The 53,762-nt window shown below is 70.0% G+C and carries 26 protein-coding genes and 1 pseudogene; 13 read left to right on the plus strand and 14 right to left on the minus strand.

All coding sequences use genetic code 11. The annotated features are described in order from the left end of the window. The 4 genes and pseudogenes from FMP39_RS24580 to FMP39_RS24595 all read right to left on the minus strand — a co-directional run. A pseudogene (locus tag FMP39_RS24580) lies at positions 1 to 310 on the minus strand (ThiF family adenylyltransferase); the annotation flags it as partial. 5 nt (positions 311 to 315) lie between these two features. Continuing rightward, entirely contained in the window at positions 316 to 588 is a 273-nt protein-coding gene (locus FMP39_RS24585; RefSeq protein WP_141592651.1) for a ubiquitin-like small modifier protein 1, read from the minus strand. 7 nt (positions 589 to 595) lie between these two features. Further along, positions 596 to 835, minus strand: coding sequence for a sulfurtransferase TusA family protein (locus tag FMP39_RS24590; RefSeq protein ID WP_011554075.1), 240 nt, complete (start codon positions 833 to 835; stop codon positions 596 to 598). After that, on the minus strand, positions 823 to 1,590 hold the full coding sequence (locus FMP39_RS24595) for a HesA/MoeB/ThiF family protein (RefSeq protein ID WP_011554076.1): 768 nt from the start codon (positions 1,588 to 1,590) through the stop codon (positions 823 to 825). The genes FMP39_RS24590 and FMP39_RS24595 overlap by 13 nt, the downstream gene beginning before the upstream one ends. 122 nt (positions 1,591 to 1,712) lie before the next feature. Here FMP39_RS24595 and FMP39_RS24600 point away from each other — a divergent pair, with 122 nt between their 5' ends. The 3 genes from FMP39_RS24600 (at position 1,713) to FMP39_RS24610 (ending at position 4,229) form a co-directional block, all read left to right on the plus strand. Next, entirely contained in the window at positions 1,713 to 2,099 is a 387-nt protein-coding gene (locus tag FMP39_RS24600) for a hypothetical protein (RefSeq protein ID WP_228558297.1), read from the plus strand. Between the two features lie 109 nt (positions 2,100 to 2,208). Next, positions 2,209 to 3,492, plus strand: a complete 1,284-nt coding sequence (locus FMP39_RS24605) for a sensor histidine kinase (RefSeq protein WP_090490527.1) — start codon at positions 2,209 to 2,211, stop codon at positions 3,490 to 3,492. Continuing rightward, positions 3,489 to 4,229, plus strand: a complete 741-nt coding sequence (locus FMP39_RS24610; protein WP_141592653.1) for a response regulator transcription factor — start codon at positions 3,489 to 3,491, stop codon at positions 4,227 to 4,229. Before FMP39_RS24605 ends, FMP39_RS24610 begins: the two co-directional genes overlap by 4 nt. Before the next feature lie 16 nt (positions 4,230 to 4,245). Here FMP39_RS24610 and FMP39_RS24615 read toward each other — a convergent pair whose 3' ends face one another. Further along, positions 4,246 to 5,517, minus strand: coding sequence for a cellulase family glycosylhydrolase (locus FMP39_RS24615; RefSeq protein WP_141592654.1), 1,272 nt, complete (start codon positions 5,515 to 5,517; stop codon positions 4,246 to 4,248). A gap of 66 nt (positions 5,518 to 5,583) precedes the next feature. Here FMP39_RS24615 and FMP39_RS24620 point away from each other — a divergent pair, with 66 nt between their 5' ends. Next, positions 5,584 to 6,465 carry an ABC transporter ATP-binding protein gene (locus tag FMP39_RS24620; RefSeq protein ID WP_011554081.1) on the plus strand — a complete coding sequence of 294 codons (882 nt, stop codon included), beginning with the start codon at positions 5,584 to 5,586 and terminating at the stop codon, positions 6,463 to 6,465. A gap of 9 nt (positions 6,466 to 6,474) precedes the next feature. After that, positions 6,475 to 10,077 (plus strand): M1 family aminopeptidase, encoded by a 3,603-nt coding sequence (locus tag FMP39_RS24625; protein WP_141592655.1) that lies wholly within the window; start codon positions 6,475 to 6,477, stop codon positions 10,075 to 10,077. Positions 10,078 to 10,081: 4 nt separating this feature from the next. Here FMP39_RS24625 and FMP39_RS24630 read toward each other — a convergent pair whose 3' ends face one another. Beyond that, positions 10,082 to 10,618, minus strand: coding sequence for a DUF2378 family protein (locus tag FMP39_RS24630; RefSeq protein WP_141592656.1), 537 nt, complete (start codon positions 10,616 to 10,618; stop codon positions 10,082 to 10,084). Positions 10,619 to 11,246: 628 nt separating this feature from the next. On the opposite strand from FMP39_RS24630, the gene FMP39_RS24635 reads away from it, so the two are divergent. The 4 genes from FMP39_RS24635 to FMP39_RS24650 are packed head-to-tail and all read left to right on the plus strand — an operon-like array spanning position 11,247 to position 40,745. Beyond that, a complete protein-coding gene (locus FMP39_RS24635) occupies positions 11,247 to 17,705 on the plus strand; it encodes a type I polyketide synthase (RefSeq protein ID WP_194858549.1) in 6,459 nt (2,152 codons plus the stop codon). Continuing rightward, positions 17,702 to 26,854 (plus strand): non-ribosomal peptide synthetase, encoded by a 9,153-nt coding sequence (locus FMP39_RS24640; protein WP_141592657.1) that lies wholly within the window; start codon positions 17,702 to 17,704, stop codon positions 26,852 to 26,854. Before FMP39_RS24635 ends, FMP39_RS24640 begins: the two co-directional genes overlap by 4 nt. Next, positions 26,851 to 40,284: a non-ribosomal peptide synthetase gene (locus FMP39_RS24645; protein ID WP_141592658.1), complete on the plus strand. Its 13,434-nt coding sequence runs from the start codon at positions 26,851 to 26,853 to the stop codon at positions 40,282 to 40,284. The genes FMP39_RS24640 and FMP39_RS24645 overlap by 4 nt, the downstream gene beginning before the upstream one ends. Continuing rightward, a complete protein-coding gene (locus FMP39_RS24650) occupies positions 40,281 to 40,745 on the plus strand; it encodes a DUF2269 domain-containing protein (protein WP_141592659.1) in 465 nt (154 codons plus the stop codon). Before FMP39_RS24645 ends, FMP39_RS24650 begins: the two co-directional genes overlap by 4 nt. A gap of 85 nt (positions 40,746 to 40,830) precedes the next feature. Here the strand turns inward: FMP39_RS24650 and FMP39_RS24655 are convergent, their stop codons facing one another. From FMP39_RS24655 to FMP39_RS24675, 4 genes are all read right to left on the minus strand, one after another. Next, complete coding sequence (locus FMP39_RS24655) at positions 40,831 to 42,336, minus strand: DEAD/DEAH box helicase (protein WP_141592660.1); 1,506 nt, start codon at positions 42,334 to 42,336, stop codon at positions 40,831 to 40,833. 349 nt (positions 42,337 to 42,685) lie between these two features. Then, positions 42,686 to 44,794, minus strand: a complete 2,109-nt coding sequence (gene fusA, locus FMP39_RS24660; RefSeq protein ID WP_141592661.1) for an elongation factor G — start codon at positions 44,792 to 44,794, stop codon at positions 42,686 to 42,688. A gap of 434 nt (positions 44,795 to 45,228) precedes the next feature. Then, positions 45,229 to 46,419 carry a cyclic nucleotide-binding domain-containing protein gene (locus FMP39_RS24670; protein ID WP_141592663.1) on the minus strand — a complete coding sequence of 397 codons (1,191 nt, stop codon included), beginning with the start codon at positions 46,417 to 46,419 and terminating at the stop codon, positions 45,229 to 45,231. A gap of 118 nt (positions 46,420 to 46,537) precedes the next feature. Further along, positions 46,538 to 47,014 carry an FKBP-type peptidyl-prolyl cis-trans isomerase gene (locus FMP39_RS24675; RefSeq protein ID WP_228558298.1) on the minus strand — a complete coding sequence of 159 codons (477 nt, stop codon included), beginning with the start codon at positions 47,012 to 47,014 and terminating at the stop codon, positions 46,538 to 46,540. Between the two features lie 170 nt (positions 47,015 to 47,184). Between FMP39_RS24675 and FMP39_RS24680 the strand changes: the two genes are divergently transcribed. Then, the gene (locus FMP39_RS24680; protein WP_141592665.1) at positions 47,185 to 48,381 is read left to right on the plus strand and encodes a metallophosphoesterase; all 1,197 of its coding nucleotides are present in this window, start codon (positions 47,185 to 47,187) and stop codon (positions 48,379 to 48,381) included. 15 nt (positions 48,382 to 48,396) lie between these two features. Here the strand turns inward: FMP39_RS24680 and FMP39_RS24685 are convergent, their stop codons facing one another. Further along, positions 48,397 to 49,161, minus strand: coding sequence for a ZIP family metal transporter (locus tag FMP39_RS24685; RefSeq protein ID WP_194858550.1), 765 nt, complete (start codon positions 49,159 to 49,161; stop codon positions 48,397 to 48,399). A gap of 192 nt (positions 49,162 to 49,353) precedes the next feature. Here FMP39_RS24685 and FMP39_RS24690 point away from each other — a divergent pair, with 192 nt between their 5' ends. Genes FMP39_RS24690 through FMP39_RS24700 form a run of 3 tightly spaced genes read left to right on the plus strand, consistent with a single transcriptional unit; the run spans position 49,354 to position 50,899 of the window. After that, the gene (locus FMP39_RS24690; RefSeq protein WP_141592667.1) at positions 49,354 to 49,905 is read left to right on the plus strand and encodes an RNA polymerase sigma factor; all 552 of its coding nucleotides are present in this window, start codon (positions 49,354 to 49,356) and stop codon (positions 49,903 to 49,905) included. After that, positions 49,902 to 50,567 carry a DUF1109 family protein gene (locus FMP39_RS24695; RefSeq protein ID WP_141592668.1) on the plus strand — a complete coding sequence of 222 codons (666 nt, stop codon included), beginning with the start codon at positions 49,902 to 49,904 and terminating at the stop codon, positions 50,565 to 50,567. Before FMP39_RS24690 ends, FMP39_RS24695 begins: the two co-directional genes overlap by 4 nt. Then, entirely contained in the window at positions 50,564 to 50,899 is a 336-nt protein-coding gene (locus FMP39_RS24700) for a Carotenogenesis protein CarS (RefSeq protein WP_141592669.1), read from the plus strand. Before FMP39_RS24695 ends, FMP39_RS24700 begins: the two co-directional genes overlap by 4 nt. Before the next feature lie 16 nt (positions 50,900 to 50,915). Here FMP39_RS24700 and FMP39_RS24705 read toward each other — a convergent pair whose 3' ends face one another. Genes FMP39_RS24705 through FMP39_RS24715 form a run of 3 tightly spaced genes read right to left on the minus strand, consistent with a single transcriptional unit; the run spans position 50,916 to position 53,752 of the window. Further along, positions 50,916 to 51,428 carry a hypothetical protein gene (locus FMP39_RS24705; RefSeq protein ID WP_141592670.1) on the minus strand — a complete coding sequence of 171 codons (513 nt, stop codon included), beginning with the start codon at positions 51,426 to 51,428 and terminating at the stop codon, positions 50,916 to 50,918. A 50-nt stretch (positions 51,429 to 51,478) separates the two neighbouring features. Next, complete coding sequence (locus tag FMP39_RS24710; RefSeq protein WP_228558299.1) at positions 51,479 to 52,534, minus strand: hypothetical protein; 1,056 nt, start codon at positions 52,532 to 52,534, stop codon at positions 51,479 to 51,481. 60 nt (positions 52,535 to 52,594) lie between these two features. Further along, complete coding sequence (locus FMP39_RS24715; protein WP_141592672.1) at positions 52,595 to 53,752, minus strand: AI-2E family transporter; 1,158 nt, start codon at positions 53,750 to 53,752, stop codon at positions 52,595 to 52,597. Between the last annotated feature and the right edge of the window lie 10 nt (positions 53,753 to 53,762).

A 53,762-nucleotide genomic window follows, 5' to 3' on the forward strand; every position in this document is an offset into this window, starting at 1 on the left:
CCCCCTGCCCCACCGCGCCCGCGTCCGGGTTCAGCGCGGGCACCTCGCGGGCCAGCGCCTCCGTCACGGGCAGGCCCACGTCGGAAGGCCCCATCAGGAAGCCCGGCGCCCAGGGCCCCAGCGTCAGCGAGCCCGCGCCCGTCACCGGCGTGCCACCTCCCGCCAGGTACGCCGCCGCCGTCAGCCCCGACGCGCCAATGCCATCCAACCGCGCCGTGCCCGCGAGCAGGGACTCCTGGCCACGTCCGCCCACCTCTCGCAGGAGGATCTGCCGGGAGTAGCGCAGGATCTGATCTTCGCGCAGCGCCATGGCCGTCAGCCCCCCGCCATGGCGGGGATGAGGGTGATGCGGTCAGCGTCCTTCACCGGCGTGTCCAACCCGTTCAGCGCGCGGATGTCCTCGTCGTTGAGGAACACGTTGACGTAGCGCCGCACCGCGCCGCGCTCGTCGAACACCCGGCCGCCAATGCCCGGGTGGCGCGCGTCCAGGTTCGTCAGCACCTCACGCACGGTGGCGCCGGGGGCTGCGACTTCCGCCTGGTTGCCGGTGAAGCCCCGCATCGGAGTAGGAATACGAAGGGTCGCCATGACTCACTCACCTGCCTTGCTTGCGGAGCACCAGCCGGTGCGTCCCGTCCGGGAGCGCGTCCAGGGACACGACCTCGTGGCCCTCGTCGCGCGCGTTGCGAGGCACGTTCTTCAGCGGCTCGGTGCCCCGAAGGAGCACCTCCAGCAACGTGCCCGGCTCCAGTGATTCCAACTTCAGCTTCGTCCGCACGTAGGTCATCGGACAGACCTCGCGGGTGATGTCCAGCCTCGCCGTCATGTCGCGCACGCCTCCGGAGACTCAGGGTACGCGGGGATGGCCGTGACGCGACAGCCCTCGCAGTCCGGTGCCCGCGCCACGCGTGTCCGCCGGCCCAGGATCGACACCGCATCCAGCACGTGCAGCGTGGCCTCGCCCTGCCCACCTCGCGCGGCGCCCGACAGCAGCTCCAGCGCCAGCAGGGCCTGCACCGCGCCCACCAGCCCCGCCAGCGAGCCGAGCACCCCCGCCTGGGCACACGTGGGCACGGCGTCCGGCGGAGGCGGCGCTTCATAGAGGCAGCGCAGACACGGCCCCCCCGGGTCCACGCGCATCGCCTGGCCCTGCATGCGCAGCACACCGCCATAGATGAGCGGCACGCCCGTCAGCACCGCCACGTCCGACAGGAAGAACTTGGTGGCCACGCCATCCGTGGCGTCGATGACGGCGTCGTGCGCGCGGAACAGCCCCTCCGCGTTGCTCGCGTCCACGCGCTCGGGGATGGCCTCCGTGCTCAGGCCGGGAAAGGCCCGCGCCAGGCCCGCCGTCGCGGACTCCGCCTTGTTCCGGCCCACGTCTTCGCCCCGGTGCCAGAGCTGGCGCGGCAGGTTCGTCACGTCCACGCAGTCCGGATCCGCCAGCGTCAGGTGCCCGACACCGGCCTGGGCCAGCGCCAACGACGCCGGGCATCCAAGTCCGCCAGCCCCCACCAGCAGTACGCGCGCGCGCTCCAGCCGGGACGCATGGGGAATTCGGGGGTGATGGTCTGTACCGTGGCCATGCATCGGATGACTGCTCCACGCGGTCGGAAACGAATATGGTGGGGCCGCCTGCGTACCATCATGCAGAAGGGCGCAGGTGTCTCTTCACCGTCCCGCGTCCGCGCGGCCCCCACCTGCCAGGACATATGAAAAACCTGACCGGCGTGCTCGTCTTTTCCGCTGTCCTCTTCCTGGCTCCTGGCTGCACCCGCAAGTCGGGCGAGGCCCCGGGGCCCACCGACGCCTCCGCCGCGACGGACGAAGCCTCGCGCACCGGCGCCAGCAAGGGGGCCCTGCGCGCCGAGGACGCGGGCTCCGGCAGCACGGCGCGCGCGGCCCAGGAGGCCTGCGTGGACTCGTGGCTCCAGAAGCAGGGACTGGACGCGTACGGCAACCCGGAGGGCAGCATGTACGCGGGGGGCACGCCGCTCTTCAACGAGCGCACGGGCGAGCAGATCGACCGGCTGGACTTCATCTTCAAGAACAAGCCTGAGGTCCGCCAGGCGTGCGCGGGTGACGCTTCCGCGGAGTAACGCGGTGCTTCCGCCCGGCGTGGGGCCTGCCCCCTCGCCCCCCAGAAAGCGGGGCGGGCCACCTCCGGGATTCCCGGCCCCCCGGTTGCTCCCGTAGACTGCCGGACGAATGGATTCCCAACTCGCATTGAGCGAGGAAACGCCTGCCAACGACCTGCGCGCCCGGGTGCGGAAGGTCCTGGAGCGCCGCAAGCTGACGGACAGCGTGTCGGCGGAGCAGGCCGCCGCCTCGTGGGAGCAGGACCGCTTCGTGGCCCGGGCCCGCGCGCTCTTCTACGCGCGGATGATGTTCCTCACGCTGGGCCTGCTCATCCTCGCAGTGCCGGCCTGGAGCGGCTACTTCGGCCTCACCGGGCCCTTCTCCTTCGTGGGCTACTTCGCGATGCTGCTCTACAGCGTCGCCAACCTCCTGGTCATCGACCACCCCAAGGCCGGCCGCTGGGTGACGTACATCACCCTCTGCCTGGACGTGACCATCAGCGTGGTGCTCATCGCCAAGCCGCACGTCGGCGGCGGTCTCCAGAGCCCGCTGCTGGCCACGCAGCTGCTCTTCACCACGCTCTTCGCCATCCTCTTTCCCAAGCCGCTGGCGATCCTCCCGCCGCTGCTGGCGCTGCCCATCACCACCCGGCTGGACCTGCTCCTCAACCGCTCCGTGACGGCGGTGGAGCTGCTGACCCTGCTCTGGTACCTGGCGCTCAACTTCATCATCGTCTACGTGCTCGTGTACCTGAACGAGCGCGAGGCCGCCGCGCACCGCGAGGTCGTGTCGCTCCAGGGAGACCTCAAGGAGCTGGCGGTGGTGGAGGAGCGCAACCGGATGGCCCGGGAGATCCACGACGGCCTGGGCGCGTCCCTGTCGTCGATGATCATCCAGTCCGAATACATCCTGAACCTCGCGCGCGAGGAGGCCCTGCGCGAGGAGATCCGCGAGCTGAAGCTCACCGCGGAGGAGTCCATCGAGGAGCTGCGGCGCAGCCTGCGGATGATGCGCGAGGACTTCGAGCTGGCGCAGGGCCTGGAGGACTACGCGAAGACGTTCCGCGAGCGCACGGGCCTGGACATCCGCTTCGAGCGCACCGGGCTCCAGCGCAAGCTGGACCCGGACGCGCAGCTGGCGCTGTTCCGCATCCTCCAGGAGTCGCTGTCCAACGCGGTGAAGCACGCGGAGGCCAAGGGCGTCCAGGTGCGGCTCGACTTCAGCGAGGACCGTGTCAACCTCGTCGTACGCGACGACGGCAAGGGCTTCGACCCTTCCCGGACGCCGCGCGGCCACTACGGCCTGTTGAACATGCGTGAGCGCGCCATGAAGCTCGGTGGCCAGCTCATCGTGGACTCGTCACCCGGCGCTGGCGCCCAGGTGGCATTCTCCCTTCCCTGTCGCCCGTCATGACCGGAGCTCCCGTGGACGCCCCGCAGCCTCCTGATTCGCCTCCCATTCGCGTCTTCGTGGTCGAGGATCAAACGAAGATCCTCAAGAACCAGCTCCGCCTCTTCGAGAACCACCCGGAGATGGACATCATCGGCACCGCGCTCTCCGGTGAAGCCGCGCTGGAGGAAGTGCCCAAGCTGATGCCGGACGTGCTGCTGCTCGACCTGGGCCTGCCCCGCATGAGCGGCATCGACGTGACGCGCGAGGTGAAGGCGCGCTTCCCGAAGATTGAAATCCTCATCTTCACCATCTTCGACGAGGAGGACAAAGTGCTGGAGGCCGTGAAGGCGGGCGCCTCCGGCTACCTGCTCAAGGGCGCCCCGGTGGACAAGATCATCGAGGCCATCAAGGAGGTCCGCGCGGGCGGCACCGTCATCCAGCCCAACCTGGCCCGCCGGCTGCTCCGTCACTTCCGAGTGGAGCCCGACGCCAGCCCCCTGGTCTCGCCGCCCACCGCGCCGGAGCCGTCCGCCAGCGACCTGCCCCAGGAGCCCCTGCTCAAGCCGCTGTCGGACCGCGAGCGCGAAATCCTCCAGCTCATTGCCAAGGGCGTGTCCAACAGCGAGGCGGCGCGCCTGCTCGACCTCAGCAAGGCCACCATCCGCACGCACCTGGAGCACATCTACCGGAAGCTGGAGGTCACCAACCGCGTGGAGGCCGTCACCGAAGGCATCCGCAAGGGCCTCATCTCCGTCTGAGCCGGAGCGCCCGCGCTCAGCGCCCCGTGGAGACCGCCGCGCCCGGACGCTCCGCGGCGGCGGCCTCCATGACCAGGTCCGCGTACTGGTTGACCGGATCTCCCGGCTGCGTGCCGTCCCGGTAATAGAAGGTGTAGTCGTCCCAGGCCTCCGGCCGGGCGTCGTTGGAGAACATCCACAGCGCCCCCGCGCCGACGCCTTCCTTCCGCATGCACTCCAACCAGCCGCGATAGAGTGCGCGCCGCTGCGACACGTCGAACGTGCCTTCGTTGCGCAGCCCCAGTTCGCCCACGAACAAGGGCTTGCCCAGGTTCCGGGCGATGGCGGCGTGCTCCCGAATCCACCGGGCGCCAGCCTCGGCCGTGTCGATGCCGCCCAAGCCCCAGGACTCCGGATAGAAGTGCACCGACGCGAAGTCGATGTACGGGGACGCCGTGTTGCGCGTGAAGCTGGCCCCCGGCGTGCGAAGCACCGGCGACCCGGAGCGGGACCAGAAGCCAGGGTCGTACCCGTCGGGAGACGGCTCGAAGCCCTCCTCCCCCGTCCCCACCAGGTGGCCGGGCGCGTGCTTCTTCACCTCGCGCGCCACGTCATCAATCCACGCGCGCAGCCGCGCCCCTTCCTTGTCCAGCCCCCGTCCTCGCGGCTCGTTGAGCAGCTCCCAGGCCAGGACGGCCGGGTGGTCGCCATAGCGGATGCCGTCCACCGTGTTCACCCGGTTGAGCAACCGCGCCACGTGCGCCTTGAAGTGCGCCACCACCACCGGGTCGGTGAAGAACCGAGCATCCCCTTCCACGGGCCGGGGGAGTCCCGCCCACGCCACGTACTGGCGCGCGCCCCCGTATGCATCCCAGTAGTTCCCCAGCGTCAGCACCAGGCGAACGCCATGGAAGCGGGCGCGGGTGAGCACCCAATCCAGGCCGACCAGGGCCACCTCGTCGTACTCCAGGGGCGCCACCTGGATGGCGGTGTCCCCCACCTTCGACAGCGCGTCGTTGTGTCCGTTGGTGCGCAGCGCGCGCACGCCCAGCGCGGAGGCCTTGGCGAGCACCTCTTCCAGCACCGGTGACTCCGCCGCCCCCCGCCGCGCGTCCCGGGTGGCCTCTTCCTGCAGGAAGTAGGCGTTGAGCACCATGGCGCCGGACGGCAACCGGTCCAGGTGTTGCGCCGGACCGCCCGAGCAGCTTGCGGCCACCGCCTCCAGCATGACCGGGTCCCCCTCTCCGCAGGCCCCCAGGAGGAAGGCGACGGCCGCGGAGGCGGTGGAGGTCCGGCGAGAAAAGGGCATGCCTACATGGTAACGACGCCACGCGCTCCACGCATCGGTCCTGAGGACTGGGCTAGGTTCGCCGCCATGGAGCTCAGACTGGAAGGCGTGTCGAAGACGTACCCCAACGGCACCCGTGCGTTGCAGGGTGTCAACCTCACGATTCCGCGCGGAATGTTTGGGCTGCTCGGGCCCAACGGCGCCGGCAAGTCCACGCTGATGCGGAGCATCGCGACGCTGCAGGACGTGGACGCGGGCACCATGACCTTCGACGGCATCGACCTGCGCCGGGACAAGGACCGGCTGCGCGAGGTGCTGGGTTACCTCCCACAGGACTTCGGCGTGTACCCCAAGGTGACGGCCTGGGACATGCTGGACCATCTGGCCCAGCTCAAGGGCCTGGCCCAGCGCGGCCCGCGCCATGACACGGTGAAGGCGCTCCTCCAGAAGACGAACCTCTGGGAGCATCGCGACCGGCGGCTCGGTGGATTCTCCGGCGGCATGAAGCAGCGCTTCGGCATCGCCCAGGCCCTGCTCGGCAATCCCAAGCTGCTCATCGTGGACGAGCCCACCGCCGGGCTCGACCCCGCCGAGCGCTTCCGCTTCCACAACCTGCTGGCGGAGATCAGCACCGATGTGGTGGTGCTGCTGTCCACGCACATCGTCTCCGACGTGGCGGACCTCTGTCAAAACATGGCCATCCTCGCCCAGGGGAACGTCGTGGCCAGCGGCCACCCACTGAAGCTGGTGGAGTCCCTGCACCAGCGCGTGTGGAAGCGCTTCGTCACCCACCAGGAGGAGCTGGACGCGCTCATGAAGCAGTTGGAGGTCATCGCCGTGCGGCGCGTGGCCGGGCAGCGACTGGTCCACGTCTACGCGGAGTCCCCGCCAGAGGGCTTCGAGCCCGCCAGCCCCGACCTGGAGGACGTGTACTTCCACGCGCTCGCCCGGGCATCCAAGCAGCCCTGAGGGCCCACCATGTTCACCGCCCTCCTGACCTTCGAATTGCGGCGCCGGGTGAAGATGATCTCCACCTGGGTCTACGCCCTGGTGCTGGCCGCCGCCGCCGCGCTGATGACGCTGGCGATTGGCGCCGTGTTCAAGGGGTTCTCGGTGGCGTCGGGCCCGGAGCTGGTCCGCGTCAACAGCCCGCACACCGTCTTCAGCTTCACCATCAGCCTGGCCTACTTCGGCCTCTTCATGGTGGCCGCCGTCTTCGGCCAGGCCGCCTACCAGGACTTCGGCCACAACACGTGGATGCTCATCTTCACGAAGAACGTGAAGAAGGGCCCGTACCTGCTCGGCCGGTTCCTGGGCGCGTACCTCTTCAGCGCGGTGCTGATGCTGGCCATCATCCCCGGGCTGATGGTGGGCGCCGCGGGCGTGTGGCTGGTCGATGCCGAGCGGCTCGCTCCGTTCCAGCTCACGTCCTACCTCTGGCCCTACGTCATCGGCGTCTGGCCCACGCTCTTCTTCGCCGGCGCCGTCTTCTTCGCGCTGGCCGCTCTGACGCGGCGCATGGCCCCCGTGTACGTGGGCGTCGTGGTGCTGGTGATGGGGTACCTGACGCTCAGCGCCGCCATGTCCGACGTGCAGCACCAGGACCTGGCGTCCCTGCTGGACCCGTTCGGCTTCCTCACCTTCGAGAACGCGACCCGCTACTGGACGGCGGCCGAGCGCAACCAGGACCACGTCCCCTTCGCCGGGCTGCTGCTCGCCAACCGGTTGCTGTGGAGCGTCGTGGGCGCCGCGCTCCTGGGGTTGGCCGTCCTGCGCTTCCGCACCACCGTGGAGGAGCAGCGGGGACGCGGCACGCGCAAGGAGCAGGAGACCCCCGCCCCGGTCGCCATCCCCACCACCCTGGCGGCGCCCACGACGGGCAGCTGGCTGCGCACGGCCTTCGCCACCTCCTGGCTGGCCTACCGCGACATCCTCCGCTCCCCGGTGTTCTGGTCCTTCGTCGTGGCGGGGCTGGCCATGGGCACCATGGGCATCTCCATCTCGAAGCAGATTTACGGCACCGCCACCTGGCCGGTGACGTGGCAGGTGCTGGAGACGGCCACGCGAACGTTCCAGCCCTTCCTGCTCATCACCATCACCTTCTATGCGGGTGAGCTGGTGTGGAAGGAGCGCGACGCGGGGCTGGCTGACATCGTGGACGCCACGCGCGTGCCGTCCTGGGTCACCTATGGCGCGAAGCTGGGGGCGCTGCTGCTCGTGGCCTTCTCGCTGAAGGTCGTGGCGCTGCTGTCCGCGCTGCTCTCCCAGGTGCTTCGCGGCTACGTCGACATCGAGTGGAACCTCTACGCCACGCAGCTCTTCCTGCTGGACTTCCCGCATGACGCGCTGTTGTGCGTGCTGGCATTCTTCGCGCAGGTGCTCATCCATCAGAAGTACCTGGCGTACCTGGTGATGGTGCTCTACTTCGTCCTCCAGGCCGCGCTGGGCCTGATGGGCGTGGAAGACTTGCTGGTCCGCTACGGCTCCGAGCCCACGCTCCGCTACTCCGACCTGAACCGCTTCGGCAGCATCATCCCCGCGCTCGTGTGGTACCGCGTCTACTGGTACGGGCTGGCGGCGCTGCTCGTGGCGGTGGGCTACCTGCTCACGGTCCGGGGCCTGGAGACGCGCTGGAAGCAGCGCTGGGCGGCAGCCAAGGCTCGGCGCACGGGCGCGTGGACGGCGGCCGCGGCGCTGTCGCTCTGCGTCTTCATCGGGGCGGGCGCGTTCATCTATTACAACACCCACATCCTCAACCCATACATCACGCGGAAGGACCGGGAGCGGCAGCAGGCCCGCTACGAAAAAGAGTACGCGTCCTACGCCGCCCTGCCCCACCCACGCATCACCGCCGCGAAGGTCACCTTCCACATCCACCCAGAAGCGCTGCGCCTGGAGGCCCTGGGCAGCTACCGCATCCGCAACAAGACCGACGCGCCCATCTCCAAGGTGATGCTCACCCTGCCGGACGACGCCCGGGTGCGCGGCCTGTCCCTGGCGGGCGTGACGAAGCCCGCCATGCATGACGCCGAGCTCGGCATCTTCATCTACGAGCTGCCCACGCCGCTGGCGCCCGGCGCCGACTCCGCCATCGTGTTCGACCTGGAGTTCGGCACGAAGGGCTTCAAGCACGGCGGGGCGCGCACGGACATCGTGGGCAACGGCACCTTCTTCGACAACATGAACCTGCCGGTGCTGGGCTACCAGAAGGGCGCCGAGCTGGAGGACGACCGGGACCGCAAGGACTACGGCCTGCCGCCTCGCGAGCGCCTCCCGGACCGCGACGACCCGAAGGCGAAGCAGGACAACTACATCCGCCAGGACTCGGACTTCATCGCCTTCGAGGCCACGGTGAGCACGGCGAAGGACCAGATTGCCATTGCCCCGGGCTACCTGGAGAAGGAGTGGACCGAGGGCAACCGCCGCTTCTTCCACTACCGGATGGACAAACCCATCCTCAACTTCTTCTCCGTCCTGTCCGCGCGCTACGAGGTGATGCGCGACACGTGGCGTGACGTGAAGCTGGAGATCTACCACCACCCCACGCACACCTTCGCGCTGGACCGGATGATGCGCGGCATGAAAGACACGCTGGAGTACTGCAGCGAGAACTTCGGGCCGTATCAGCACCGGCAGGCCCGCATCCTGGAGTTCCCCCGCTACGCGAGCTTCGCCCAGTCCTTCCCCAATACGATTCCGTATTCGGAGGCGCTCGGCTTCATCGCCCGCGTGGAGGACGGACGCGCCGACGACGTGGACTACCCGTACTACGTCACCGCGCACGAGATTGCCCACCAGTGGTGGGCGCACCAGGTGGTGGGCGCGCGCGCGCAGGGCGCCACGATGACGTCGGAGACGATGTCGCAGTACGCCGCGCTGATGGTGATGAAGCACCGCTTCGGGCCGAAGAAGATGAAACGCTTCCTCAAGTTCGAGCTGGACCGCTACCTCGCTGCCCGCGCGTTCGAATCGAAGAAGGAGGTGCCGCTGGCACGGGTGGAACAGCAGATGTACATCCACTACCAGAAGGGCAGCCTCGTCATGTACGCGCTGCAGGACTTCATCGGCGAGGAGCGGGTGAACCGCGCCCTGCGCCGCTACGTGGAGAAGGTCCGCTTCCAGGGCCCGCCGTACACCGGCTCCTCCGAGCTGCTGGGCTTCCTCCGGGAAGAGACGCCGCCGGAGTACCAGTACCTCATCGAGGACCTGTTCGAGAACATCACCCTCTACGACAACCGCGCCGTCTCCGCGCAGGTGCGGCAGAACGACCAGGGCACCTGGGACGTCACCCTCAAGGTGAAGTCAAAGAAGTACCGCGCCGATGAGAAGGGCGAACAGACGGAGATGGACTTCAACGACTGGATGGACGTGGGCGCGCTCGACGAGCGCGGCGAGGCCATCTTCCTGGAGAAGCGCCGGGTGACGAAGGGCGACTCGGAGTTCACCTTCACCGTTCCCGTGAAGCCCGTCCAGGTGGGCATCGACCCGCTCAACGTGCTCATCGACCGGACGTCCACCGACAACGTGACGGAGCCCTCCGTCGCGTCAGCGGTAGCGCTGGGGCGCCCGTCCACGCCCTGACGGGTCAGCTCCAGCGAATGCGCAGGTCGAAGCCGTCGGGCGGCTCGTAGCGCTCCACGTTCGCCTGGGGCTCGGTGGCGCCGGCCTGCCGCAGCGCACCTTCACAGGTGCCCGCGGCGGCCTCCGCCGGGAAGGGGTAGCCCCGGAAGCGGACGCGCCAGTCCGCCGGCCCCAGGGATTCCACCTGGATGTCCACCGGGGAGAAGACGGAGCTGAAGCTCAGCGACACGCGCTTCATGGCGCGCTCGGGCCCGGCCACCTTGAGGGCAATGCCCACCACCTTGCCCACCAGGGTGTCGAAGTAGCTGCGCACCAGCTCCCGCCCCAGGGTCCGGTAGGCCGACTTACGGTCCATGCCCTGGTAGCGGTAGCGCACCGTCGCGTCCTGACACCCCACGAACACGGCCGCCGGATAGGTGGCGCGGGGCTTGTCCATGTCGAAGCCCGCGGCCAGGAACTCGGCCTGGAGCTTCGCGTCGGGTTGCGCCAGGCGGACCAGGGATTCGAACAACGTTGATTGAACAGTGACTTCGGCTGGCATCGGTGGCGCGGCACCCTAGGGGAGTCAAGCGGTGCGGGAAAGCGGATGCTCCGGCGGTGTTTGACTCGTCAACGTCCGCGCTCAGTCGCCGCGAAGGCCGCCGTGGTCTGGCGGTTGGAGCCGGGCCAGCAGCTTGGGCGCCATCCCCCAACGGGCGTGAAGTAGACATGGATGCCTCACATCACTCCCGGCGTCTCAGTGAGTGAGAATGATTCATCCCATCCGGCGACGAAGCGGCCCTTGTGACATGCGGCGACACAAGCGTCTCGCGCGTCGAGAATCCGGAACAACAGCCCGAAGTCGCCCCCAGCGGCCGTATTCCGATTCATGACGGAAGACGCGCACTGGCCCAGGCGCAAGGGACACGGCGGAGCCTCACAAGTGTCAGACAGTCCTGAGAGGATGTCCCCAGGCGCCAATGCCAGAGGGGGAGCCCCGCGCGACATCCGTAACAGGAATTGGGTGAAGAAACCTGGCCTCGGCCGTTTCTCACCAACTTGAGACGTCGTGTCTCAGAGGGCACACGGCTGTGACACATGTTGTAACCCATTCATACACAACCAATCTCGAGAGTTAAGAATACAACCTTGGCTTTACGAGCAATCCGCTAGTGGCGTAGGTTTTAGACATGAGCGCAGTGTCCAATATTGAGCACGACCCCATTGCAATCATTGGCATCGGCTGCCGCTTTCCAGGGGGCGCGAAGTCACCACGCCACCTCTGGGAGCTGCTCACCCAGGGCCGCTGCGCCATCGTAGAAGTCCCGAAGGAGCGCTGGGACCACCGCCGGTACTACGACCCGGACCCAGACAAGCCAGGCAAGACGTACGTGCGGGCGGGAGGCTTCCTGCAGGAAGCCATCGACACGTTCGACGCGGCCTTCTTCTCCATTTCGCCCCGGGAGGCGGCGACGCTCGATCCGCAGCAGCGCCTGCTCGCGGAGGTGGCGTGGGAGAGTCTGGAGGACGCGGGCCTTCCGGCGGACAAGCTCGCGGGCAGCCCCACGGGGGTCTACGTCGGCGGGTTCATGCTCGACAGCATGCTCACGCACATGGGGCCGATGAACCGCGAGCTCATCGGACCGCACACGGCGGTGGGCTCCACGATGACGGTGCTCTCCAACCGCCTGTCGTACATGTTCGACTTCCAGGGGCCGAGCATCTCCCTGGACACGGCGTGCTCCTCGTCGATGGTCGCCGTCCATCTGGCGTGCCAGGACCTGCGCAGCGGCACCACGTCACTGGCGCTGGCGGGTGGCGTCAACGTCATGTTCCGGCCCGAGATCTTCGTGGCCATGAGCAAGGGCAAGTTCCTGTCGGCGGACGGGTACTCCAAGAGCTTTGATACCCGCGCGGACGGCTACGGCCGTGGCGAGGGCGCCGGCATCGTGGTGCTCAAGCGGCTCTCCGACGCGGTCCGAGACCAGGACCGCGTCTACGCCATCATTCGAGGAACGGGCGTCAACCAGGACGGCCACAGCGAGTCCATGACGGCGCCGAGCTCTCGCGCGCAGGAAGCGCTGATTCGCCGCGTCTGCGCCGGCGCCGCGTTGGACCCCACCGAAATCCATGCCTTCGAGGCCCATGGCACGGGCACCGCCGTGGGTGACCCGGCGGAGCTGGGTGGCCTGGGCGCCGTCTCCAAGCGCGAGGACGGCCAGGGACCGTGGGTCGGCTCGCTCAAGGCCAACATCGGGCACCTGGAGGCCGCGGCCGGCGTGGCCGGTCTCATCAAGGCGAGCCTGTGCCTGCAGCACCGGCAGTTGCCCCCGCAGGCCAACCTGCGCAACCTCAACCCCGCCATCCCCTTCGACACGCTGGGCATCCGCATCCCGCGCGCGCTCGAAACGCTCGCACCCCGGAAGGACGAGCCGCTGCGGATGGGCGTCAACTCCTTCGGCTACGGCGGCACCAACGCCCACTGCGTCATCGAGCAGGCCCCGTCCGCCGCATCGCAGGCCCGCGCCGACGCAACCCCGGCGCCGCTGCTCCTCCCCCTCTCCGCCCGCAGCCCCGAGGCGCTGCGCGCCCTGGCGCAGTCCTACGCGGAGATGCTCGCCGCGCCGACGTCGGCCTCGCTGTCGGACATCTGCTTCTCCGCGGCCACGCGCCGCGCCCACCATGAGCACCGGCTGGCGCTGCTGGCGACGGAGGACGTGGCCGACCTGACGGCGCGGCTGGAGTCCTTCGCCTCGGGCAACCCCGCCGAGCTGGGCGCTTCTGGCCGGACGCTCCAGGCCGCGGATGCCCGGCCCGTCTTCGTGTTCACCGGCATGGGGCCCCAGTGGTGGGCCATGGGCCGGGAGCTCTACGCGCAGGACGCGCTGTTCCGCGCCACCCTGGACCGCTGCGACGCCCTCTTCCAGCGGCTGGCGGGCTGGTCGCTGCTGGAGCAGATGCTCGCGGACGAGCAGTCCTCCAACATGGCGCGGACGGACATCGCGCAGCCCGCGAACACGTTCCTCCAGATTGGCTTGCTGGAGATGTGGCGGCGCGCGGGCATCACGCCCGCGGCGGTGATTGGCCACAGCGCGGGTGAGGTCGCGTCGGCCTATGCCGCCGGCCGCTTCACGCTGGAGCAGGCCATGCTCGTCATCTACGAGCGCAGCCGCATCCAGGCCAAGGCCGCGGGCCAGGGAAAGATGGCCGCCGTGGGCCTCTCCGAGGAAGGCGCGCGCGCCGCCATCCGGGGGCGTGAGGACCTGGTGTCCATCGCCGCCATCAACGGCCCCAACGCGGTGACGCTGTCGGGTGACGCGAAGGCCATCGAGGAGATCGCCGCGGAGCTGGAGGCGCGCGGCGTGTTCCAGCGCATCCTGAAGGTCGAGGTGCCGTACCACAGCCCCGCCATGGAGAGCCTGAAGCCAGAGCTGCGGCGCTGCCTGGCCACGCTGAAGCCCTCCGCCGGGCACCTGCCCACCTACTCCACCGTCACGGGCGGGCGCATCGAGGGCATTGCCTACGACGCGGAATACTGGTGCGACAACATCCGCGAGCCCACGCTCTTCGCGAAGGCCGCGGGGCAGATGCTGAAGGACGGCTACCGGCTCTTCATCGAGCTGGGGCCCCACCCCGTGCTGCTGGCGTCCATCAAGGAGTGCTGCGCGGAGGCCCGCGTCGAGGGCCGCGTCCTCACCTCCCTCCGGCGACAGGAGCCCGAGCACAAGACGTTCACCAAGGCCGTGGCCGAGCTCTACGTCGCGGGCATTCCCATCGACTGGAGCGGCCTCTATCCGCAGGGCTCGCGCTACACCCCGCTCCCCACCTACCCCTGGCAGCGTGAGAAGCACTGGCACGAGTCGGAGGAGGCCCTCACGGACCGTCGGGGTTCGGACGAGCATTCGCTGCTCGGCCCCCGCGTCTCCGCGCCGCTGCCCACCTGGGAGCGCGGGCTGAACGCGCGCTTCCTGCCGTGCCTCCAGGACCACCGCGTCCGGGGCTCGCTCGTCGTCCCTGGCGCCACCTACGTCGAGCTGGCGCTCGCTGTTCGCCGCGCCATGGGCCTCTCCGAGCCGCATGCACTGGAAGAGGTGCGGTTCGAGAACGCGCTCGTCGTCACTGGCCATGACGAGCCCGTCGTCCGGACCACGTACGACGAGGCGGCGCAGACGGTGACCATCTACAGCCGGCCGCGCGACAACCGCACGGCGTGGACCCGTCACGCCACCGCGCGCATCCGCCGGAACGTCCACACGCCACCGGAGACACAGGCCCGGGTGAGCGAGCTCGGCATCCACGCCGAGGCGCCGCTCGACACCGAGGCGCTGTACCGGATGCTGGCGACGCGCGGGCTCGAGTATGGCCCCAGCCTGCGCGGCATCCACACGCTGCGCCGCAACGAGAAGGAACTGCTGGCCGAGATTGTCCTTCCCGAAGCGGAAGTGGCGCGCATCACCGCGGATTCGCAGATGCTGCTCGACCCCGTGTGGTTGGACCCGTGCCTCCAAGCCATGGTGTCCTGGCTCCCCGAGGACGACGCGCGGCTCTACCTGCCCATGGGATGCCGGAGCATCCAGCTCTCCACCCCTCCCGTGGCCCACGCGCCGCTGTGGTGCCATGCCCGGATTCGCGCGCGCACGGCCCACAAGCTCGAGTGCGACATCACGCTGCTGGACGGCGAGGGACGGGTGTCCGCGAAGCTGACGGGCGTCGAGTGCGCCGCGCTCGCGGACCGTGAGGAGTCCGTGCCCAGGCCGGCGTTCTACGACTGGACGTACACGCACGCCTTCGAGGCCACCGCCGAGGAGCTGCCCGCGAAGAGCCAGGGCACCTGGCTCGTCTTCGCGGACCAGGGCGGAATCGGCGCCGAGCTCACGCGTGAACTCCAGCGGACCGGCATCCAGGACCTGGTCCTGGTGACGCGGGGCGAGACGTTCGTCCGCGAGTCGAACCACCGCTTCCAGGTTCGTCCCGGGAACGCGGAGGACATCCGTTCCCTCGTGGAGGCCGTGGGCCGTGTCCGCATCCAGCACGTTGCCTACCTCGCCGGCCTGGACGCGCGTCCGGGAGTCGAGTCGAACGACGTGCAGGCGCTGCTCGACGTGGTGCTGGCCCTGGCGCCGGGCGATGGCGCGTCGCTGCGCATCGTCACCCGCGACGCACAGCGCGCGGCCCCCGGTGACGGTCTGGGCGCGCTGTCCGCCACGCCGCTGATTGGCTTCGCGCGCGTCGTCCCCGCGGAGTTCCCACACTTGCGGACCCGCTCCATCGACCTGCCGAAGGGCGCCTCGACGTCGCAGCCGGAGCTGATCGAGCGGCTTGCTCGTGAGCTGCTGGCGGAGACGCAGGAGGAGGAGGTCGCGCTGCGCGACACCCGCCGCTTCGTCCGCCGCCTCAGCGCCAAGCCCCTTCCGGAGTGGGAGGCCCAGACGAAGGGCACGCCCGCGCCGGCCGGTGTGGAGCAGGTGTTCGAAATCGCCCTCGACGGCGCCGAGCGCCGGCCGCGTCGAGCCACGCGCAAGCAGCCCGCGCGCGGAGAGGTCGAAATCAAGGTCACCCACGTGACGCTGACCCGCGCCGCGGCCGTGCAAGGCCGGCGTGCGTCCGACACGCACTGGCCGCTGGAAGTGGGCGGTGTGGTGGTCGCGGTGGGCGAGGCCACCCCGGGCTTCACGTCCGGCCAGGTGGTGCAGGCGCTGGTCGCGCAAGAAGCGCCCGTGGTGGGCACGCACGTGGTGCTGCGCCTGGACCGGGACTTCGTCAGCGCCGGCACGTCCCAGGGACGGCTGCTGCCCTTCCTAAGCGCGGAGTACGCGCTCCATGTGCATGGCCACATCCATGCCTCCGAACGGCTCCTCGTCATCGGGGACGCCGGTGGCGTGGGCACTGCCGTGGTCGAGCTCGGCCGCGCCGCGGGAGCCCGGACGGCCATCGTCCTGGACGGCGACACGCGGCAGGTGCCAGAGGGCGTTCGTGTCTTCGACCGGCGCTCGCCTTCCCTCCCGGAAGACATCCTGGAGTGGACGGACGGCGCGGGCGTGGACCTGCTGGTGAACGCGTCCTGCGACGCGGAGCCCACCCTCACCAGTGTGCTCGGGGCCTTCGGCCGCTTCGTCGATGCGGGCCCGCTTGCTCCGGCGGAGGGCCTGTTCGCCACCGCCTGGCCCCGTGGCGCGGCCTGCGCACGCGTGGACGTCGCGGCCATGCTGCGCCAGCGTCCCCACGAAGTCGCCGCGCGGCTCCAGTCCGTCCTCGGCCGGTTCCAGACGCTACCGGCGCTGCCGTCCGAGTCCTGGCCCGTCACCCGCGCCGAGGAGGCACCGGCGTGGTTGGCGGAACATTCACAGGACCAGGGGCTGGCCCGGCTCACGCTGACGTTCACCGATGGTGAGCCGCTCGCGCTCGCGCCGGCGGCGGACGAGCCGCTCTTCGATGCGAACGCCACGTACCTCGTCACCGGCGGCTTCGGCGGGTTCGGCCTCGCGCTCGCCCGTTGGATGGTCGCGGAGGGTGCGCGGAACCTCGTGCTCACCGGCCGCAAGGGCGCCTCCACACCGGAAGCCAGACAGTTGGTCCAGGACCTGGAGGCGGCCGGCGCTCGCATCACCGCGGCTGCCGCGGACGTCAGCAGCATGGACGACATGCGGGCGCTGTTCGCGCGCATCGACGCCACGCACCCGCCGCTCAAGGGCGTGCTGCACACGGCGGCCGTGCTGGACGACGCGCCGATGCCCGACCTGAACCTCGAGCGCATCCAGCGCGTCATGTCTCCCAAGGCGGGCGGCGCGTGGATTCTTCACGAGCTGACGCAGGACCGGCCGCTGGACCTCTTCGTCCTGTTCTCGTCCGTCGCCGCGCTGATTGGCAACCCGCGTCAGGGCAACTACGTCGCGGCGAACAGTTTCCTCGACGCGCTCGCGGAGCACCGGGCCGCGCGAGGGCTGGCGGCCATCAGCATCCACTGGGGCGTGCTGGGTGAGTTCGGCATGGCCCAGGACGAAGCGGTGCGAACCTACCTCGAATCGCTCGGCCTCAACCCGATGGCGCCCGCCACCGTGTTGACCGCGCTCAAGCGGGTGCTGCGCCTGCGCACGCCGCAGTTGGGCCTCTTCGACGTGCAGTGGTCCAAGCTGGGCCGCGCCGCCCCACACCTGGGCAAGTCCGCCAGGACGTCACACCTGCTGGGCAGTGCCCAGGGCGGCGCACAGAGCGAAGCGGAGCAGCTGCGCGGACATCTGTCGGGGCTGGCCCCCGAGGCCCGGCAGCCGGAGCTGGAGAAGTTCCTCGTCGAACGGCTCGCCAGCATTCTCCAGATTCCCATGGAGCGGGTGGAGCCGCAGAAGCCCCTGTCCCTGCTGGGCGTGGACTCGCTGCTGTCGATGCAGGTCCAGCGGACCATCCGCGAAGCGCTCGGCATCGAGATTCCCGCGCTGGAGCTGCTGCGCGCCGGGAGTCTGGTGGAGGTCGCCACCAACCTGTCGTCGAAGTTCGACGGGCCCGCTGCCGCCGCCGCTGCGCCCGCGCCGGAACCGGTGACGGAGGAAGCCGAAATCGAGCAGCAGGTGAACAGCATGTCGGAGGGTGAGCTGGACACGATCCTCCAGGCCATGCTCGCCGCGCAGACGGCGCAGGAGAGGGAGACGGCATGAGCACCCCGGCTGACAACATGAAGGGCCTCTCACTCGAGGCGAAGCGCAAGCTGCTCGCGGAGCTCATGGCGAAGTCCGGGAAGGCGGCCCCCCGCCTCTCCCCGCTCGCGTCCGGCCAGAAGGCGCTGTGGCTCCTGCACCAGCAGGACCCGGAGAGCGCGGCCTACAACACGCCCTTCGCGCTGCGCATCCGCTCGCAAATGGATGTGGCGTCGCTCAAGCGCGCGTTCGGAATGCTGGCCGAGCGCCACGCTTCCCTGCGCACCACGTTCTCGTCCACCGCGGAAGGGCAGCTCGTCCAGACGTGCCACCCGACCCTCGAGCCGAGCTTCACCCACGTGGACGCGCAGGGCTGGAGCGCCGAGCAGCTCCAGGCCGAGGTGGCCCGCGCCTACCGTCAGCCGTTCTCCCTGGAGCGGGGTCCGCTGCTCCGGGGGAACCTCTTCTCCCTGGGGGCCGAGGACCACGTCCTCCTGATGACCGTCCACCACATCGTCTATGACGGGTGGTCCGCGGGCATCCTCCAGCAGGAGTTCAATCAGCTCTATCAGGCCATCGCGCGAGGCGAGCAGCCGTCCCTGCCGCCCGTCACGGGCAGCTACGCCGCCTTCGTCGCGCAGCAGGCGGAGACGATGTCGGGTGCCGCAGGGCGGGCCCACTGGGACTACTGGCAGAAGAAGCTCGATGGTGAGCTCCCCATCCTGTCGCTGCCCGCCGACCGCAGCCGGTCGGCGGTCGCCGCGAACCGGAGTGGCGCGAGCCCGTTCCGCCTCTCCGCGGAGCTGACGGCCCGCATCAAGGCGCTCGCGCAGAGCGCCGAGTCCACGCCCTTCGTCGTGCTCGTGTCCGCCTATGCCGCCCTGCTGGGGCGTCTGGCGCGGCAGGAGGACATCCTGATTGGCTCACCCACGGCGGGCCGGCCCGGCTCCGCCTTTCATGACGTCGTGGGCTACTTCGCCAACGCGGTGGCGCTGCGCGCGGACCTCTCCGGCGCGCCGTCCACCCGGACCCTGCTGGGCCGGATGCGCACCGTCGTCCACGAGGCGCTCGCGCACCAGGACCTCCCGTTCGCATCGCTCGTGGAGCGACTGAACATCGAGCGCCGTCCTGGCGTGTCTCCCCTCTTCCAGGCGTCCATCTCGCTCCACGCCTCGCGCGAGGGTGGCGGCGCCATGGCGCTGTGGGCCTCGCCCGACGAGGACGCCCGCGTCCATTGGGGCAACCTGCAGCTCGAGCCCTTCCCCATCAGCGACCAGGAGTCGCAGTTCGACCTCACGTTGGAGATGTGGGAGACGCGAGGCGCCTTCTCCGGCGTGCTCCGCTTCAACCGCGCCCTCTTCAACGACGACACCGTCGCCCTGTGGCGCGGCTACTTTGAGAAGCTCGTCGAGGAGATGGTCCGCGCGCCGGATGAGCCGGTGGCCCGGCTGTCCCTGGCGGTCAAGGCCCCGTCCCCCGTGCACGAGGCGCGCGTTGAAAGCGCCCCGGCCGTCACCACCGCTCAGACCCTCACCGGCTGGTTTGAGGCCCAGGCCGATCGCAGCCCGAAGGCCACCGCGCTGACGTTTGGCGAGACGCACCTCAGCTACGCCGAGCTCAACGCCCGGGCGAATGTCCTGGCGCATGCGCTGCGCGACCACGGCGTGGGCCCCGAGTCACTGGTGGGCATCTGCGTCGACCGCAGCGCGGAGCTGGTCGTTTCCATCCTCGGCGTGCTCAAGGCCGGCGGCGCCTATGTGCCGCTGGACCCCGCAAGCCCGAAGGACCGGCTCGCGTTGATTCTGGAGGACGCGGAGGTCACCGCGCTGGTGACTGAGTCCAGCCGCACCGGCGAGCTTCCCACCCAGCGTGTACCCACCGTCTTCGTGGACGCGCTCGACTGGCAGGGCGGCCGGCGCACGCCGAATCCCGAGCCGGCCATCACGCCGGACACCGCCGCCTACGTCATCTACACCTCTGGTTCGACGGGGCGCCCCAAGGGCGTCATCGTCACCCATGCCAACGCCACCCGGCTGTTCACCACGTCAGAGCCGCTCTACGGCTTCGGGCCGGATGACGTCTGGACGCTGTTCCACTCCGCGGCGTTCGACTTCTCCGTCTGGGAGCTCTGGGGGCCGCTGCTGTACGGCGGGCGCCTGGTCGTCGTGCCCCACTGGATGACGCGCGCGCCCGAGGCCTTCGGTGAGCTGATTGCACGTGAGGGCGTGACGGTCCTCAACCAGACGCCGTCCGCGTTCCGAGCGCTGACGCGCGCGCCGTCCATCGCGGACGGCAAGGGTGGCCGCGGCCTCAAGTGGATCATCTTCGGTGGTGAAGCGCTGGACGCGGCGACCGTGCGCCCCTGGTTCGAGCGGTATGGGGACGCCAGGACGCAGCTCATCAACATGTACGGCATCACCGAGACCACGGTGCACGTCACGTACTACCGGGTGACCGAGGCTGACCTCACCTCCGCCGCGAGCCCCATCGGACGCCCGCTCCCGGACCTCGAACTGCACCTGCTCGACGAGCACGGCCAGCCGGTACCGGCCGGCGTTCCGGGGGAGATGTACGTCGGCGGCGCTGGTGTTGCGCGCGGCTACCTGAAGCGCCCCGAGCTCACCGCACAGCGCTTCGTCGAGGACCCGTCTTCGCCGGGCAAGCGGCTCTACCGCTCGGGCGACCTCGCCATCCGCCTTCCGGATGGCGGCTTCACGTACCTGGGGCGCATCGACGACCAAGTGAAGATTCGCGGGTTCCGCATCGAGCTGGGTGAAATCCAGTCGGTGCTCGCCACGCACCCGGCGGTCGTTGATGCCTACGTCACCACGCACGAGCGGAGCGCGGACGACCGCCGCATCGCCGCCTACGTCGTGCCCAGGGACAACGCCGCGGAGATGCTCCTGTCCTCGGATGCGGACGGCGGCGTCGGCGACACGCACGTGGGCGAGTGGAAGGCGCTCTACGACGACCTCTACGCACGCTCCGCCAGCGAGCCGCAGCTGGACCCCAGCTTCAACATCGCGGGCTGGGACAGCAGCTACACCGGCGCACCGCTCAGCGCCGAGGCGATGAAGGAGTGGGTCGACCACACGGTCCACCAGATTCTCGTGCGGAAGCCCCGCCGCGTGCTCGAGATCGGCTGTGGCACCGGTCTGCTCCTCACGCGGATTGCGCCGTCCACGGAGGCCTACTGGGCCACGGACGTCTCGGGTGTCGTCGTCAACATGCTCCGGAGCAACACGGCGAAGTCGGCCGGGCTCGAGCATGCGAAGCTCTTCCACTGCGCGGCGGACCAGTTGGACGGCATCGACTTCGGCGACATGCGCTTCGACGCGGTGATGCTGAACTCGGTGGTCCAGTACTTCCCGAGCGCGGAGTACCTCGCCCAGGCCCTGGAGAAGGCTTCACAGCGGCTGGACACGGGCGGCGTCATCTTCGTGGGTGACGTGCGGAACTTCCGCCTGCTGGAGGCCTTCCACGCGTCCATCGTCCTGGCGCAGGCGTCCGGCACGCTCGACCCACAGGTGCTCAAGACCCGCGTGGCGCAGCGCATGGCGGCGGAAGAGGAGCTGGTGCTCGCCCCGGACTTCTTCTGGGCCCTCAAGCAGCGCATCCCCCGCCTCACCCACGTGGAGATTCGCCCGAAGCGGGGCGCGTGCCTGAACGAGCTGACACGCTTCCGTTACGACGTGCTCATCCACCTGGACACCCCGCCCAGCCCCGCCCCCGACGTGGCCTGGGGCCCGGGCAACGTGAGCCTGCCCGAGCTCCGCGCCCGGCTGACCCAGGACGGCACCCGGCGTGTCGGCCTGCGCGGCATCCGGAACGCGCGAGTCGAGGCGTCCTTGGACGCCCTGGCGAGCGTGACGGATGGAGCGGCCTCGCGGCCCGGTTCCTTCGAGAAGCTCCGTCGGCGTGTGCTGGACCGCGACGCCACGACGCCCGCGAGCGCTCCGGATCCTGGCATCGACCCCGAGTCTCTCCACCAGCTCGCGGAGGCCCTGTCCCTCAACGTCGCCTTGGACTGGTCGCGCGGCGGCGTGGATGGTTCCTTCGACGCGGTCTTCACCCCGGCCGCGAAGTCGGCGCATGGGCCCGTGGCCCTCTTCGGCAGTGCACCGGAAATCGTCGCGGGGGCACGCCGCGCCAATGACCCGCTCCGGAGCCGGGTGGATCGCCGCCTGGAGAGCGAGCTGCGCAAGCGGACGCAGGCGAGCCTTCCCGAGTACATGGTGCCCGCGAGCATCATGGTCGTCGACCGGATTCCCCTGACCGAGAACGGCAAGGTCGACCGGCGCGCCCTGCCGGTTCCATCCGTCTCACAGGGCCTGGAGACGGCCTACGTCGAGCCGCGCAATGGCGAGGAGGAGATCCTGGCCAGCATCTTCGCCGAGCTGCTCGGCGCGGAGCGCGTGGGCGTGCACGACAGCTTCTTCGACCTGGGCGGACACTCGCTGCTGGCCACGCAGGTCGTGTCCAGGATTCGCGCCGTGCTGGGCGTGGAGATTCCGCTGCGCACGTTCTTCGCGAGCCCCACCGTCGCGGGGCTCGTGACGGCCGTCCAACAGCAGCGCCAGCGCCCCGGAGTGGCCGCGGTCGACTTCACCGGGCCCATGGAGCGCCCGGAGCGCATTCCGCTGTCTTCCTCCCAGGAGCGGCTGTGGATCGTGGACCGCATCGAGGAGACGCGGGCCCCCATCTACGTCATCCCGCTGGTGCTCCGGCTCCGAGGCCCCCTCCACCACGAGGCCCTGCGGCAGAGCCTGGACGCCATCGTCCAGCGGCATGAAGTGCTCCGCACGTGCTTCCCGGCAGAAGGCGCGCAGCCCTTCCAGGTCATCTCCCCGAACGTCACGGCCGAGCTTCCGCCCACTGAGGAGCTGGCCCACCCGGCCGGCGCTTCGGAGGCGGAGCTGCTCGGGCTCATCCAGGTCCAGGCGGGCTTGGAGGTCTCCCGGCCGTTCGACCTCGAGCGGGGCCCGCTGCTGCGGATGCGCCTCTTCCGCATCTCGGAGTCGGACCATGTGCTGGTCCTGACCATGCACCACGTCGTCTCCGACGGCTGGTCCGTGGGCATCCTCGCGCGTGAGCTCGCGGCCGGTTACAACGCGCTGCGCTCGCAGCGTGAGCTGGCCTTGCCGCCGCTCCAGGTCCAGTACGCGGACTTCGCGCTGTGGCAGCGGCAGCTCTTGCGGGACGGCGCTCTCGCGGAGTCCATCGAAGCGCACAAGCAACGCCTGGCGGGGGCGCCCACCTCCCTCAACCTCCCCAGCGACCGGCCCCGGCCGGAGACGCCGACGTACCGGGGTGGCGTGGTCCGCTTCGACGTGGACCGTTCCCTCACGGCGCGCCTGAAGGAGCTGAGCCGCCGGGAAGGCGCCACGCTGTACATGACGCTGCTGGCGGCCTTCACCGCTTACCTGTCACGGCTGAGCGGCCAGAAGGACCTCATCATCGGCTCGCCGGTGGCGAACCGGAATCGCGCGGCGGCGGAGCCGCTGATTGGCTTCTTCGTCAACACGCTCGCGCTCCGGATGGACCTGTCCGGCGACCCCAGCTTCCTGGAACTGCTGTCGCGCGTCCGGCGCACGGCCCTGGACGCCTACGCGGACCAGGACGTGCCCTTCGAGAAGCTGGTGGAGGTGGTCGCGCCCGAGCGGAGCCTCAGCCGCCAGCCCCTGGTCCAGGTGATGTTCGCGCTCCAGAACGCGCCGTTCTCACCGCCCGCGCTGGATGGGCTCGACGTGCAGCTGCTCGACCTGGACAGCGTCACCGCCAAGTTCGATCTGACGCTGTCGATGCAGGAATCCGCGGATGGCCTCTCCGGCCTGCTCGAGTTCAGCGCGGACCTGTTCGACCGCGAGCGCATCGAGCGGATGGCCGAGCACCTCGTCGTCATGCTCCGCGAAGCGGTGCAGGCTCCAGAGCGCCGGGTGCCCGAGTTCGCGCTATTGGGTGTGAGCGAAGCCAGCCTGGTGGCGAAGTGGGAGCAAGGCCCCAGTGCCCCGCCCGCGCCCGGCTCGGTGGTGGAGTTGTTCCAGGCGCAGGTCGCGCGCGCACCTGAGGCCATTGCTCTGGAGCATCGCGACGTCCGCCTGAGCTATGGCGAGCTCGACCGGCGGGCGACGCGCCTTGCCCGGCACCTGGTTTCATTGGGCTTCGGACGGGAGAAGCGGGCCGCCATCTGCCTGCCGAAGTCGGTGGACTTCATCACCTGCATCCTGGGCGTGTGGAAGGCCGGCGGCGCGTATGTCCCGCTCGACCCGGAGTACCCCCAGGCGCGCCTGGGCCACATGCTGGACGACTCGGGCGCGGAGGTGCTGCTCACGGAGCGCGCCCTGGGCGAGCGGCCGGGCTTCCAGGGCCAGACGCTGTGGATGGATGAGCCCCTGCCGGAGCACGCCGAGCCGTCCACCCTCCCGTTCCCCGACGCGGATTCCGCCGCCTACGTCATCTACACCTCGGGTTCCACCGGGAAGCCGAAGGGCGCGGTGCTGGAGCACCGGGGCGTGGCGAACCTCGCCGTGGCCTCGGTCCCGCTCTTCGGTCTCGGACCGGACAGTCGGATCCTCCAGGCGGCGTCGCTGTCCTTCGACGTATCCGTCTGGGACATCGTGATGGCGTTCGCCAGCGGTGCCCGGCTGGTGCTGCCCACGGATGAGACCGCGCGCGTGGGCGAGTCCCTGGCCACGGTGCTCACGGAGAAGCACATCACCCAGGTGGTGCTGTCACCCTCCGCGCTCGCGACGCTGCCAGAGGGGGCCTACCCCGATCTCCGCGTGCTCATCACGGCCGGAGAAGCGCTCCCCTCGGAGCTCGTGAAGAAGTGGGTGACGGACACCCGTCGCTTCATCAACGCGTATGGTCCGACGGAGACGACGGTCATCGCGACGGTCGCCGAGCTCAAGCAGGGCGACACGGGCGTTCCATCGATCGGCCGGCCCTTGCCAGGGCTCGTGGCGCGCATCCTCGACGCCGACCAGCGGCAGGTCCCCATCGGGGTTCCCGGCGAGCTGTACGTGGGCGGTGTGGCACTCGCGCGCGGGTACCACGGACTCGACGAGCTCACCCGGACACGCTTCATCCCGGACCCCTACTCCGATGCCCCGAACGCCCGGCTCTACCGAACCGGCGATCTCACGCGCTGGAGCGCCGACGGCAGCATCGACTTCCTGGGCCGCATCGACGACCAGGTGAAGCTGCGCGGCTACCGCATCGAACTGGGTGAGGTGGAAACCGTCGTCGACAGCCACCCCGCGGTCCAGCGGTCGGTCATCACGGTCCACCAGGGGCAGCTCGCGGCCTATGCCGTGGGCCGTCCGGGCACGGCGCTGACGATTCAGTCCCTGCGCGACCATGCCATGGGCCTGCTTCCGAACTACATGGTGCCGGCGCACTTCGTCGTGCTGGAAACCTTCCCGCTGACGCCCAGCGGCAAGGTGGACCGCAAGAAGCTGCCGGACCCCGTGCAGGCCCAGGCGCCCGCCGCCTTCGCCGATGCGCGGACGCGGGAGGAGCAGATCCTGTCCAGCATCTGGGCCACCGTCTTGAAGAAGGAGTCCGTGGGTATCCACGACAACTTCTTCGCGCTCGGCGGTGACTCCATCCTCGGACTGCAGATCATCTCCCGCGCCACCCAGCAGGGCCTGCGGCTGCGACCGCGCCAGCTGTTCGAGCACCAGACCATCGCCGACCTGGCGCGCGTGGCCTCCAGCACCCAGGTCATCAACGCCGAGCAGGGGCTCGTGACGGGCAGCGCGCCCCTCACCCCCATCCAGCATTGGTTCTTCGACCAGAACCGCGCCGGGCCGCAGCACTTCAACATGGCGGTGATGCTCGACGTGGAGCCGGGAATCGACCTGGCCGCGCTTCGCGGCGCGCTCGAAGCGGTGGAGCGCCACCACGACGCGCTCCGCTTCCGCTTCCGCTTCCGCAAGGACGGTGACGGCTGGACCCAGTTCCACGCGGAAGAGGCGGCGCTGACAGGCATTCCCCTGGACACGCTGGACGTGGACGGGAGCGAGCACGTGGAAGAGGCGCTCGCCGACCTCCACGAGTCCCTGGACCTGGAGCAGGGCCCGCTCATGCGCGCCGCCCTGCTGCGGCTGGGTGGGGACTCCGCGCGGCTCGCGCTGGTGGCCCACCACCTGGTGGTGGACGCCGTGTCGTGGGGAATCATCATCGAGGACCTGCTGACGGCGTACAGCCAGTTGTCGAATGGCCAGGAGGTCGGCCTCCCGCCGAAGACGACGTCCTTCCAGCACTGGGCGAAGCGGCTCGAAGCGTATGCGGCGACGCCCAACGCCCGGGCTGAGCTCGACGCCTGGCTCGCAACGGCGCAGCGGGATGACTCGCAGGACCTGCCGCTGAACGACCCACACGCCCCGGACACGGTCAGCGACGCGGGCACGCTCGTGACGTGGCTGGAGGCGGAGGAGACCCAGTTGCTGCTGAACGAGGTCCCGACGGCGTACGACGTCAAGGTCAACGAGGCCCTGATTGCCGCGCTCGCCCGGACGCTCACGGGCTGGTCCGGCAACAGCACCGTCCGAATCGACCTGGAAGGCCATGGACGCGAGTTCCTGTTCGACGACGTGGACCTGAGCCGCACGGTGGGCTGGTTCACCGCGCTCTTCCCGCTCCGCCTGCACGTGGGTGCCCGGGAAGGCGTGCGTGAGACGCTGGCCCGCGCGAAGGACGCGCTGCGCCGGACGCCTCGGGGCGGCATCGGCTACGGCGTGCTCCGTGCGCTGTCGCCGGATGCGTCGATTCGTTCGAGGCTCGGCGCGATTCCGAACGCGGGCATCGTCTTCAACTACCTGGGACAGATGGGCGCCGTGCCGACGCAGGGCGTGGTGCGAGGCCGCGCCAAGGAGGGACTGGGCCTGCTGCACGCGCCTGGCGCCACCCGGCCCCACCGTATCGAGCTCAACGCCGTGGTCGAAGCGGGTCAGCGTCTCCGCCTCGACTGGACCTTCGGCGCCAAGGTCTTCCACAAGGAGACCATCGAGCGGCTGAACGCGGAGTTCCACGCCAACGTGCGAGCCATGATTCGCGAGCGCGCGGAGCCCGCCGCGGCGGTCCGGGTGGCGTCTGACTTCCCGGCGGCGCGTCTGAGTGCCAAGGATTTGAAGCGCGTGCTCACGCTGACCAAGAAGTCGCGATGAGCCAGGTGGAAGGTGAGGGGCAGGACAGCGCCATGACGTCAGAAGAGTCGATCGAGGACATCTACGAGCTCGCCCCCATGCAGCACGGCATGCTCTTCCACGCGCTGATGGAGCCCGGCGCGGGCATGTACGTGGAGCAACTGAGCTGCGAGGTCCGGGGGGACCTGCCCATCAACCGTTGGAAGGAGGCCTGGCAGCACGTCCTCGCCCGGCATCCCATCCTGCGCTCGGGCTTCCTCTGGGAAGGTCTGGAGAAGCCGCTCCAGGTCGTCGCGGTGGAGGCCGAAGTCCCCTGGCGCATCGAAGACATCCGGCACGTACCGGCGGACGCGCAGCAGCGGTGGATTGACGACTTCCTGCGCGAGGACCGGCTCCAGGGCTTCGACCTGGGCACGCCGCCCCTGATTCGTTGCGCGCTGATACGGCTCGACGACGCACGCCACCTGTTCGTGTGGACCTACCACCACCTGCTGCTGGACGGGTGGTGCTTCTCCATCGTCCTCCGCGAGGTGCTCGGTGCCTTCGAGGAGGGCGTCGCAGCGCTGCCGCCAGCCGCACGGCCCTACCGCGACTACATCGCCTGGCTCCAGGAGCAGGACCCCTCCCGCGCGGAGTCCTTCTGGCGCGAGCGGCTCCAGGGCTTCAAGCAACCCACGCCACTGCCCTTCACCGAGCGACAGGACACCAGCGGACCGGCGGGCGATACGCAGCCGGAGGTCACAAAGCGGCTGTCGCCAGAGCTGACCGCGCGGCTCACGGGCTTCGCGAAGGCGCACCGGCTGACGCTCAACACGCTGGTCCAGGGCGCATGGGCGCTGGTCCTGGCGAGAGCGACAGGCACGGACGACGTCATCTTCGGCGTGACGGTCTCTGGCCGTCCCGCCGACCTTGCCGGTTCCGAGTCCATCGTCGGACTCTTCATCAACACCCTGCCCCTGCGAGCGCGGCTGGACGGCACGGCGCAGGTCGCCACGTTCCTGTCGGGGCTTCAGACTGAACAAGGCGCGGTCGAGCCGTACAGCTACGCCTCGCTGGCGGACATCCAGCACTGGTCGGACGCGCCGAAGGACCGACCGCTCTTCGAGAGCATCCTGGTGTTCGAGAACTATCCGCTCGACGCCTCGACGCTCCTGCCTCGCAGTGGCCTCACCATCAGCTCGGTCACCACACACGACCGCATCAGCTACCCGCTGGCGCTGGTCGCCATCCCGGGCGAGTCGCTGGAGCTGCGCGTCATGTACGCGGCGGACGCGTTCTCCCGTCCGATGGCCGAGCGCATCGCGCGGTTGCTGGTAGCCGCGCTCGAGTCGCTGCCGGGCGCGAAGACGGTCGGCGATATCGACCTGATGGACGAGGCCGCCCGGAGCGTGCTGGCGGAGTGGGGCCAGCATCCCCGTGCCTACGACGTCACTCGCCCTGTGACGGCCCTACTGAACGGGGCCGCGCCCGACGCGACCGCCGTGGTGGGCCCCGACGGCAAATCCATCAGCTACCGCGAACTCGACCGCCACGCCGAGCGCGTGGCGCGGCATCTCCGTCAGTTGGGCGCCGGTCGGGAGTGCATCGTCGGCGTGTGCATTGGCAGGTCCGTGGAGATGGTGGTGGCGCTCCTGGGCGTGCTCAAGGCGGGAGCCGCCTACCTGCCCCTGGACCCCAACTATCCCGCTGAGCGGTTGGCCTACATCGTGGGCGATGCGGCACCGGTCGCCATCCTCAACACGGGTGCGGACCCCATCGCGGACACGCGCGTTCCCCGGCTCGACGTCTCCCGAGTCCTGAACGTGACGGACACGCCCGGCGTCCCCGCGAAGGAACCGGTGCGGCTGGATGACCTGGCCTACGTCATCTACACCTCGGGTTCGACCGGCGCGCCCAAGGGCGTCCTGGTCACACACCGGAACCTGATGAACCTGGTGTCCTGGCACACGGAGGCTTTCGGCCTCACGGCGAAGGACCGGACGACCCAGCTCGCCAGCACCGCGTTCGACGCCGCCGTCTGGGAAATCTGGCCGACGCTCGCTGCGGGCGCCACGCTGCACCTCGTCCCACCCGAGCTGTCCAGTGCCCCCTCCGACCTGGCGAACTGGCTGGTGGCACAGCAGATCTCCATCAGCTTCCTGCCGACGGTGGTCGCAGAGTCCGTGCTGGCCTTGCCGTGGCCTTCGCCGTGCGCGCTGCGCTTCGTGCTCACGGGCGGCGACCGGCTCCACGCCACACCGCCCGCGGGACTCCCGTTCCAGCTCGTCAACAACTACGGCCCCACTGAGACGACGGTGGTGGCGACATCCGGAACCGTCGCTCCGGATGGCAAACAAGGGCTGCCCTCCATCGGCCGGCCGGTCGCCAATGCCCGCATCTACATCCTCGACCACCAGCGGCGTCCCGTCCTTCCGGGTGTCATCGGAGAGCTGTACATCGGCGGCGCGGGCGTCACCCGGGGCTACCTGAACCGGCCGGACCTGAACGCGGAGCGCTTCGTTCCCGACCCGTTCGCGGGCGTGCCTGAAGCGCGCATGTACGCGAGCGGCGACTTCGCCCGGTTCCTCCCAGATGGAACCATCGCGTTCCACGGCCGGGCGGACCGTCAGGTCCAGATTCGCGGCGTGCGGGTGGAGCTTGGCGAAATCGAGGCCGCGCTGGCGGCCCATCCCAACGTGACCGCGGCGGCCGTGGTGAGCGAGGCGCAGCGGCAGAACGGTGACGTTCGGCTGATTGCGTTCGCGGTCAGCGACGTGGTGCCTCAGCCCGACGCGGCCGTGCTCACGCAGTATCTGGCGACGAAGCTCCCCACGGCCATCCTTCCCAGCCGGGTCATCGTCATCGACCGGCTTCCGTTGACGCCCAACGGGAAGGTCGACACCGCGGCGCTCGAATCCCGTGCCCTGGAGGCCCAGCCCCAGGTGGCTTCGGCCGCGCCTCGAACGCCCCATGAGGAGATCCTCGCCGGCATCTGGAGCGCGGTGCTCGGCCAGGAGCGCGTGGGCATCCACGATGACTTCTTCGATCTCGGTGGGCATTCACTGAAGGCGACGCAGGTCATCGCGCGCACCCGCGAGGCCTTCGGCGTCGACATTCCCGTCCGAGCCATCTTCGAGCGCCGGACCATCGCGCAGCTCGCGGAGACGCTCTCTGGACAGGGCACGGCGGTCGAGCCCATCCCGCACGTGGAACTGACGGGAGACACGCCCGTCGCTCCGGGCCAGGAGAGCCTGTGGTTCATCGACGCGCTCGGAGGGGACAGCGCGGCGTACAACGTCCCGTTGGTGCTCCGGCTCCAGGGGACGCTCGATGGCAGCGCGCTCGCAAGGACGCTCCAGCTCCTGGTTGAACGCCATGAGGCGCTCCGGAGCACCTTCCACGACCGTGGAGGCACGCCCGTCCTGCGAGTCCAGGCACCTGCCGCCTCCGTGCTCGTGAGCGAGGACGTCTCCCCTGCCCTCCTCGACGCACGCATCGCCGAGGAGGTCGCCGCGCCGTTCTCGCTGACGGACGGCCCGCTCTTCCGCGCGCGGCACTTCCGGCTCGCACCCGACAGCCACGTCCTGGTCCTCAACCAGCACCACATCATCGCGGACGCCTGGTCCGTCGGAGTCCTGCTGCGCGAGTTCTGCATCGTGTACGCCTCGCTGGTGAGCGGCACGGAGCCGGACCTACCCGCGTTGCCCGTTCGCTACGCGGACTGGGCCGCATGGCAGCGGCAGCGGCTGGAATCAGGACGCCTGGACGAGAGCGTTGCCTTCTGGCGTGAAGCCTTGAAGGACGCCCCGCCCGTCCTTCCGCTTCCCACCGACCGTCCGCGACCGGAACGGCAGCGGTTCCATGGGAAGACCCATGGCTTCGTGCTGGAAGCGCCGCTGGGCCAGCGGCTCGAAGCGCTCTCCCGGAGCTCGGGCGCCTCGCTGTTCATGACCCTGCTCGGCGCCTTCGCCGCGTACCTCGGGCGCATCAGTGGCCAGGAGGATGTGGTGATTGGCTCGCCTGTCGCCAATCGCGACCGGCACGAAACGGAGGGAGTGGTCGGGTACTTCCTCAACACACTCGCGCTCCGCGTCGACCTGTCTGGAGACCCGACGTTCTCCGAACTGTTGCTGCGCGTCCGCAAGACGGCGCTCGATGCCTACGCGCATCAGGACGTACCCTTCGAGAAGCTCGTGGCCGCACTCGAGCTGCCGCGTGGACTTGCGCACAACCCGCTTTTCCAGGTGATGTTCGTCCTCCAGGGCCAGAGCGGTGGCGAGCTCCAGCTCCCCGATGTTCGCGCCGAGATTCAAGCGCCGGTGAGCTCGACGTCGAAGTTCGACCTCACCTTCTTCGTGGAGCCGCGTGAGGGCGCGCTCGCCTGCAGCATCGAGTACGACACGGACGTCTTCGACGCGGACCGGATTGACCGGATGGCCGCGCACCTCGGCCGGCTGCTCCAGGCCATCGCCGAGGAGCCCGAGCTCCACACCTCAGAGCTCCCGCTCTTGTCCAACGAGGAGCGGCGTCTGTACGCCGACCTCAACCGCACCGAGCGCAGGTACTCCGGCCGCACCCTCCCCGAGCTGTTCGATCGTCAGGCCCAGAAGACGCCTGACGTGGTCGCGCTGGAGCACCAGGGCGTGACGCGGACCTACCGCCAGCTCCATGAGGCCGCGGAAGCCCTGGCCGACCGGCTGGGTGCCTTGGGCGTGGGCCCAGGGGTCCGGGTTTCCATCTGCCTGGACCGCTACATCCATGCGCAGGTCGCCCTCCTCGCGGTCCTCAAGGCCGGTGGCGCCTATGTGCCGCTCGATCCGACGTACCCGCCTGAGCGCCTTCGCTACATGCTGGAGGACGCCAGGCCGCGTGTCCTGCTCACGGAGAAGAAGTACAGCGAGCTGCTCCCGTCTCAGGGCCTGACGCAGGTCCTGCTGGATGACACGGAGGCGCCTGCCACGAAGACACCGCGGCCCCGGGTGGAGCCGCATCATCTGGCCTACGTCCTCTACACGTCGGGCTCGACGGGCAAGCCCAAGGGCGTGGCCATGCCCCACCGGGCACTCGTCAACCTCATCGAGTGGCAGACCGAACACGCCCGCCCCCTGCGCACGCTCCAGTTCGCGCCGCTCAACTTCGATGTGTCGTTCCAGGAGACCTTCTCCACCTGGTGCTCGGGTGGCACGTTGGTCCTCATCGATGAAGGCACGCGACGCGACCCGGACGCGTTGGCCGACTTCCTCGATGCGGAGCGCGTCCAACGCCTCTTCCTGCCGGCCGTGGCGCTCCACCATCTGGCACAGGCCGCGCTGCGCACCGCGCATCGCGTTCCAGGGCTCACGGAAGTCATCACCGCGGGAGACCAACTCCGCATCACCGACCCCATCCGCCGCTGGTTCCAGGAAGGTGGCAAGCGCCTTCACAACCACTACGGTCCCACCGAATCGCATGTGGTGACGGCGCTCGAGTTGGAGGGCGACCCGCGGCACTGGCCTGGGCTGCCGTCCATCGGGCGGCCCATCGCCAACGCTGCGGTCCACCTGCTCGACGCGAACCAGCGCCCCGTTCCGGTGGGAGTGCCCGGAGAGCTCTATCTGGCGGGCACGTGCCTCGCCGACGGCTACCTGTCACGGCCGGACCTCACCGCCGAGCGCTTCGTCGACCTGCCCCTGTCTCCCCCCGTGCGGGCGTACCGGACCGGGGACCTTGGCCGGTTGACGGTGGACGGGAGCATCGAGTTCCTCGGCCGCGCGGACGACCAGGTCAAGATTCGCGGCTTCCGTGTGGAGCCCGGCGAGATTGAGCGCGCCCTGTGTGCCCACCCCGATGTCCGCGATGCGGCGGTCATCGTCGACGGTGATGCCACGCGCGAGAAGCGGCTGGTGGCCTACGTCGTCCCGGAGACGGTGCGGTTGGCCGAGCTGCCCGACTTCCTCGCCAGGGACCTGCCCGAGTACATGGTTCCCGCGCTGTTCGTGCCGTTGCCCGAGCTGCCCCGGACGCCCAGTGGCAAGGTCGCGCGCCGTGCGCTCCCCGCCCCCGTCGCGCCAGTGCAGACCGAGAGCCCGTCCGAGCCGCCTCGTACGCCCACGGAGGCGGCCGTGGCACGGGCCTTTGAACAGGTCCTGGGACGCGGCGTTGTCGGGCGGGACCAGGACTTCTTCCAACTGGGCGGGCACTCGCTGCTCGCGATGCAGGTCGTCGCGCGGATTCGCGGCGACGTGGACGCTGCGTTCCGCGTCTCCGACCTCTTCGAGAATCCGACCATCGCCTCCTTGAGCCGGGTGCTCGATGCCCGCCGGGGAAGCCAGACGCTGACGCTTGCCCGGATTGAACCGGCGCCCGAGGGCGCCGCCATTCCGCTGTCATTCTCCCAGGAACGGCTCTGGTTCCTGGATCAGCTCTACCCCGGCACCGCGGCCTACAACCTGCCCATGGCGCTGCGGCTGACGGGAACATTGGACGTCAGTGCCTTCCAGGAAAGCCTGTCCGACATCGTCCGGCGGCACCCCGTGCTCGGGATGCGCTTCGTCGAGCGAGATGGCCGCGTGTGGCAAGAGCCGCGGGCGAACCAGGGCGTTCCGTTCGAGCAGGTCACCCTGGGAGAGACGTCCCCCGAAGCGCTTCGCCTGCTCATCGCGGAGGAGGCCACGCGACCGTTCGACCTGACGAACGGCCCGCTGTTCCGCGCGAAGCTGTTCCGGCTCGACGAGGCGGCACACGTCGTCGTCGCGACGATGCATCACACCGTCGGTGACGGCTGGTCCATCAGCGTGCTCGTCCGTGAGCTCTCCCAGCTCTATGCCGGACGTGTCTCCGGCCAGCCGGTGACGCTGCCGGAGCTCCCCGTCGACTACCGGGACTTCGCGTACCAGCAGCGGCGGCACCTCCAGGGCGAGGTGCTGGAGCAGCGGCTCGACCACTGGCGGAAGAAGCTTCATGGCGCGCCGTCGGCCCTGGACCTGCCCATGGACCGGCCTCGTCCTCCCCGGACGAGCATGCGCGGCGCCACCGAGCGCATCGCCCTGGGCAAGGCGCTGAGCGAGGCCATCGAGGCCCTGAGCCTGCGCACGGGTGGAACCAGCTTCATGGTCCTCATGGGCGGCTTCGCGGCCTACCTGGCGCGCATCACCGGGCAGGATGACATCGTCATCGGCACGCCCGTGGCCAACCGCGACCGCGCGGAGCTCGAGTCCCTGATTGGCTTCTTCGTCGGGACCCTGCCACTGCGCATCGACCTGTCCGCCAATCCGACCTTCGAGGAGCTCGTCGCGCGCGTCCGTGCCTCCGCGCTGGAGGCCTACGCGTACCAGGACGTTCCCCTGGAGAAGATTGTCGAGGCGCTCGGCGTCGAGCGGAACCTGAGCCACGCCCCGCTGTTCCAGGTGATGTTGATGCTGCAGAACACCCCGGAGGGCCACCTGAGCCTTCCGGGGCTGGCGCTGGAGCCCATCGACCTGGAGATCCAGAGCGCGAAGTTCGACCTCACCTTGAGCTTCGAGCCCACGCGCGAAGGGCTGTCCGGCGTCATCGAGTACAGCACGGACCTCTTCGACGCGGACCGCATCGAGCGGATGGTCGCCCACCTCCAGGTGCTCTTCGCCGACGCGGTGGCGCATCCGGAGAAGCGGTTGTCAGAGCTCGCGCTCCTCCCCGAGCAGGAGCGCGGCGTCGTCGCCGCGTTCACCCAGGGGCGCGTGGTGGCGCCCACGCGCCACGTCCCGGCCCACCGGCTCGTGGAGGAACACGCGGAGCGAACGCCGGATGCCTTCGCGCTCGAACTGGGGCAAGAGCGGCTCACGTATGGCGAGCTGAACCGCCGGGCCAACCGCGCCGCGCACCAGCTCATCGCGATGGGCGCCGGCCCGGAGAAGCTGGTGGCCCTGGCCGTGCCTCGGTCGTTCGAGATGCTCATCGGCCTGCTCGCCATCTGGAAGGCCGGGGCGGCCTACGTCCCGCTCGACCTCTCGTACCCGAAGGATCGACTCGACGGCATCCTGGAGGACTCGGGCGCCGCGCTCATGGTGAGCACCCATGCGGCGGAGCAGAAGTGGCGCGCGCCGCAGGTGCGCACGCTCTGGCTGGACGAGCCCGCGGATGCCGCGCCCACCGGCAATCCCGACAGTGGCGTTCGCATGGAGAACGCCGCCTACGTCATCTACACCTCGGGCTCCACGGGCAGACCCAAGGGCGTGATTCTGGAGCACCGGGGGCTCGCGAACGTCATCGAGATGCAGCGGCACGAGCTGGGCGCCGACGCGGGCTGCGTCATGCTCCAGTTCTCCTCCATCTCCTTCGACGTCTCGGCCTGGGAAATCGTCATGGCCCTGACCAACGGGGGCCGGCTCGTGGTGGCCCCTGCGGACACGCTGCTCGCGGGCGACGAACTGGCCAAGGTGCTGCTGGCTCACGGCGTCACGCACATGGTGCTGCCCCCGACGTCGTATGCGGCGCTCCCCACCGACCGCGAGTACCCCGCGCTTCGCATGCTGACGTCCGCGGGAGAGGCCCTTCCGCCAGAGGTCGTCCACACGTGGGCGCGGCCCGGCGTCCAGTTCGTCAACGCCTATGGCCCCACCGAGGTGTCCATCATCAGCACGCTCGGCCACTGCCGACAGGACGACCCGGGTGCTCCGCCCATCGGGCGCCCCGCCCTAAACCTGGAGGGGTACGTCCTGGACCGCCACGGCGCACTGCTGCCCATTGGCGTCCCGGGCGAGCTGCACATCGGAGGCGTCGGTGTCGCCCGCGGTTACCTGAACCGCGAGGAGCTCACGCGCGAGAAGTTCATCCCGCATCCGTTCAAGCCCGACGCACGGCTGTACCGGAGCGGAGACCTGGTCCGCTGGCGCAAGGATGGCAACCTCGAGTACCTCGGGCGCATCGACCATCAGGTCAAGCTCCGTGGCTATCGCATCGAACTGGGTGAAATCGAAGCGGTGCTGGCCTCCTACCCCGGTGTGGCGAAGGCCGTGGCCAACGTTCATTCCGCGGGTGCCCAGGGGGGCGTGAAGACGCTGATTGCCTATGTCGTCTCGGCCCAGCCCGTGGAGGTGCACGCGCTCCGTGAGTACGCCCGGAAGAAGCTCCCGGAGTTCATGGTGCCCGCGCAGTTCATCCACCTGGAGGAGCTGCCGTTGTCGTCCAGCGGCAAGGTGGACAAGCGACGTCTACCGCCGCCGCGCTTCGAGGCGTCCGCGAGCGAGACGCGCTTCGTGCCCCCGCGTACGCCCACCGAGCAGACGCTGGCCTCGCTGTGGGAATCGCTCCTGGAGCGCCGTCCGATTGGCGCGGAGGACAACTTCTTCGACTTGGGCGGGCACTCGCTTCTGGCCGCGCAGGTCATGAGCCGCGTGCGGAGGACGTTCGGTGTCGACGTGCCCCTCTCCGCCATCTTCGAGCAGCCGACGCTGACGGCACTGGCGGCGCTGATTGCCGCCAAGGAGGCCGCACCCCAGCTTCCGCCGCTGGTCCGGCTGACGAGTCCCGGGGACCGGCCCCTTTCGTTCGCGCAGGAGCGGCTGCGATTCCTCGCCGAGCTCGAAGGAGAGAGCGCGGCCTACAACATCCCCATCGCGTTCACGTTGCGCGGCGCGCTGGACGAGGCTGCGTTGCGACGGAGCCTCCAGCGCGTGCTGGAGCGCCATGAGGTCCTCCGGACGAACTTCCCGCTCGTCGACGGTCTTCCGGTGGCCCGGGTGGCCGACGCGGTGCTCACGCTGACCACAGAGGACCTCCGCCACGCCGGCGCGGCAAGCCTCGACCAGCGGCTGGCCGAGGAGTCCGCCCGGCCCTTCGCGCTGGACGTGGGCCCCGTGGTGCGCGTGCACCTGTTCAAGCGCGCGGACGATGAACACGTGCTCCTCGTGGCCATGCACCACATCGTGTCCGACGGCTGGTCTTTCGGCGTGATGATGCGTGAGTTCTCCGCGTTCTACGCCGCGGAGGTCCGGGGCGAGCCCCTGGCGCTTCCAGCCCTCCCCATCCAGTACACGGACTACGCGGCGTGGCAGCGGAGCTGGCTCAACGGCCAGGCCCGGGAGCATCAGCTCGGCCATTGGCGCAAGGCGCTCGCGGGTGCGCCCGCCGTGCTGGACCTGCCGACTGACAGGCCCCGGCCCGCGGTCCGGAGTCACCGGGGTGCCACCGAGCCGCTGGCGTTGGCGCCCGACGTGGCCCAGGCCCTCACCTCGCTCTGCCGTGAGCAAGGGGTGACGGCCTACATGGCATTGCTCGCCGCCTTTGGCGCCTACCTGGGCCGGGTGAGTGGGCAGGATGACGTAGTCATCGGCTCACCGTTCGCCGGCCGCCGCATCGCGGAGACGGAGCCGCTCATCGGGTTCTTCGTGAACTCGCTGCCCCTGCGCATCGACCTGGGCGGCGAGCCCACGTTCCTCGAGCTCCTCCAGCGCGTCCGCCGCCAGGTGCTCGACGCCCATGAGCACCAGGACGTCCCTTTCGAAAAGCTGGTCGAGGTGCTCAAGCCGGAGCGCGTGCTCGGAACCAGTCCGCTCTTCCAGGTGATGCTCGCGTACCAGCAGACGCACACCGCGAAGATGGCGCTGCCGGGCCTGGAGGTCACCCCGGTGGCCATCCCCAGCGGCGCCGCCAAGTTCGACCTCACCCTGACGCTGTCCGAGACGGCCCAGGGGTTCGAAGGCGTGCTGGAATACGACCGCGACCTCTTCGACGCCTGGCGCATCCAGGCGATGGTGCGCCAGTTGACGGGCTTCATCACGCGGCTGGCCGCCGAACCGCGGTTGAAGGTCGTGGATGTCGACTTGCTGGGCGCCGAGGAGCGTGCCCGGCTCACGCCTCGCGCACCGGAGGCGACACCGTCCCTTCCCGCCGTGCACGAGGTCATCGCGGCCCAGGCGGCGAAGACGCCGACGGCCATCGCCGTCGAGGCCGAGGACGGCACGCTCACCTACGCGGCCTTGGAGGCTCGCGCGAACGCCGTTGCCCAGACGCTGGTCCAGCGCGGCGTCACGCCGGGCTCCCTGGTGGCCCTCGCCGTGGAACGCTCCGTGGGGATGATGGCGGGGCTGCTCGGCATCCTCAAGGCGGGCGCGGCCTACGTCCCGCTCGACCCAGCCTACCCTCGCGAGCGGCTGACGTTCATGCTCGAGGACAGCGGCGCGCGGGTGGTCGTCACGCAAGCGCACCTCACCTCGCGGTTCCCGGGGTCCGACGTGGTGGTGCTCGGGGACGACACCCTGGAGTCGTTCGAGCCACGGAGCGGCGCGCTGGCGTACTGCCTGTTCACCTCCGGCTCGACGGGACAGCCCAAGGGCGTGCTGATTGAGCACTCCGCCCTGGCCAACCACATGGCGTGGATGGACGACGCCATGCCGCTGGGACATGAGGACCGGGTGCTCCAGCGCACGTCGCTCAGCTTCGACGCCTCGGTCTGGGAGCTGTTCGCGCCGCTGATGGTGGGCGCCCGGCTGGTGCTGGCGCCGCACGGCCTTGGCGCGGATACGGAGCACCTGGCCCGCGTGCTGCGCGAGCGCGACGTCTCCGTGCTCCAACTGGTGCCCTCGCTGCTGACGGCGCTGGTGGAGGAGCCCAGCTTCGCGAACCTCCCGGCGCTCCGGCGCGTCTGCGTGGGTGGAGAGCCCCTGCCCTCCGCGACCGTCGCCACGCTCTTCAGCCGTTCGAAGGCGGAAGTGTGGAACCTCTACGGACCGACAGAGGCGACCATCGATTCGCTGGCGCACCGGTGCCTTCCCGGACAGGTGGGCACGCATGGCCCGACCGAGCCCATTGGCCTGCCCATCCACCGGATGGAGGCGCTCATCCTGGATGGCAGGCTTCGCCCTGTCCCAGAGGGTGTCCCCGGAGAGCTCTATCTCGCGGGGCCCGGCCTGGCGCGCGGATACCTCAATCGCCCGGAGCTGACGCAGTCGCGCTTCATCGAACACGCCTTCCCTGGAGGCCCGACGCTGCGCATGTACAAGACGGGTGACGTGGTCCGCCGGCTGGCGGATGGCACGTTCCTGTTCGTGGGCCGCGCCGACCGGCAGGTGAAGCTGCGCGGGCATCGCATCGAGCTGGGCGAGGTCGAAGCCGCCATTGCCCGGCACCCGGCGGTGCGTGAAGCCGTCGCGCTGGTGCGCGGCACGGGTGGAGACTCCCGGCTGGTGGCCTTCGTGGTGCCCCATGCGTCCGCGCAGCGCCCCGAGCCCACCGAGCTCCGGAGCTTCGTCGAGCAGCAGCTCACGGCGAACATGGTGCCTGGGCAGTTCGTCCTCCTGGACGCGCTGCCGCTCGCGCCCAACGGAAAGGTGGACACGCGAGCGCTGAGCGCGATGGAGCTCGCCGACGCGCGCGTCACCGCCCTGGAGGGCCTGCCGCGTGATGCCCTGGAGCTGGAGCTGGTCCGGCTCTTCGAGGAGGTGCTCGGCGTGCGCGCCGTGGGCATCCACGACAGCTTCTTCGACCTGGGCGGCCACTCGCTGCTGGCGCTCAAGATGAAGCTCGCGGTGGAGAAGCGCCTGGACCGCCCGCTTCCGCTGGTGTCCCTGTTCAGGAACCCGACGCCCGCGCAGCTCACGGCGGTCCTCCGGACCGAGAACGCGGCCGTCTCTCCGCTGGTGCCGCTCACCCCCGAGGCCCACGCACTCATGGCCGCCGGCGCCGCGAACTCGAACCGGACGCCGGTGCTCTACCTGGTGCCCGGTGGAGGCTCGACGCCGTTCTACCTGTTGTCCCTCGCCAGACACCTGGAAGGCGTCGCCGTGTTCGGCCTCCAGCCGCAGGGCCTGGATGGCGACGTGCCACCTCACGAGACGGTGGAGGCCATCGCCACGTGGTACGCGGACGCCATCCTGGCCATGCAGCCCGAAGGCCCCTACTCCGTCGGTGGACACTCCATGGGCGGACACATCGCCTACGAGCTGGCCCAGGAGCTCAAGGCCCGCGGACGCGAGGTGGGCGTCGTCGCCATGCTGGATACCCTGGCGCCCTTCCCCGACGTCACCCGGCCGCAGGGCGAGGGCTGGGACACGGCGCAGTGGATGCTCCACCTCGCCGGCATCATGGAGGCGTTCTTCAACGTGAAGATCGACCTCGCCCTGCCTGAAGTGCGCGCCATGGGCGAAGCCGAGCGGCTCCAGTTCTTCGTCGCACGGCTCCAGGCCGCGGCGGTCCTCCCCGAAGGCGCGCAGCCCGTCCACGTGCAGGGCATCCTCAACGTGGCGCGGGCCCATGACGCCCTGAACTACCGGCCCCGCCGTGGACAACCGGTGCCCCTGGCGGTGTTCCGCGCGGAGGACCGCAGTGGCCCCAGCACGGCGGCGCTCGACGCGCTCGTGCAAGACGGCACGCTCGGCTGGAGCCAGTTGACGCAGCAGGCCTGCTCGGCCTACCCCGTCCCTGGCACCCACCTGTCGCTGCTCCGCGACCCGCACGCGGCGGTGCTCGCCCAGCACCTGCTCGCGCTCATTCCCAGTCCGACACCCGCCCCATGAACGTCCACAACGTCCTGAAGCTCCTGCACCTCATCGCCGTCGTGGTGTTCCTGGGCGACATCGTCGTGACGGCCGTGTGGCGGTTGCTCGCGGACAGGACGCGCGAGCCTCGGGTGATTGTCTATGCCCTGCGGCTGGTGCAGTTCACCGACAAGTACCTGCTGGTGCCCAGCGTCTTCGCGCTCGCCGCCACCGGCATGCTGCGCGCGCACCTCCAGGACATCCCCCTGTGGACGAACCCGGCGCTTGCCGCGGGACAGGTCTGCTTCATGCTGTGCGGCATCGTCTGGCAGCTCACGCTGCGCCCCATCCAGGCGCGGCAGTTGGCCATGGCCGAGGCGCTCGGCGACACCGGGGCCTCGTTCGATGACTACCTGCTGCTCACGCAGAAGTGGTTCCGCTGGGGCATCCTGGCCATGGCGCTCGCCTTCGGCTCCATGGCGCTGATGGTCCTCCACTGACATGCGAAAGGGAGCCCGCCCCATTGGCGCGAGCTCCCTTTCTGGACTTCACGGCGGGCCGGAGCCGCCGCCTGGCCTCAGCCGCTCAGAACCACTTGGGCGACGGGCGACGCGGAGGAAGCGGGGAGGCCTCGGGGGCCTTCGCAGGAGCCTGCGCCACCGCGGGACGGCCGCCACCCGAACCCCTGGAACCGCCCTGGCCACCCCGGCTGGCGTTGCCACCGGAGCCACCCGAGCCCTGCGCCGAGCGGCCACCCTCGGGACGGCCCTGTCCACGGCCTCCGCCGCCAGCGCCACCACGGCCCCCCCGGCGGCGGCGCGAAGCCCCCGCGGAGTGTCCGCCTCCACCACCGTTGCCCGCGGGACGCGGCGTGCCCTGGGGCCTCCCACCGTTGCCCGAAGGACGGGCCTCCGGCGCGGCGCCGGACGCATGACTCACGGGACGCGGCGCGGGCTGGCCCGAGCGGTACGGATGGTCCTCCACCACGGGCACGTTGCGGCGGATGGTGCGCTCGATGTCGCGCAGGTACGCGCGCTCCTCGGCGTCGCAGAAGGACACCGCGGTGCCACTGGCCCCCGCGCGGCCCGTGCGGCCAATGCGGTGCACGTACTGCTCCGGCACGTTGGGCAGGTCGTAGTTGACGACGTAGCTCAGCCCGTCGATGTCGATGCCGCGCGCGGCGATGTCCGTGGCCACGAGCACGCGGAGCGTCCCGGAGCGGAACTCGTCGAGCGCGCGCTCACGGGCATTCTGGCTCTTGTTGCCGTGGATGGCCGCCGAGCTGACGCCCGCGCCCTCCAGCTGCTTCGCCACCCGGTTCGCGCCGTGCTTGGTGCGGGTGAAGACGAGCGCGCGGTGGATGTTGCCTTCCTTCAGCAGGTGCGTCAGCAGCCCGCGCTTCTGCTCGCGCTCCACGAAGTACACCTGCTGGCTCACCGTCTCCGCGGTGCTGGACGCCGGCGTCACCTCCACGCGGATGGGGTCCGTGAGGATGCTGCGCGCCAGGTCCACGATGTCCGGGGGCAGCGTGGCGCTGAAGAACAGCGTCTGCCGCTTGGGCGGCAGCGCCTTGATGACGCGCCGCACGTCGTGGATGAAGCCCATGTCGAGCATGCGGTCCGCCTCGTCGAGCACGAACACCTCGAGCGAGCGCAGCGACACGAAGCCCTGCTCCATCAGGTCGAGCAGGCGGCCCGGCGTGGCCACCAGCACATCCACGCCACTGCGCAGCATCTGGACCTGCGGATTCTGGCCCACGCCACCGAAGATGACGGCGTGACGCAGGGGAAGCCCCTTGCCGTAGGTCCCGAAGCTGTCGCCCACCTGCCCCGCCAGTTCGCGCGTGGGCGTCAGGACCAGGCAGCGCACCGGGCGCGCCCCGCCCGCGGGCGCCTTGGCGGACAGCCGCTGGAGGATGGGCAGCGCGAAGGCCGCCGTCTTGCCCGTGCCCGTCTGGGCCACGCCGAGCACATCCCGCCCGGCCAGCGCGTGGGGGATGGCCTTCTGCTGGATGGGCGTGGGGGTGGTGTAACCCTCTGCCTTGACGGCGCGCAGGAGGGTGTCGTGAAGCTGAAGATCGTCGAAAGTCATGGGTTCCTGACGTTGAAGTGAGCCCGCCTCCTCCCCAGGGGAGGAAGCCCGCGCAGCGCGCCCAGTCGGACGTATGTCCGGGGCGCCTGGCGGTGCGCGGTCGGGCCCGGCCGGCCGAACCGCTTTGGGAACGGATGGGAACAGGGGGTCTCCCCTGCCCATTCCGGAGAATCGGCGCGGGACCCTGCACTTTCCCGTCCCGGAAGTCCCGTGAAATCAACGGCTTGCTTTCCGGTTTTGTGGCCCCTGATGGACATTTGTACAGGGTGCAGTTCCTTCCAAGTCGAAAGACCCGGAATGTCCTACAGGCCCCGGGAGCCACTCCTGGCTCCCGGGCCCGCCCTTCACCTCAGGCCCGGGCCTCCGCCGTGTAAGAGGCCTGGAGTGCCTCTGGCACCGGCTCGTACGCGCCCAGACGCATGCTGGCCTGGGCCCGGCCCTGGGTGCGGCCTCGCAGCCCGGTGACGTAGCCGAAGAGGCTGGCCATGGGCACCCGCGCGGAGACGAGCCGCACCACGCCGCGCGCCTCCATGCCCAGCACCCGCCCCCGCCGTGCCGCCAGGTCTCCCAACACCTCGCCGAGGTACTCCTCGGGCGTGGTGACCTCCACCTCCATCACCGGCTCCAACTGCTGCACGCCCGCCCTGTGCGCCGCCGCCTGGAGCGCCAGGGAGCCGGCCACGGCGAAGGCCTGGGGCGTGGAGTCACGCACGTGCGTGTCCCCATCCAAGAGCCGCACCTCCACGTCCACCAGCGGCACGCCGTCCCGCACGCCTCGGGCCATGGCCCCGGCTACGCCCTTCTCGATGGCGGGCACCAGCTCCTTGGGAATGGTGCCCCCGCGCGTGTCGTCCGTGAAGACGAGCCCCGCGCCACGCGGCGCCGGCCCCACGTCCAGCACCACGTACGCGTACTGTCCGGGCCCGCCCGACTGGCGGACGTGGCGGTACTCCTGCCGCACCTGACGCCGGAGCGTGTCGCGCCAGGCCACCTTGGGCTGGCCCACGCGGGCCTCCACGCCGTGCTCTGTCCTCAAGCGGTCCACCACCACCTCCAGGTGCAGCTCACCCATGCCGGACAGCAGCACCTGGCCGCTCTCCGGGTCCACGCCCACACGCAGCGACGGGTCCTCCGCCGCCAGCCGGTGCAGGCCGTCCTCCAGCTTCGTCAGCTCCGCGGGCGAGCGCGCCTCCACGGCGAGCTGCACCACGGGCTCCATGACGCCCAGCGACTCCAGCACCACGGGCTCCGCCGGGTCGCACAACGTGTCGCCCGTGCGCACGCCCTTCAGGCCCAGCGCCGCGCAGATGTCTCCCGCATGGACCTCCGCCACTTCTTCGCGGCGGTTGGCGTGCATGAACATCAAGCGCCCCACCCGCTCACGCCGCCCGGTGGCGGGGTTGAGCAGGACGGTGCCCGCGCGCAGCGTGCCCGAATAGACGCGGAGGAACACGATGCCGCCCACGGCCTTGTCGCTCATGAGCTTGAAGGCCAGGGCGCAAGGCGGCCCCGAATCGGATACGGGCCGGGACACACGCTCCTCCTTGCCCGGGACAAAGCCCTCCACGGCGGGCATGTCCGACGGCGCGGGGAGGTAGTTGACGACGGCGTCCAGCAACATCTGCACTCCCTTCTTCTTGAAGGCCGACCCGCACAGCACCGGCACCAGCGTCCGCGCGAGGGTGCCCGAGCGAAGCGCGCGCTCCAGGTCCTCCGCGGTGATGTCCTCCAGCCGCCCGTCCACGAACTTCTCCAGCACGGTGGCGTCCTCGTCCGCGCACGCCTCGATGAGCCGCAGCCGCTGCGCCTCCACCTCCGCGCGCACGGCTTCCGGCACGGCCTGGCCGTCGACGAAGCTTCCGTCCTCCCTGTCGAACATCACGGCCCGCATGCGCACCAGGTCCACCAGCCCGCGGAACTCCGAGCCCTCGCCCAGGGGCCACTGCACGGCCACCGGCCGCGCGCCCAGCCGCGCCTGGATGGACGCGACGCTCATGGCGAAGTCCGCGCCCACCTTGTCCATCTTGTTGATGAAGGCGATGCGCGGCACGTGGTACCGGTCCGCCTGCCGCCACACCGCCTCCGACTGAGGCTCCACGCCCTGGCTCGCGTCGAAGACGGCGACCGCGCCGTCCAGCACGCGCAGCGAGCGCTCCACTTCGATGGTGAAGTCCACGTGCCCTGGGGTGTCCAGGACGTTGATGCGGTGGGGTACACCCGCGCCCATCCCCTGCCGGGGTTGCCAGAACGCGGTGGTGGCCGCGGAGGTGATGGTGATGCCGCGCTGCTTCTCCTGCGGCAGCCAGTCCATCTCCGTGGCTCCGTCGTGCACCTCGCCCACGGAGTGGATACGACCGGTGAAGAAGAGGACACGCTCGGTGAGCGTCGTCTTCCCCGCGTCGATGTGCGCCATGATGCCGATGTTGCGGTACCGCTCGATGCGTGTGTGGCGAGACATGAAGGACTCCCGTTCCCGTCGAGCAGCGAGGCCCGCGGGTTGAATTGAGGCGCTGGTTGAAAGAAAGGGATGACGCCGCGAACGCCTCAGCGGCACGCACGCGCGACTCGCCGGAGGGGCACGTCAGGCCCGCTCAGGGACGCGTGAGGACGCACGAAGACGCGGCAAGAGAGAGGGCGGAGCCAGGGCTCACGGCACACGGGAACCAGCCAACCCGCGCGCCGGAGACACCGGTCCGCCAACTCAAATGTCGAGCAGAACCTCGTGACGGGGGGCGAGGCACACGTCCGCCGCCGGCGCGAACGTGCGCGCACACAGCAGGACGTTGAAGAAGACGGGCCTCATGATGCGTTTGAAATAAAGCACAGACACCGTGTTGTCAATCCGGGCGCGGGTGCGAATACGCGAGCCCGGAATGACAGACATGCGCGCTGTCAGGTGCTGAGCGCCCGCACGCGCGCCGCGAGGTTGTGCGTGAAGAGGCGGAAGATGCGCAGCGCCGCCGCGTCATGCGTGTCCAGGTAGTGCTGGAAACCCGCGCGGGTGACGCGCAGCGCGCGGACCGCCGTGCGCGCGCGGACCTGGGCGGACACCGGGGCATCCTGCACCAGGGAGATTTCTCCCAGGTAGGCGCCAGGCCCCAGCGTGTTGAGCCGGCGCGCGTCCGTCTCCGGCCCGCTGAACACGTCCACCTCGCCCTCCAGGAGCACGAAGAGGCCGCTGCCCGGCGAGCCCTTCTCCAGCAGCACCGCGCCCGCCGGGATGAGCACCTGCCGCGCCACGCGGTACAGGTCCTTCATGTCCTCGAGCGACAGCTCTCCGAAGATGGGGATGGCCTTCAGGTAGTGGTAGCCATTGGACTCCGGCGCCGCCGCGTTCGAGGGCAGACGCGCGATGACGGCCTCGGCCTCTGCGTCCATGCCCAGGCGGCGCAGCAGCCGGGCCTTCTCCGCCGCCAGCGCCGGGTCTCCCCGTGCCGACTCCGTGCCGCGCACCGTGTCGGCCAGGAGCGCCAGCGCACGCCGCGTGAAGCCCTCGCCATCCAGCAGCTTGCACATCCGCAGCACGGACTCCAGGTGACGCGGGTCACCGGAGGGAACGCTCGCGAGCGCTTCCACCTCCGCGTGCGGCTGGCCCAGCTCGCGGTAGAGCTGCGCCGCCTCGTACGGACGCCCCAGGCGCACCAGGCAGTGCGCCATGGCCTCACGCGCGCCCAGGCCGCGGTAGGCCTCCAGCGCACGCTCCATGGCGCCGCCCCGCTCGAAGGCGGCCGCGGCGCGCTCCACCTCACCCGCGCGCAGGTACGCCTCCGCCGCGTCCACGTAACGCCCGCCCTGGACGTACAGCTCCGCCACCAGGGCCGCGGCGCCGCAGCCATCCAGCAGGCGCGCGGCGCCCGAGAAGTCGCGGGCCTGGCGCAGGACTTCCGCCAGACGCTGGCGCTCCGCCACCGCGGCCTGCGCGGCCTCCTTCTGCAGCCGCTCGCGCTGGGAGCACCCCAGCTCCTCGTAGAGCTGCGCCGCCACCTCGGACGACGGCTGCATGAGCAGCCCGTGGAACGCGCCCTCCCCCGGGACTGCTGCTCGGGGGCCTTCCAAACTCATCTCCGCCTCGGACCGCGACATCGCTCGCCTCCCCCATTCCGGGTCACCACGAACCTCCAGGCCGGTCCACGCCGACCCGAACTTCCCGGAAGACAAGGAAATCCTATAGCACGTCGGCGAGCGGAGTTCCTCGCCTCCGTCAGCGGACGGACACGAGCTCCGTGTCGAAGATGAGGACCGTGTACGGCGGAATCCGTCTACCCGAGCCGGTGGCGCCATACCCCAGGGACGACGGGATGACGAGGCGACGACGGCTCCCCACGCGCATGCCGGCGATGCCTTCATCCCAGCCCGCGATGACCTGCCCCACGCCCAGGGTGAAGCCGATGGCGGGCCCGTTGCCGGTGGCGTCGAAGCTGCGGCCGTCCGGCAGGTAGCCCGTGTAGCGCACCTGCACGCGCTTGCCCGCCTCGGCCTGCGCGCCATCCTCCACGACGAAGGTGTCCTGGATGTAGAGCCCGCTCTCCAGCCGGGTCATCTCGGCCAGGTTCACATTGAGCGACTCCGCGTACGTCACCTTGGTCGGGTCTCCCGAGTCGGGGTTGACGCTTTCGTCGTCGCCACAGCCGAGCAGCGAGACAGCCAGGAGCATGGGAACCAGCAGGGAGCGGAGCATGACGACCTCGAAGGGGTGCGTGAACCGGGAATCGGCCTCGCGGGATGGCGAAGCCTGCCCCGGCGCGGCGGCGTGGGAAAGGGGCCAGGGGTGTGCCCATGCCGCCTTCCCGCCTGCTCCCCTGGAATCCTGGAGCGCGGCGGGAACGCTTTCGTTATGCAGGATTCCCGATGCCACGCTGGGTCAGCCTGCTCCTCTTCTTCGTTCCCGTGCTCGCCGTCCTGTTGGTGGGCCATGTCTATCTCTACCGCCGGCTCGTCCGTGACGTGACGAAGCGCAAGTGGCTGCGGCGCACCGCCCAGGGGCTGTTCGCCGTGGGCTTCGTCGGAGCCCTGAGCGCGCGGGCCATTGGCTCCGTGCTGCCCTCCGAGGGCGCCCGGCGCCTGGGCATCGTCTTCCTCCTGTGGATTGGCCTGGTCCTCTACCTGCTCATGTTCACCCTGGCGGTGGACATGGTACGGGCCCTGGCCACGTGGCGTGAGCGCCGCAAGGCACGCGCGGAGACGACGGCCCCCACAGCGCCCGCGTCGCCGGAGCGCCGGGCGCTGCTGGGTCAGGGGCTCGCGGTGGGCGCGGGGCTCGCGGGCGTGGCGATGAGCTCCTACGGCGGCTGGCGCGCGTACCACCCACCCGATGTGCGGGACATCCCCGTGCGGCTGCCCCACCTGCCGCGCGAGCTGGAAGGCCTCACGCTGGTGCAACTCACCGACATCCACATCGGCGGGGTGATTCAGCGCCGCTTCATCGATGAGCTGGTGTCCCGCACCAACGCACTCAAGCCGGACGTCATCGCCATCACCGGGGACCTGGTGGACGGCTCCGTGAATGCGCTGGGAGTCTTCGCCGCCGGCCTGGGGAAGCTGAGCGCGCGGTACGGCACCTGGTTCGTCACCGGCAACCACGACTACTACTCGGGCGCCGATTCGTGGGTCGCCTTCCTGGAGGGGCTGGGCATCCGCACGCTGCGCAACCGCTCCGTGTCCATTGGCGACGGCGCGGCATCCTTCCAACTGGCGGGCGTGGACGACTGGAGCGCGCACCGCATGGGCGAGCGCGGCTATGACCTGGACGCGGCGCTGCGCGACGTGCGGCCCGACCGCGCCTCCGTGCTGCTGGCGCACCAGCCGTCCAACTTCGACGAGGTGGCCCGGCGCGGCGTGGGGCTCCAAGTCTCAGGGCACACGCACGGCGGACAGATGTTCCCGGGCAACCTGATGGGCGACCTCATCTGGGGAGACCGCAACGCGGGCCTGAGCCGCACGGGCGACTCACTCATCTACGTCAGCCGGGGCTGTGGCTTCGTGGGCCCACCCATGCGCGTGGGCGCGCCCCCGGAGATTGCCCGACTGGTGCTGCTGCCCGCGTAGTCCCCCCGGGCCGCGTCAGCCCAGCGACATGTCCAGCACCAGCGCGAGCACGAAGCCCCACATGAGGCCGGTGGTGGCCTCGCGCTCGAAGCCGCCGCGGTGGCTCTCCGGAATCATCTCGTGGCTGATGACATAGAGCATCGCCCCGCCCGCGAAGGCCAGTCCCCACGGCAGCAGCGCGGAGCTGAGTGACAGGGCCAGGAGGCCGAACAGCGCTCCGACCGGTTCCACCAGACCGGTGAGCAGCGCCAGGAACGCGGCGCGCGACGCGGACGCCCCCGTGGCTCGCAGTGCCAGCGCCACCACCAGGCCTTCGGGAATGTTCTGCGCGCCGATGCCCAGCGCCACCGACAGACCCAGCTTCGGCTGCGGCGCGGCGAAGGACACGCCCACCGCCAGGCCTTCCGGGAAGTTGTGCAGCGTCATGGCCAGCACGAACAGCAGCGCGCTGTTCCACTTCGCGCCGCCATGGCCCTCGTGCCCCTTGAGCACGTGTTCGTGCGGCATCAGGTCGTGCCACACGCGCAGGAACAGCCCACCCAGCAACACACCCGCCGCCACGCGCAGGGCCGCCGAAGGCCCGTCATGGCCCTGCCCTCTCACCAATTCCATCGAGGGGATGACCAGCGAGAAGGACGTGGCCGCCAGCATCACGCCCGCGCTGAAGCCCAACATCCGGTCCTGGGCCTTCCGGCTGAGCTCCGAGGTGACGAGCACCGGCAGCGCGCCCAGTCCCGTCGCCGTGCCCGCCAGCAGGCTTGCCACCAACCCCGCCCCCATGCCTTCGATGCTCCAATGGTCCACGCGTCCGAGGTGCCTCCGCGCCCAACACTAACGGCCTCGCCCTCCAGGGCAGGACGGGATGTTGCCGCCGTTCGCAACCCCGTGACTTTCCAGAGCTTTCCCCACCGAACCTCGAGAATCACGACCGCCGGAAACACTTTCGCAGGTGGCCCGTAGAGGAGTCGGGTGATGCGGAGCCAAACGGACGAAGCACTCATGGAACGGTTTCGCGACGGAGCACAGGACGCCTTCGAGGACCTCTTCGCGCGGCACGCGCCTCGGGTCCAAGGCTTCCTGGCCCGGATGGTGCGCAATGGCGCGCTCGCGGAAGATTTGCTCCAGGCCACCTTCTTGTCCGTCATCCGCTCGCGGGGCCGCTACGAGCCCGGCACCCGCTTCACCCCCTGGCTGATGACCATTGCCGCGAACGCCGCGCGCGACGCGCTGAGGCATCAGCGGCACGTCGACGCCTATGCATCCCAGGAGGACACCGAGACGCCCGCATCCCCGGCGCCGGATGACAGCGACCCGTCGCTGCGCAGGCACCTGCTGGACGCATTGCAACAACTCCACCCGGACCACCGTGAAGCCGTGGTGCTCAGCAAGGTGGAGGGCTGGTCCTTCGAGGAGATTGGCGCGCTGCGGGGCATCAGCCCTGGCGCCGCGCGGCTGCGGGCGCACCGGGGCTACGAGAAGCTGCGCGAGCTGCTGGGCGAGCTGGAGCTGGAGGTGGTGCGATGAAGCCACCGATGGACCTGGACTCGTTGCTCACCCAGACGCCCGCGAAGGACAGCGCCGCGCTGGAGCGCGTGCTCGCCGCGGCCCGGGGTGAACTGGCGCTTCGTCGTCCAGTGCGGCGCTGGCGCACGCAGGCCGTCTGGTTGATGGCGGCGTCGGCGGGACTGGGCCTGCTTGCGGCCGGGGTGATGCTCGCGGTGGGCGCGGTCACCGGCTCCCTGCTCCTGGCACGCGCGCCCCTGCTGGCCATGCTGGTGGGAACCAGCGCGGTGTGCGCCTGGGGCGCGCTGTCTCCCAAGGGCCGCTGGATGCGCCGGCTGGGCGTGTGTCTGGCGGTGGTCAGCGCGGCGGCCCTGGTGCTCGCACGGGGCGCGCCGCACAGTCCCCCATCGCTCCCGGGCTGGGTCTGCACCGTCAGTCACCTGGCCATTGGCGTGGTGCCGCTGGTGGTGGCGCTGTTCGCGCTGCGCGGGACCTTCTTCCAGCCGCTGCGCGCCGTGGTGGCGGGCCTGTCGGTGGGCTCGACGGGCGCGCTGCTCGGAGAGCTCGCCTGTGAGCAGGACTGGCGGCACGTCCTCTCCCACCACCTGCTCGCATGGGTCGTCATCACCGTCGTGCTGGTGGTCATCTCGAAGTCGCTCAAGCCCCGTTCCTACGCGCCATGATCCAGGACCCCTCACTCATCATCTGTCATGACGTGGACGGTGCACCGGTGCGCATTGGCGCGAAGGTGAAGGTCGTGCCGCACTCCGCGGACGGCACCATCAGCCAGCGCTTCCTGGGCCAGACGGGAATCGTCGTGGGGCTGGTGTTCGACGACCCGGCCACGCAGTACCCCGATGACCCGCTCATCCAGGTGCTCGTCGAAGGGCTGGGCGAAGACCTCTTCTTCCCGGAGGAGCTGGAGCTGGCCCCGGAGTGGGCTCGCAACCGGATTGCCCAGCACCGTCAGGCCGTGCGGGCCGGCGGCCGGAGTTCGCTGGAGCGCATGCCCTGACGTGGTGGGACCCGCATCAGCGCGCCTCCGACTGCGCTCGCGCGAACGCCACCGCCTGAGAAATCGCCTTGGAGCTGGGAAAGAGGCTCAGCGCCCGTTCCTCCACCTCCAGCGCCGCCTCCAGTTGTCCCTGCGCGCCCAGCGCGTGAATCCACCCCGCCCACGCTTCCTCCAGCAAGGCCATCGCGGCGCTGGCCGCGGAGGAGAAGGCGCGCTCCGCCTCATCCGGCGCCTGTCGCACCGAGACGAGGAAGTGTCCCAGCGCCAGCAGGGGCTCCGGGGCCCCCGCGGAGACGTCCGACGCGGAGCGGAGCACCTGCTCGGCCTCGGACACCGCGGCCTCCGGGGCCGCCGCTTCGTGCCGGCCGGCCAGCAACGTGCGACTCAACGACAGGAGATTGGGAACGAACGCGGGACAGCTCTGCGCCAGCGCGCGGTACGCCTCGAGCCGGTGACCGCCCTCCAGCGGCTCCGCGTTCGCCAGCTTCCACTTCCTGCGCAGCTCCTGGGGGGACACGTGCTCGGACATGTCCGCACCCTACGCCTCCGCCGCGCCGGAGTGGGAGCCGGCAACGCGCCTCAGTAGGACGCGGTGATGCCCCAGTGCAGACTGGAGTACGTCTCCGCCGCCACACCGCCCTCATTCCAGCCCAGCTTCGTGCCAGCGCCGGAGAACGTGTCCTGGAAGCGGGACAGGCGGAAGCGGACCGAGTAACCGAAGGGCCCCCAGATGTCGCCCCCGACGCCCAGCTCCGCCTCCCAGCCGAAGCTGGACACCGACGTGCCGTAGTCGCTGACCTCCGCGTCCAGCGCCGCGCTGCCGGCACCCAGGCCCTTGCCCGGCTTCGGGCTCAGGAAGAACTGACCCGCGCCCTCCAGCCGGACCCAGCGCAGCAGTGGCACCGACACCTCCAACCCCACGGCGGGGAACAAGCGGTGCGTCCCGGTGAGCGGGCTGTTGGAGGACGCGTCCACGTCGAAGGCGCGGGTGAGAAGGCCCGCGCGCAGCCCTGCATGGCCCAGCGACGCGTTCGCCTCCCCCATGCCAAAGAAGTAGCGGTACAGCGCCTGCGCGGTGAGCACCGAGTCGGTGGCCACCGCCTCGCGCGTGGTCGACCGGCCGGCGTCACTCGCCAGCGTCACGTTGGTGGAGGAATAGCCGCGCCGGTAACCCAGCGACAGGCCCAGGCCGCGCAGCAGGGATTCGCTGTTCGCCAGCGGCAGCAGCTCCAGCTCGGCGGCGATGCCCAGGTACGGCACCGACGACGCATAGCTCACCGTGTCCCCCAGGCGCTCGTTCGCCGGGAGCCGGTCATATTCGCCACAGGACTTCACGCCGGGCCGCGCGCAGGCGTTGCGCCACGTCGTCGTGCCCCCCAACGTCAGCCGCGCCAGGGGCGGGCGCGCCGGCGCGTCTCCCACCGTGCCGCCAGAGCCCGTATCCAGCGCCACCTCCAGGAAAGGGGCCTGCCGCTGCCGCGCATCTCCCTCCACCTCCCGCACCACGACGCTCGGCTTCGCCGGTCCCGAGTCCTTCCGCTTCGCCGCGGCGGCCAGGGCCTGCGGCGAGGCCAGTGCCACCGCCAGGGCACACCACAGCCCCCAGCGAACCATCGAGTGTCGGGCGGTCGTCATTCCCCAGGGAGGTTCACCCACCCCGTTGGGGAAGTCCAGGCTCGGCGGTTCTCCCACCGTTCAGGCGTTGAGCGTCGCGGCGGGTCCCATCGCCGGCGCCGCGGGAGCCATGCGGGAGGAGGCGGGCTCGGACACGGGAGGCTCCGACGTGTTCTCGTCATGGGCCGACAGGTGCTCGGCGCGGCCGATGCCCAGAAAGTCCCGGCGGTAGATGCGGACCATGGCCATGAAGATGGAGGCGATGAGCGGCCCCACCAGCAGGCCCATCATCCCGAACACGGCCAGCCCGCCGAACATGGACAGGAAGACGAGCAGCGGGTGCAGCGCCATGCGCGAACCACACAGCCGGGGCCGGATGACGTTGTCGATGCTGCCCACCAGGAAGGCGCCCCAGGCCAGGAGGAACACGCCCTCACTCACCTGGTTGGCGGCGATGAGCACCACGCCAATGGGCCCCCACACCAGGGCCGTGCCGCCCACGGGCACCAGCGCCACCAGCACCATGGCCGCGCCCCACACGCCGGCATGCGGCACCCCCGCGATGAGCAGCCCGACGAAGCCCACGGCGCCCTGGATGAGCGCGGTGACGGTGTTGCCATAGATGATGGCGTAGGCGACGTCGGTGAACTCGCGCGCGAAGGCCTCGAAGTAGCGCCTGTCCAGCGGGATGAGCCGCATGACCTCGGCCACCAGCCGGCGCCCGTCGAGGAAGAAGTAGTACATGGCCACGGACATCAGGAACAGGTTGATGACCAGGTCCGTGCCCGCCGCCGCCACGTCGCGCAGCAACGACGCGCCGCCCGTCATCGCGGCCAGGAGCGCCCGCTCCGTCTCCGCGCTGTCCACGTCCAGCCGGAGATAGCGCTCCAGGCCCAGCGGCAGGCTGGCGAGGAACGGGTGACGCAGGTGTTGCTGCTCCAACAGGACCTGCGCCTGGCCCACGAGCTGGAACACTTCCCGCGCCACCATCCACCCGACCAGCGCCAGCGGCGCCAGGATGAGGACGAACACGGTGACGGTGGACACCCCGGCGCTGAGAGACTTGCGGCCCCCCAGCTTCTGGCACAGGGAGTCCTGCACCGGCATGAACAGCACCACCAGGAAGCCGCCCAGCAACACCGGCATCAGGAACGGCAGCAGAATCCTGGAGAAGAGAATCAGCGCCAGGGCAAAGAGCCCGGCGAATACGAAATTGGACCACCGCCTCGAGTCAGCCACCGCCCCACCC

It is taken from the genome of Myxococcus sp. AB056, assembly GCF_006547365.1.
Classification (GTDB): Bacteria; Myxococcota; Myxococcia; order Myxococcales; family Myxococcaceae; genus Myxococcus; species Myxococcus virescens.

What these genes read in the sequence shown, in the direction of transcription:
- FMP39_RS24645 (WP_141592658.1), top strand. Translation starts at nt 26,851, where the DNA reads ATGAGCCAGGTGGAAGGTGAGGGGCAGGACAGCGCCATGACGTCAGAA.
- FMP39_RS24680 (WP_141592665.1), top strand. Translation starts at nt 47,185, where the DNA reads ATGCCACGCTGGGTCAGCCTGCTCCTCTTCTTCGTTCCCGTGCTCGCC.
- FMP39_RS24635 (WP_194858549.1), top strand. Translation starts at nt 11,247, where the DNA reads ATGAGCGCAGTGTCCAATATTGAGCACGACCCCATTGCAATCATTGGC.
- FMP39_RS24620 (WP_011554081.1), top strand. Translation starts at nt 5,584, where the DNA reads ATGGAGCTCAGACTGGAAGGCGTGTCGAAGACGTACCCCAACGGCACC.
- FMP39_RS24615 (WP_141592654.1), bottom strand. Translation starts at nt 5,517, where the DNA reads ATGCCCTTTTCTCGCCGGACCTCCACCGCCTCCGCGGCCGTCGCCTTC.
- FMP39_RS24625 (WP_141592655.1), top strand. Translation starts at nt 6,475, where the DNA reads ATGTTCACCGCCCTCCTGACCTTCGAATTGCGGCGCCGGGTGAAGATG.
- FMP39_RS24655 (WP_141592660.1), bottom strand. Translation starts at nt 42,336, where the DNA reads ATGACTTTCGACGATCTTCAGCTTCACGACACCCTCCTGCGCGCCGTC.
- fusA (WP_141592661.1), bottom strand. Translation starts at nt 44,794, where the DNA reads ATGTCTCGCCACACACGCATCGAGCGGTACCGCAACATCGGCATCATG.
- FMP39_RS24630 (WP_141592656.1), bottom strand. Translation starts at nt 10,618, where the DNA reads ATGCCAGCCGAAGTCACTGTTCAATCAACGTTGTTCGAATCCCTGGTC.
- FMP39_RS24685 (WP_194858550.1), bottom strand. Translation starts at nt 49,161, where the DNA reads ATGGGGGCGGGGTTGGTGGCAAGCCTGCTGGCGGGCACGGCGACGGGA.
- FMP39_RS24695 (WP_141592668.1), top strand. Translation starts at nt 49,902, where the DNA reads ATGAAGCCACCGATGGACCTGGACTCGTTGCTCACCCAGACGCCCGCG.
- FMP39_RS24600 (WP_228558297.1), top strand. Translation starts at nt 1,713, where the DNA reads ATGAAAAACCTGACCGGCGTGCTCGTCTTTTCCGCTGTCCTCTTCCTG.
- FMP39_RS24710 (WP_228558299.1), bottom strand. Translation starts at nt 52,534, where the DNA reads ATGACGACCGCCCGACACTCGATGGTTCGCTGGGGGCTGTGGTGTGCC.
- FMP39_RS24675 (WP_228558298.1), bottom strand. Translation starts at nt 47,014, where the DNA reads ATGCTCCGCTCCCTGCTGGTTCCCATGCTCCTGGCTGTCTCGCTGCTC.
- FMP39_RS24700 (WP_141592669.1), top strand. Translation starts at nt 50,564, where the DNA reads ATGATCCAGGACCCCTCACTCATCATCTGTCATGACGTGGACGGTGCA.
- FMP39_RS24610 (WP_141592653.1), top strand. Translation starts at nt 3,489, where the DNA reads ATGACCGGAGCTCCCGTGGACGCCCCGCAGCCTCCTGATTCGCCTCCC.
- FMP39_RS24690 (WP_141592667.1), top strand. Translation starts at nt 49,354, where the DNA reads ATGCGGAGCCAAACGGACGAAGCACTCATGGAACGGTTTCGCGACGGA.
- FMP39_RS24640 (WP_141592657.1), top strand. Translation starts at nt 17,702, where the DNA reads ATGAGCACCCCGGCTGACAACATGAAGGGCCTCTCACTCGAGGCGAAG.
- FMP39_RS24670 (WP_141592663.1), bottom strand. Translation starts at nt 46,419, where the DNA reads ATGTCGCGGTCCGAGGCGGAGATGAGTTTGGAAGGCCCCCGAGCAGCA.
- FMP39_RS24650 (WP_141592659.1), top strand. Translation starts at nt 40,281, where the DNA reads ATGAACGTCCACAACGTCCTGAAGCTCCTGCACCTCATCGCCGTCGTG.
- FMP39_RS24605 (WP_090490527.1), top strand. Translation starts at nt 2,209, where the DNA reads ATGGATTCCCAACTCGCATTGAGCGAGGAAACGCCTGCCAACGACCTG.
- FMP39_RS24595 (WP_011554076.1), bottom strand. Translation starts at nt 1,590, where the DNA reads ATGCATGGCCACGGTACAGACCATCACCCCCGAATTCCCCATGCGTCC.
- FMP39_RS24705 (WP_141592670.1), bottom strand. Translation starts at nt 51,428, where the DNA reads ATGTCCGAGCACGTGTCCCCCCAGGAGCTGCGCAGGAAGTGGAAGCTG.
- FMP39_RS24585 (WP_141592651.1), bottom strand. Translation starts at nt 588, where the DNA reads ATGGCGACCCTTCGTATTCCTACTCCGATGCGGGGCTTCACCGGCAAC.